Source organism: Streptomyces sp. NPDC047072, assembly GCF_040643855.1.
Lineage (GTDB): Bacteria > Actinomycetota > Actinomycetes > Streptomycetales > Streptomycetaceae > Streptomyces.
This window is the reverse complement of record NZ_JBEYVC010000091.1, coordinates 1-40,787: the sequence shown is the minus strand read 5'-3', so window position 1 is coordinate 40,787 and position 40,787 is coordinate 1. Positions and strand designations below refer to the sequence as shown.

The following is a 40,787-nucleotide window of genomic DNA, read 5'->3' as shown; positions in this document are numbered from 1 at the left end:
CGGCCCCTGGAGGAGGTCTGCGACCTGCTCCTGCGCACGCTGCACCAGCCGGACAACTCCGACGACGTGGCCCTGCTGATCGCGCGCGGGCCCGCCGCCGACGGGGGCGCCGGTGGGCCAGGCGCCGGGGGCGGGGGTGCCGGGGCCGCCGGGGGTGCCGGGGCCGCCAGGGGAAGGTTGCTGGGGCGTCGGCTGGGGTTGGTCGGGATGGCCGCCGGTGGGCTGACCGCCAGCGGGAGGGCCGGAGACCGGGCCGTTGGGGGCGCCGGAGCCGACGGGGGTTCCGGAACCGGAGGAGGTACCGGCACCGGAGGAGGTACCGGCACCGGCGGGGGTGCCGGTGGCGCCAGGGGTGCCGGTGGCGCCGGGACCGCCCGAACCGTCGGGTGCCCCCGGGCCGCCGTACCCCTGGGAACCGCCAGGTGCCCCCGGACCGGTGGGGCCGGCGCCCGGGCCTGCGGATGCCGCCGGAGCGGCCGTGGCACCCGCCGCGGCACCTGCCCCGCCCGGTACGCCACCGCCGGGGAAGCCGCCCGGCACACCACCACCGGGGAACGCGCCCGGTGCCCCGGCGCCACCGGGGACACCAGCCCCCGGCCCACCCGCACCGGGCCCGCCCGGGCCGCCGCCGGGTCCGCCGGACGCCCGTACCGCTGCCCGGGCCGCCGCGGCGCCGCCACCGGGCGGTACCGGAGCCGCGGCCGTCGCCCCGCCGTGGGCCTCCGGTCCGGGGACGTACCCCATCGCGGGTGCGCCGGCGCCGGCGGAGAAGTTCACGCCGCGTTCGATGCGGTCCAGGCGGGCCATGACGGAGCGCTCGTCGCCGTAGGCGGCGGGGAGCATCACGCGCGCGCAGATGAGTTCCAGCTGGAGGCGGGGCGAGGTGGCGCCGCGCATCTCGGTGAGGCCTTCGTTGACGAGGTCGGCGGCGCGGCTGAGCTCGGCGGCGCCGAAGGTGCCGGCCTGGGCCTGCATGCGCTCGATGACGTCGGCGGGGGCGTCGATGAGCCCCTTCTCGGCGGCGTCGGGCACGGCGGCGAGGATGACGAGGTCCCGCAGCCGCTCCAGCAGGTCGGCGACGAAGCGGCGGGGGTCGTTGCCCCCCTCGATGACCCGGTCGACGACCTCGAAGGCGGCGGCGCCGTCGCCGGTGGCGAAGGCCTCGACGACGGAGTCGAGGAGGGAGCCGTCGGTGTACCCCAGGAGGGAGGTGGCCATGGCGTAGGTCACACCGTCGGCCGTGGCGCCCGCGAGCAGCTGGTCCATGACGGACATGGAGTCACGCACGGACCCGGCGCCGGCGCGCACGACGAGCGGCAGCACGCCGTCCTCGACAGGGATGTCCTCCTTGCCGCACACCTCGCCGAGGTACTCCCGCAGGGTCCCCGGCGGGACGAGCCGGAAGGGGTAGTGGTGGGTGCGCGACCGGATCGTCCCGATGACCTTCTCGGGCTCGGTGGTGGCGAAGATGAACTTCAGGTGCTCCGGGGGCTCCTCGACGACCTTGAGGAGCGCGTTGAAGCCGGCCGACGTGACCATGTGGGCCTCGTCGATGATGTAGATCTTGTAGCGGCTGCTCGCGGGCCCGAAGAAGGCCTTCTCGCGCAGGTCACGGGCGTCGTCCACACCGCCGTGGGAAGCGGCGTCGATCTCGATGACGTCGATGGAGCCCGGGCCGTTGCGCGCGAGGTCCTGGCAGGACTGGCATGTGCCGCAGGGGGTGGGCGTCGGTCCCTGCTCGCAGTTCAGACACCGCGCCAGGATGCGCGCGCTGGTCGTCTTGCCGCAGCCGCGCGGCCCGCTGAACAGGTACGCGTGATTGACCCGGTTGTTCCGCAGCGCCTGCTGCAACGGGTCGGTGACATGCTCCTGCCCGATGACCTCGGCGAACGACTCCGGGCGATAGCGGCGGTACAGCGCGAGAGACGACACGTATACGAGGTTATAGGCGCCCACTGACAACCAGCCCCCCGCACGGGGACCCGGCCCGGAAACACAAGCGCCCCCCACGCACCCGCCAGAGCCGACCTACCCTTGCTGCCTTCCGGCCCTGGGGGAGTTCAGTCAGATAGCGCCGCGTGAGGGGCTGCCCAAACAGTACCCGATGGCAGGGGCCGGGATCGAGTTCGCGAGCACTCCTCAACGTCTTGTATTGTTTGCGGCGGAGGATTCGCCTAGAGGCCTAGGGCGCACGCTTGGAAAGCGTGTTGGGGGCAACCCCTCACGAGTTCGAATCTCGTATCCTCCGCCAGTGCCTCACCGGGCACGATGTCGAAGGGCCCCACCGTTCGCGGTGGGGCCCTTCGACGTTGTGTTGTGAATCCCTGCGTCTTCGAGTGGCCGCTTCCGGCGGCAACCTCTTCGTCGTCCGTGGCGACCACTGCACGAACACCCGCAACGGCCAGGCGGGGGACAAGGGAGAAGACAGGCGTTGAAACTGTTCAGACGGAAATGGGCCCTTGTGGCCGGGGCGGTGGCGCTGGTCTCGGCGACGGCGGTCTCGGTGCCGCTGCTCACCCAGGCCGCGAACGCCACGGCGGTGGCGTTCTCCACGACCTTGGTCAGCAGGTCGAGCGCGCTGTGCGCCGACGTGCCGGGCGGTGCGACCACGATGCGGAGCGCGCTGGTCGCCGCCGCGTGTACCGGCGGTGCCGGGCAGGCCTTCACCTTCACGCCGGTCTCCGGCAAGGACGACACCTTCACCATCGGCACCCTCAACGCGAAGGGGTGCGTCGACGTGACGGGGCGGTCGAAGGCCGACGGCACTTCCATCAAGCAGTACACCTGCAACAGCCGTACCAACCAGCAGTTCCGTATGGTCGCCGTCGGCTCGGGGTCGGACGCGGGATACAACCTCGTGGCCGTGCACTCCGGCAAGTGCGTCGCGGTCGGCGGTGACGCCACCGCGGCCGGTACGGCGCTGGTGCAGTCGCCCTGCACCGCGCAGCGTGCGTGGCTGGTGCCCAGGTCCACCGCTGGTACGAGCCCCAGTCCGACCGGCAGCACCTCGGGCGACACGAGTTCGACCGCCGCCCCGAGCAGCGCCGCGCCCAGCCCCACCAAGGTCAGCGCCTCACCGTCCGCGTCGCCGACGTCGACGACCGCCGCGGGCGATTGCCCACGGTCCGCCGGTTCGTCTCCGGTCGTGAAGACGACGCAGGTCGACCTCGGGGTGCCCGTGACCGGCTACGGAGGCCAGTCCGACACCGAGCCGCTGCCCATGGCGATCGCGGCCACCCCGTCCGGACGTTCCTGGCTGGCCTGGCTCGGCACGGACGGCAAGGTGTACCTGGGCAGCGTCGACTGCGACGACCACCTGACCGGCACGCCCACCAGCTTCACCGGCATCGACCTCCAGGACGTCGCGGCCGACGCCGACGGCGGTGTGCTGCTGCTGACCCGCGAGGGCGACTGCCACACCGGTCCGCTGTGCGGCGGCACCTCCAGCCCGTGCAACACCATGTGGATGATCCGCTTCGACAACTCCGGACACATGGTCTGGGAGCAGCAGGTCACGAACCTGAACAGCAGCCGGGGCGGCTACGACGACGGGGCCCGCTTCGTCTGGTGGTACCAGCACCACGGCCGGCTCGCCTACGACGGCACGAACTACTCGGCGTACTTCTCCGACGCCGTGACCGTGCAGAACGGCGACTGCGTCGACATCCACGAAGGCGACCGGATGCAGGTGGTCGGCCCGACCGGGGCCCTGCTGTCCGGGCACGACAGTTTCGAACTCGGGTGCAGCCACAGCTGGGACACCCACAGCGTCTGGGATCCGCGGACCGGTCATTTCGTGATGGTCTGCGCCACCGACAACAACTGCCGGATAGCGCAGGCGCCCGACTACCGGACGGTGGCCTCGGGTACCTGTGACGGCACCCTGTTCGGCGGTGACATCGTCCTGTCGAGCGACGCCGGGTACTGGGTCGGGTGGAGTCAGGGCGGCAAGGCGCGGCTGGACCACTTCAGCACCGGTGCCTCCGACAGGACCGTCACCACCTCGGCCGCCGCCGCTCATCCGCATCTGGTCACCTACGGCGGCCGGATGCTGCTGGCCTGGGCGTCGGGCTCGAAGATGGCCGCGCAGGTGTACGACTCCGGTACGGGTTCCACCGTGGGCGGCCAGTTCACGATCGACGTGCCCGACCACGCGTACCTGTCCTTCAAGGCGTACGCGGACGGCAGCGCCGCCTACGCGGCCGCCGGCAGCACCGGTACCTCGATCGTCATCGCCCGCGTGATGCCGATGAGTTGACACGCGCGCTTCCGGGACCTCACGCGAGGAACTCCTCGATGATCTTCCGGAGTTCGGCCGGTTTCTCGACCGCCGCCGCGTGGCCGGAGTCGATCTCCACGTACTCGCTGCCGGGGATCGCCGCGTGGAACTGGCGGGCGTAGCGGACCGGGACCAGTTGGTCGTGTTTCATCGCGATGATCAGGGTGGGGGACCTGATCTTCGCGACGTGTTCGGTGATGTCGACCTTGGCGACGAAGTCGATCAGGGCGACCATGCCCTCGGTCGGGGCCAGCCCTGCGCGCAGGGCGAGGCGTTCGCGGGCGGTCATGGCGTCCAGGTGGGCGTCCGAGAGGACGTGCAGCAGCGTGTACTCGGCGAAGGCGTTGGCGTCGAGTTCGGCGAGGCGGCGCCAGACCCGGACCAGGAGGCGTTGCCAGGGTTGGCGGTAGTGCGTGAAGCCGCCCAACAGGACGGTCCGGCGGACCAGTTCGGGCGCCCGGGCGGCCGCCGCCGCGGCGACGACGGCGCCGGTGGAGATGCCGAAGAGGTCCGCCGGACCGTCGCCCGCGTCCCGGATCGCGCCCAGCACCTGGTCGGCCAGCAGGTCCACGTCGATCGCGTCGGTGCCGCCCTCGGGCAGCGGGGTCAGGTCGCTGCCCGAGTAACCGGGCACGATCACCGTCCGCTGCGCCGTGAAGTCCTCCAACAGGCCGGCGAAGCTGGTCTCCGGGTGCCCGGTGCCGCCGTGGACGAGGGCGAGCGCGGGGCCCCGGCCCTCCTTGTAGTAGCCGACCGGTATGCCGGCGACGTCGACGCTGTACCGCGTCATGCTGACCATGCGGTGGTGTCCTGTTCTGTCGGGGTACGGCCGCGGGAGAGCCACCAGGTGAGCAGCGAGGCGACGGCGGCGAAGGCCGCGGCGACCGGCAGCACCAGAGCCGCGGAGCGGGTGAGGATCGCCGCGCCGAGCGCGCTGGAGAGGAAGTTGCCCAGGTAGGCGGCGGAGGTGTTGAGGGAGGTCACCAGCGGGGCGCCGCCGGGCGAGGCGTAGGCGATGATGCGGTGCTGCTGCGGGCCGATCACCGAGTAGGAGACGACGCCGCTGAACGCCGTAGCGATGGCTACGAGGACGAAGTTCTCGCGGATCGGCAGCATCACCAGGAACACCGCGGCGATCCCGAGGGTCGCGCCGATGACGACGCGCCGCGGGTCGTAGCGGTCGGCGAGGTGGCCGGCGCCCAGGTTGCCGCAGGTGGCGGCGGCACCGAAGACCAGCAGCAGCAGCGCGAGGCGGGACTGCTCGCCGTCGACGGCCGGCGCGAAGACCGCGCTCATATAGGTGAAGGGCAGGAAGACCGCGACGAACGCGAGCAGGGTGACGACCAGGACCCGCAGCACCCGGCCGTCGGTCAGCGGCGCGAGCCGCTCCCGCAGCGAGGCGCCGGAGGCCAGGTGTACCGGCGGCAGCAGGACGGCGAGCACGGCGGCCACCACGGCGGCGATCGCGGCGACGAACCAGATCGCCGCCTGCCAGCCCCAGGCGCCGCCGATCAGGGTGCCCAGCGGCGCGCCCAGCACCAGCGCGAGGGTCGCCCCGGCGGTCACCATGGCGATGGCCCGGCCCCGCCGTGCCTCCCCGGACAGATACGCGGCCGTCGCCACGGCGCTCGCCATGAACATCGAGGCGCCCGCGCCCGCCAGCACCCGGGAGGCCAGCACCAGGCCGAAGTCCCCCGCCGAGGCGGTCACCGCGTTGCCCGCCGCGAGCAGCACCACGCCGGCCACCAGCACCCGGCGCCGGGACCACTTCCCGGTGAACGCGGCGAGCACCGGGCCCAGCAGCGCGTAGGCGAGGGAGAACAGGCTCACCATCTGGCCCGCCGCGCCCGTGCTGACGTGCAGCGTCGAGCGGATCTCGGGCAGCAGCCCGACGATGATGAACCCGTCGGTGCCGACCACGAAGGCGCCGAGCGCCAGGATCGCGGTCTGCGTGCGCCAGGGGACGCCCGTCGTGCTCTCGGCGGCCGTCGCCCCGCCGTCCGGCGTCACGGTCTCGTCGTTCTCGCTCACTGTGCCTCGTTCATCTCAGCCTCGTTCATCTCATGAGTTCCTTCGGGATCGCTTCACGCCGTCGTTGCGGCGCTGATCAGCCAGTTCCGCGGTACGCCGCGGGTGGCGCGCGGGGCGACGGGGTACGGCCAGCGGCCCTCGCCCGCGCCCGGTTCGCCGGGCTGTTTCAGGTCCTCCACCCGCCAGCCGTGCCCGGCCAGGAAGTCCTCCGGGTCGTCGGTGCCGAACTGCCAGGGCGTGCCCTCCTCGCGCAGGGAGCGCAGGAACGGCTGGGTCATCGGATGCCGCAGCAGCGTCGCGCTGGTCATGTCGACGACGAGGCGGCTGCCCGCCGGGGCGGCCCCGGCGACCGTCTCCAGCAGCCACCCGACCTGTTCCTCGGTGAGGAAGAAGACCAGGCCCTCGGCCACCCACAGGGTGCGCTCGGCGGGGTCGAACCCGGCGGACTTCAGCGCCGTCGGCCAGTCCCCGGCCAGGTCCGCGGCGACCGGTACCGTCGGCACCCTCGGCTCGGCCCCGAGCCGCCGCAGCCGGCGCTCCTTCTCGGCGAGCAGCGCGCCGTGGTCGACGTCGTAGACGACCGCGTCCCGGGGCCAGTCGAGCCGGTGCGTGCGTACGTCCATGCCGGCGGCCAGCAGCACGGTCTGCCGTATGCCGGTCTCTTGGAGGACTCTGCCTATGGCGTCGTCCATGTAGCGGGTGCGTACGGCGATGAAGTCGCCGACGGCGGCGCCCTGGTGACGTTCCAGCAGTTCGAAGCCGCGGGGCTCGGCGAGGGCCCGCGCGTACGGGTCGGTGAACAGTCCGTCGCCGCGGTCGCCCTCCAAGGCGCGGGCGGCCGCGGTCCACTGGGCGGTGTAGGAGATGTCTTCCACGCGGGGGTCTTCCCTTTCGGACGCGGGTGAGCGGGTGGCTCAGGCGGACAGGAAGCGCTTCTCGATGGCGGCCAGGGTGCGCACCTCGCCCAGGTCGAGGTTGTCCATGTCGATCTCCTGGCCGCTGGTCTCCTCGATCAGGAAGACGAACTCGACGAAGGAGAGGGAGTCGACGAGGCGCTTCTCTATGAGGTCCTCGTCGGGGGCTATGTCGGTGCGGTCCTCGTGCTTGGCGAGGATCCACTGCCGGATGGTGTCGATCCCGGTCGTCTGCGGCTGGGTGGTGGTCACGATGGGGTCCCTTCGGTGGTGTGCACGGCCGCCGCGACCGCCACGGCGTACGCGCCGTCGTGGGCCAGGCTGACCGATATCCCGGACTTGAGCCGGGCGGCCTCGGCCAACTGCGCGGCCGCCCCGTTCAGATGGACGACGGGCCAGGTGCCCGCCCCGCCGGCCACCTGGATGGAGAGCCAGGGCAGCGGCCGGTCGCGTACGTGGAAGAGCTTGAAGACGGCCTCCTTGACCGCGAGTACCCCGGCCACCGCGCTGGCGTCGAGCACGCCGCCCCGGGTGCAGGCGTCGGTCTCCTCCGGCAGCAGCATGCGGGCCAGTACCGGGCGGCGGTCGGGTCGCAGCAGTTCCTCGGCGCGGGAGAGCAGCACCAGGTCCACCGCGATCCGCGGCGCGCTACCCGGGGCCGAGTTCACGGAGTGCCTGGTCGACGGCGGTACGGGCCTTCTCGGCGGTGCCGTAGTGGTCGAGGAGGACGGCCAGCCAGCGCTCCAGGCCGAAGGCGACGCAGCCGGTGAACGCCGTGGCGCCGTCGTCCCCGACGGTGATCCGGCAGCGTTCGCCGAAGAAGTTGCGGTGGGTGTTGACCGAGGCGATGGCGAGGCCGTCGACCTGGAACTCGTACTTCACCGGCTCCATCTTCTGCAGCAGCGCGCGGACGCCGCCGGCCTCGAAGAACGGGTCGGTGGCGGCCTCCACGCGGACATCGAGGGCGAGCAGCGTGAGGAACTCCTCGACGCGCTCCCGGAATCGCGCGATCACGGCCTTCGTGTGGGCCTGGGTGCCGATCGCGACGATCTCCCGCATCTGGAAGCTGAGCAGCCGGCGCAGTCCGTCGAAGTGGTCCTCCTTGCGGAAGCAGCGGTTGACGAGGGTGAGCAGGGTGTCGGGCGCCACCCGGGTGTCCTGGAGGAGGAGGTAGGCGCCGAAGCAGGTGGCGGTGGACAGGCCCAGGTGGGCGTCGGCGGTCTGTCCGGTCGTGAACCGGCCCTGCGCGGGGCCGTCGGTGGGGGTGGTCAACCCGCCCGCGACGAGGGCGAGATGGGGGAAGTTCACGTACACGTCCAGGTGGGCCAGCGCGTCCACCGGGTAGAGCGGGGGCGCGGAGATCTCCCCGGCGCCGGCCTGGACTCCCCAGTCGCGGAAGGTGTCGTCGAGGAGCCGTAGGAGTGCCGTGTCCTGCGGGCCGAGGAGGGCGAGTCCGCCGTCGACACGGCTGCGGCCGCTCACGCCGCGACTCCGTCCTGGACGAGGCCGAGCTTCGTCAGATACGGCAGCGTCTTGCGGAACACCTGTGCCTCGAACTCCCGCCGCCGCGGCCCCTCCAGGAGCCGCCGCCGGATCTCCAGCGGCTTGGCGATCCCGGCGTCCTTGTAGACCTGCGGGTTGTAGAGCGTCTCGAAGCTGTAGGTCAGATACCGCTTCAAGTAGTCGCTGACCTGCGTCAGTTCGTCCTGTGTGGCCCGGGCGGCGAAGCTCTCGAAGAGCACCTTGACCAGTTCCCGGCCGAAGGCGATGTGCCGGGACTCGTCCTGGTGGTGGATGCGGTTGATGCCCCGGATCGTCTCGTGCAGCCGCTCGTCGGCGCCCATCCGCAGGTTGAAGTGGTCGACCAGCTCCTCGAAGACCAGGATCCGCGCGAAGACCAGCAGGCTCGCCGCGTCGCCCGGCGGCACGGTCTCGGCACCGCCCCTCAGCTGTTTGTAGATCTTCCCGCCGTAGCGCTGGCAGAACTCGGCGAAGAACCACATGTGTTCGTTCTCCTCGCCGATGAAGTGGTGGAAGAACTCCGAGGCCTGGGCGAAGTCGTCGGTGTGGATCCGGTGGGTGACCTCGATGAGGAGTTCCCGTATGCCGTGCACGTTGAGGCTGTAGAAGTTGACGCTCTCGTACTTGGAGAGCGCGTACAGCTGGTCCTCGGTCAGCTCCTCGGCGACCTCGGTGCCGTACGTCGTGGTCAGCTCGGGACTCATCCACCACATCCGCTGGGGCAGCGTGTCCGGCCACTCGAACATCTTGTACGGGTTGTAGTAGTCCTCGATCGACATCGAGCTCAGCCGGTCGAGAATGCCCTTCAGGCGCGGGCTTTCGGCGAGGAGCGCGTCGGTCATTGGGGGTCTCCGATCGTCTGCCGTACGGCCGCGACGGCGGCCCGGCCGAGCAGGGCCGCGCGGTCGTCGGTCTTCGTGTACTGGTCGAGCCGGTGGTTGAGCTGCGTGGAGGTGTAGGCGAAGGCCAGGCCGTCCTCGGGCACGGCGAAGACCAGTGCGCAGTCCTGCCCGTAGTGGCCGAAGGAGGCCACGTCCGGGCCGGCCTGGGGCAGATAGCGGTCGGGGAGCATGAAGCCCTGCGCGTAGGCGCGTTCCCGGGCGAAGACCCGGTCGGTACCCCGCCGCCGCAGCCGGGAGGCCCGCCGCAGGGTGTCCTCGTTCCACAGGCGTACGCCGTCCACCGGGCCGAGGGTCGCGGCGAGGATCCTGGCGAGCGGCCGGGCGGAGGAGACGGCGTTGCAGCCGGGGATCTCGGCGGCGAGGTAGCGCAGGGACTTCTCCGCGTTGAGGAGGTTGGGGTTCATCTGGCTGCGGCTGAGCAGGGAGGAGCGGTCGCCGAGGAGATGGAGGATCTCGGCCGCGGTGCCGGAACCCGCCGGGCCGGACTCCTGGAAGGGCACGAGGCGGCTGAAGTCGTCGATGCCGATGCGGACTTCGGCGTTCAGCGGTTTGCGCAGCTCCGTCTCGAAGAGCTCGTCCACCGACTTCCCGGTGGCCCGTCGCAGGTACTCGCCCACGCCCCAGCCGAAGGTCAGGTCGTGGTAGCCGTGGTCGGTGCCGGGCTCCCAGTAGGGGCGCTGGGCGGCGAGCGCCTCGACGGCCGGGTGCCAGTCGAGGACGTCGTCGACGGTGAGCGGAAGGTCGACGCCGATCAGCCCGGCCTGGTGGCTGAGGAAGGTGGCCAGGGTGAGGGAGCCCTTGCCCTCGGCGGCGAAGGCCGGCCAGACGTCGGCCATCGGGGCGTCGAGGTCGAGGTCGCCGCGCTCGTGCAGGATGTGCGTGACGATCGACAGCAGCGCCTTGCTGACCGAGCGGACGTTCTGCAGCCGGTCCGGCCGCTGCCCCCGGGAGCGCAGCGCGACCCGCTCCTCGCCGTGCACGTACACGCACAACTCGGCGCCCGAGTCGGCGCCTTCGCGGTGCAGGCGCTCGAACCGCTCGGCCAGCGGACGGAATTCCCCGGCCGCCGTGCCGGTGATGTGCTCCCATTCCGGGTCAGTCACGGTGACCTGCCTCCGTCATGCGCTTCTCCACGTCGGCGGCGAGTTCGGCGAGGCTGGGCCGGTCGAAGCAGATCGACGCCGGCAGCGGCACCGCCAGCAGCCGCTGGAGCCTGTTGCGGATGGTGAGCGCGTTGAGGGAGTCCATGCCCGCCTCGGTCAGGTCCAGCCCGGCCAGCTCCTCGTCGCCGTAGCCGAGCACCCGGGAGACCACCTGCCGGCAGACGGCGAGGACGTCGTCCGGGCCCGCGGGGCCGGCGGGGTCCGTCTCGTCCCGCGGACCACCACCCGTCCTCACTCCGGCGAGCACGGGGTTCGACGCCAGATGGTGCTCGGGGTCCAGCCGGTCCCAGCGGGTGGGCAGTACGGCGACCTGTCCGGAGGGCCAGCCCTCGATCGCAGTCCGTACGGCGGTACGGCCCTCGTCGGCGGAGATGGTGCCGATGCCCTGCCGTTCCAGCCCGCTCAGGAACTCCTCGTTCCCGGCCAGGATGCCGACGTCCGACCAGGAGCCCAGGTCGAGGGAGAGCCCGGCCAGCCCGAGGGCGCGGCGGTGGCCCGCCAGGGCGTCGAGGAAGGTGCAGGCGGCGGCGTGTCCGGCCTGTCCGGGGTTGCCGAACAGGCCGCCGTAGGACGAGGTGAGGACGAACAGGTCGAGGTCGGGGGCGTGCGCGGCGGCGCTGCGATGGAGGTTCCAGGCGCCCTGCGCCTTCGGACCCAGCACCCGGGTCATCCGGTCCCAGTCCGTGCGGTCGAGGATGGCGTCGTCGACCAGGCCGGCCGCGTGCACCACACCGCGGATCACTGAGTCTTCGGCGCTGTAGGTGGTGAACAGCCGTTCCACCTGGTCCTGTCGGGTGACGTCCAGATGTTCCGTGCGGATCTGCGCGCCGTACCGCCGGCGCAGCCGGTCCAGCCGCTCGGTGCTCTCCTCGTCGGGCGCGCGGCGGCCGCACAACACCAGGCGCCGGGCGCCGAGTTCGAGCAGGGCGTGCGCGCACTCCAGGCCGACGCCGAAGAGGCCGCCGGTGACGACGTACCAGCCCTCGGGACCGACCCGGACCCGCGGTCCCGCCTCGGGGGGTGCGGCGGGGCGCAGCCGGGGCAGCAGCAACCGCTCGCCGCGCAGGGCCAGTTCGGCGTCCGTGGCGGGCGGCGCGGCCGCCGTCGCGGCGAGCCGGGCCGCCGCCCGGGGCCAGCGCTGCCGGGTGTCGGCGGCGCCCAGGTCGACGAGGAGGTGGCGCATGGTCGGGAACTCGGTACGGGCCGTACGCGCGATGCCGGTCACCGCGCCCTGCTCGGGCAGCACGTCGTCGGAGTCCAGCACCCGGTGGGCGCCGGAGGTGACCGTGCACAGGGTGAGTCCGGGCAGGTTGGCCGCGGAGGCCGCCTGTACGGCCCGCAGGGTCGCGATCCCTCCGGCGGCGGCCACGTCGTCGGCGACGGAGCCGGTGGTGTGGGGGAGTCCGGCGAGGGCGGTGCGGCGGCTGCTCAGGGCCGGTACGGCGTTGAGCAGCAGGTCCGGGCGGTGGTCCAGGAGGGCTTGGGCGAGGGAGGAGACGGCGGGGTCGGGGTCGGGGTTTGCACCCACGCCCTCGGCCTCACCCGGGCCCTCACCCGCGCCCTCGCCCTCGCCGAGCACATGCACCCGTACCCCCACGCCGAGCCGGCTCAGCTCCCCGGTCAGTTCGGTGGCCGACGCGGCCGTCGGCGCGAGCAGCAGGCAGCGTTCCACGGCCCGTGGTGTGTCCGGCTCCGCGTCGGTCCACACGACCACCGAGTGCCCCGTGCCCTCCCGCTGCGGTACGGCGTCCAGGGCGCCCATCGTGTCGCTGTCCACGCGGTCCGCGGTGCCCGCGACGGCCGGCGCGACCCAGTGGCGGCGACGCTGGAAGGGGTAGGTGGGCAGCGAGACCGTGCGGCCGCCCGGTGACACCGCCGCCCAGTCCACGTCGAGGCCGGCCGTGTACGCGCCGGCCAGCGCGAGCCGGGTGGAGGCGAGGTCGTCCCGCTCCCAGCGCAGCGTCTCCAGGCAGGCCGGTTCGCTGAGGCCGCCGTCGTCGAGCACCAGCGGCACGAGACCGGTGAGGGTGTTGGAGAGCCCGATCTCCAGGAAGACGTCGGAGCCGGTGGCCGCCGCCCGGACGGCGTCGTGGAACCGCACCGGTTCCCGCAGCTGCCGCCGCCAGTACATGGCGGTCGCGAGCCGCGCCCCCTCCTCCACGCCGGTCAGCGTCGACACCAACGTGCGGGTGGGCGGGCGCAGTTCGACGGATTCCAGTACGGCGGTGTAGTCGTCGAGGACGGGATCGAGCTGCGCGGAGTGCGCGGCGCGGCCGATGCGCAGCCGCCGGCAGCCCAGGCCGCGTCGCTCGGCCTCGGCGAGCACCCGCTCCAGCGCCCGGCCGTCGCCCGAAATCACCGTACGGCCCGGGGCGTTGAGCGCCGCGATGCCGATCTCGTCCTGTCCGGCGAGGAGTTCGCGCACCTCGTCCGCGCCGGTGAAGACGGCGGCCATGGCGCCCGACTCGGGCAGCGTCCCGAGGAGCCGGGCGCGCTCGCTCACGAGGTACAGCCCGGTGCCGAAGTCGAACACCCCGGCGTGGTGCGCGGCCGCGTACTCGCCCAGGCTGTGTCCGACGAGGGTGTCCGCGGTGAGGCCCCAGTGCTCCCACAGCCGTGCCAGCGCGACCTGGAGCGTGTACACGACCGGCTGGGCCAGCCGGATGTCGGTGAGCGGCATGCCCCGGCGGGCGGGGTCCTGGTACAGGAACTCCGTGAGCCCGTGCCCGGTGTACCGCTCGAACTCCGGGCCGGCGGCGTCGAGGAACTCCCGGAAGACCGGCTCGTGCCGGTACAGGTCCCGGCCGGCCTCCAGATACTCGCCGCCCTGCCCCGAGAAGAGCATCGTCAGCCGGGGCCGCGCGCTCGGCGCCTTCCCGGTGGCGAGGCCGATCTCGCCCTCGAAGCGGTCGGCCGCGTCCTCGTGGCCGTCCGCCACCGCGCCCAGCAGCGTGGCGAGGGTCTTGCGGTCCGGGGCGACGACCGCCGCCCGGTGGGCGAAGTGACGGCGTCCGGTGCCGAGGCTGTACGCGGCGTCCACGGGCTCGGGCGCCTCCTCGGCCAGCAGGGCCGCACCGACCCGGGAGGCCAGTTCCCGCAGGGCGGGCTCGCTGCGGCCGGACAGCGCGAGCACCTGCGGGCCCTCGGGCCGCTCCGGTACGGGTGCGGAGGCGGGAGCCTCTTCGAGGACCACGTGCGCGTTGGTGCCACCGAGCCCGAAGGCGCTGACCCCCGCGCGGCGCGGACTGACGCCCCGCGGCCAGTCGGCGGTCTCGGTCTGGACGTAGAACGGTGAACCGGCGAAGTCGATCGCCGGGTTGGGCGTACGGAAGTGCAGTGAGGCCGGGATCCTGCGATGCCACAGGGCGAGGGCCGTCTTGATGACCCCGGCGATGCCGCCGGCCCAGCTCAGATGCCCGATGTTGGTCTTCACCGAGCCCAGCGCGCAGGACCGCGGGGCCACGCCCTCGAAGGCCTCGGTGAGCGCCTCGACCTCGATGGGGTCACCGGTCGGCGTCGCGGTGCCGTGCGCCTCCACGTAGCCGACCGTCGCGGGGTCGACGTCGGCGGCGGCCAGCGCCTGGCGGACGACCGCGGCCTGACCGGACACGCTCGGGGCGCTGAAACCGGGCTTGCCCGCCCCGTCGTTGTTGACCGCGGTGCCCCGCACGACCGCGTACACCCGGTCGCCGTCGGCCAGCGCCCGGACCAGGGGCTTGAGCAGGACCGCGCCGACGCCGCTGCCGAAGACGGTGCCGGTGGCGCCGGCGTCGAAGGAACGGCAGTGCCCGTCCTGCGACATCACCAGGCCGGGCTCGGGCCGGTAGCCGTCGATCTGCGGCACCGGGACATGCGCCCCGCCGGCCAGCGCCAGGTCGCACTCGCCGGCCAGCAGCGCCTGGCAGGCCAGGTGGAGCGCGTAGAGCGAGGTGGCGCAGGCGGCCTGCACGTTGACGCTGGGCCCGTCCAGGTCGAGCTTGTAGGAGACGCGGCTGGTCAGGTAGTCGCGTTCGGCGGCCATCGCGAGGCGCAGGTCCTCGCTGGAGTCGAGGTAGTTGGGGAGGGCCTTGCCGGTCTGGCCGCTGAGGTGGTGCATCAGATAGAGGCTGGTGCCGCTGCCGCCGTACACCCCGATGCCGGAGGTGCGCCGTCGCCCGGCCGCGCCGCCGTCCTCCAGGGCCTCCCAGCAGACCTCCAGGAAGAGCCGGTGCTGCGGGTCGAGCAGGGCGGCCTCGCGGGGGCTGTAGCCGAAGAACCCGGCGTCGAATTCCTCGATTCCCTCCAGGACCGACCGGGCGCGCAGCCAGCCGTCGGGGGTGCTTCCCTCGACCTGCACCGACTCGACCCCGGCGACGAGGTTCGACCAGAACCGCGCCGGGGATTCCGCGCCCGGAAAACGACAGCCCAGGCCGATGACGGCGATGCTCTGCTGGTCGTGTTCGTTCACGTCGCGTAATGCGCGATGGTTCACTGCCGGGCCCTTGCCTTCCCTGCCGGTGCGCGGAAATACGTACGGTGAATGCGGTCGGCGAACAGCGTGAAAAGAGAGCGGAATTCCGCGCGGTTATTCGCCGCGCCGGGCCAGTCGCCTCCGGTCGGCCGTGCTCAGCGGGGCGGATCGGCGCGCCCCCTGCCGGGAGGGCCGCGTCCCGGACGTCGGCCCGGTGCGGATGCGCGCGGCGAGGGCGGGCACCGTGGGGTAGCGGTACATCTCCACGAGCCCCAGCCGGGCGTCGGGGAAGCGCCGGCGCAGCCGGGTCAGAACGGAGCCGAGCAGCAGCGAATTGCCGCCCAGGTCGAAGAAGTTGGCGCCGGTGTCGGCGCTCACGTCGTCGTCCAGGACCGCGTCCCAGGCCTCGGCGACGGCCCGCTCCACCTCGCCCAGGGGCGCCCGGGGCGCGGGCACGGGCGCCGCCGGCCGCTCGGTCAGCAGCCGCTCCAGGGCCTTGCGGTCGAGCTTCCCGGTGTGGCCCAGGGGGAGTTCCGCGAGGACGGTCACCGACTGCGGCACCGCGTACGGCGGGAGCACCCGGCCGATCCGGGCGAGGACGTCGTCCCCGGTCACCGCGGCCGCCGTGGCCTTCGCCGCCGTGGCCTTCGCCGCCGCGGTCAGCCGGACCACCCGGCCGCTGTCGTCCCGCACCGGGAACACCGCGGCCTCCTCGACACCGGGGACCGCGCGGATCGCCGTCTCGATCTCGCCCAGCTCGACCCGGTAGCCACGGACCTTGACCTGGCTGTCGACGCGCCCCCGGTAGCGCACGGTGCCGTCCGCGCCGAGCGTGACCAGGTCCCCGGTGCGGTACCAGCGCCGCCGGTCCGCGCCCTCGCCCAGCACCGGGAACTTCCGGGCCGTGAGCTCCGCGTCACCCAGGTACCCGCGGGCCAACCCCGTGCCGCCGATGAGGAGTTCACCGAGTTCGCCGTACGGCCGCTCGCGCCCGTCCTCGCCGACGACCCGCAGCTCCACACCGCGCAGCGCCCGGCCGATGGGCACCTGCCCGGCGTTCGCGTCGGCCGCCGTGCAGGGGTGCAGCGTGGTGTAGACGGTGGTCTCGGTGGGGCCGTAGCCGTTGAACACATGGGGAATGGGGCGCAGTTGGGCGACCAGCTCGGGCTGGACGATCTCGCCGCCCATGACCAGCACATGGAGGCCGCGCACGGCGGTGGCGAGGGTGGGGTCGCGCAGCATCAGCTGCACCAGGGAGGGCGTCGACTGGAAGTGCGTGACCCGGCCGCTCGCGAGCTGCCCGGTCAGGAACTCGGCGCCCTCGGCGGAGCGCCCGGCGAGGGAGTCGATGTCGGCGAGCACGAGGGGGATGCCCCGGGTGAGCGGCCAGTACAGGTCCACGATCGACATGTCGAAGCAGAAGTTCGCCGCCGCCAGCCAGCGCTGCGCGGAGCGGTCCGGGAGCTGGGGGATCACCTCGTCCAGCGCGTCGAAGAGCCGGCTGACGCTGCCGTGCTCCACCCCGACGCCCTTGGGGGCGCCCGTGGAGCCGGAGGTGTGGATGACGTAGGCGAGGTCGGAACTCCCGGGCGGGCGAAGGTCGTTCGGCCCTGTTCCGTCGTACGACGGCCAGGCGCTCGCGTCCGCCGTCCGGTACGGCAGCGCCGCGAACCGCCCCGCGGTGCTCTCGTCCACGAGGATCCGCCCGACCCCGGAACCTTCGACGACGGCGCGGATCCGGTCGTCCGGGAAGTGCGGGTCGATCGGGACGTACGGCGATCCGGCCGCCATCGTGCCCAGCAGCGCCGCCAGTCGGGAGGCCGTCGGCGCCATGCACACGCCGACCGGTGCGCCCGGTGTGCTCCCGCTCGCGCGCAGGAGTCCGGCCATGGCCCGGATACGGGCCCACAGGCGGGCATACGTCAGGGTTTCCGCGGCGTCCGAGACGGCCGGCGCGTCCGGCGCGTCCCGTGTGACGCGGTCCAGCTGTTCCACGATCGAGACGGATTCCACGGAAGGTTCCCCCGCACTTGAGTTCTCATGGAAATGCCACGGAATTCGGAGACAGCGCAACGCTAAACAAGAGGAACGAGCGGTTCAACGCCCGCTAGCGGACTGTCCGGTAGCGGACAGCGCCTCTCGCGTCATCTGGCGAGGGAATGGCCCTAGGCTGCCCGAGGGCAGCTCCGTACGCACTCGTTCCCGGTACATTCGCACTACACCGAGGAGATTCCGACACCATGGCAACGCGCCTCGCCATCAACGGATTCGGTCGCATCGGACGCACCGTCGCCCGTATCGCGCTGACCCGCCCGGACATCGAGATCGTGGCCGTCAACGACCTGACCAATCCCGGACTGCTGCGCTTCGACTCGGTACACGGACGGCTGGAGGAGCCGGTCACGGCCGACGACGGCCACCTCGTGATCGGCGACCGCGGGATCCCCGCCCTGCGGGAGCGGGAGCCGCCGGCCTGGACGTCGACATCGTGGTCGGGTCGACCGGCGTCTTCACCGACGGCGAGTCCGCCCGGGCCCATCTGGACGCGGGCGCGCGGCGCGTACTGATCTCGGCCCCGGCCAAGGGGGTCGACCTCACCGTGGTCCACGGCATCAACGACGACGAGCTGACCGCCGAGCACCGGATCGCCTCGAACGCCTCCTGCACCACCAACTGCGCCGCACCGCCAGGGTCTGTCCGGCGGGTCAGGCCGGCTGCGGGAAACGGCGCTGACCGGTGCAGGTGAGCGGGGCTGGGTGCGTCTGGCTGCAAGGCGGAGGAGGGCGGCGACGCGATGGGGGTCCCTCCCGCGCGAGGTTGTTCGAGCGTGGGGGAGTCGGCGAGAGACGACAACGCGGCAGACGGGCGTGCCCAGCCCCGCGACGCCGGCATGATCCGCCGGACAGGCCCTGGCCCAAGTGCTGCACCGGAGCTTCGGCCTGCGCCGCGGTCTGATGAACACCTCCCACGCCTACACCAGCGACCAGCGGCTGCACGACGCGCCGCACCGCGACTTCCGGCGGGCCCGCGCCGCCGCCCACAACATCGTGCCCACCACCATGCGGGTGCCCGTCATCGACGGCTCGGTCGTCGACCTGACCGTCGAACTCGGCCGCCGGGTCACGGTCGAGGAGGTCAACGCCGCCTACGCGGAGGCGGCCCGCGGCCCGCTCCAGGGCCTTCTCGTCCACAGCGAGGACCCGCTGGTCTCCACCGACATCATCGGCACCTCCGCCTCCTGCACCTTCGACGCCCCGCTCACCATGGTCCTCGACGGTGACGGCGACGCGGGCTCCCTGGTGAAGGTCGTCGGCTGGTACGACAACGAGTCCGGCTTCTCCCACCGCACCCTCGACGTGGCGGGCCTCCTGGGCAACCTCGGCTGACCTGTCCCTCTCCCCCGCCGCCCCGAGTAGGATCGACGGTTGGGCGCTTGTCGCGCCCTTCAGGGGGACACGAGGGGGAGCATGGCCTACGCGAGGGCCGCCCGAGCGCTGAGAGCCAGGATCCCCGAGGTCATGGCGGCGTACCGGGCCAGCCTGTTGCGTGTGAACAGCCCGCTGGCCACCCTGCCGGAGGCCTGGCGGCAGTGCCGTTGGCAGGCGCTGGCCATCCTCGACGAATGCGTCGACGCGCTGGCGCTGGCCGGCTCGCCCGCCCCGCCCGAGGAGACCGACCGGTCGAAGGAGTACACCCGGCTGCTCGGCTCCCACCGGGCGCTGCAGCGGATACCGGCCGCCGAGTCGGTGCGGGCGGTGGAGATCCTCTGGTCCGCGCTGGAACCCGCCGTACGGCAGGCCATGGACCAGGAGGCGCTGGTGCAGCGGCCCGAAGTGGTGACGCGCGTCAACGCCGCCTTCCGGGCCGCCGCCGGGAGCAGACTGCACGCGGGCATGCTCGGCTACGAGGAGACCCGCGGCCGCCTGCTGGCCACCGGCCGCGACACGGCCGGCGAACAGCCCGACCCTCTACCGGAGTTCGGCCCGGACGCGCAGGTCGCGTCGCTGACCGTGCGGGAGCGGGAGGTGCTGGAGGAGGTGGCCCGGGCGATGACCAACCGGCAGATCGCCCGCCGGCTCGGCATCACCGAGCCCACGGTCAAGCGCCATCTGTCCAACGTCTTCGCCAAGTTGGGGGCCTCCTCCCGGATGGACGCGGTGCACAAGGCGTTCGGCGGGGGCCTGGACCGCTGATCCCTACCGGACCGCGTCCCGCACCAACAGGGCGGTGAGCAGGGCGAGGTTGGCCGCGTACTGGGTGGCCATGAACGCCCGGTACCCACCACGCCGTGTGTGCCGGTCCCTCTCCCCGGCCGTCCGGACGCACACCGTCACGACCCACCCCGCGCCGGCGGCCAGCGGCAGCGTCCCGGCCAGCGCCACCGGCGCCCACACCAGCGAGGCGACCGGTCCGCCCACCCCGACGAGCACCGCGCCGAGCACGGCCAGCCGGCGCGCGGCGCCGAGTCCGCGTCGTGCCGCCAGGGTGCGCCGCCCGCCGACGGCGTCGCCGCCCGCGTCGGACAGGTCCTTGACCACCGCCCCGACCAGCGCCATCCACGCCGACAGGGCGATGGCGAACACCAGCCCCACACGGTCGAGTCCGCTCCCGGCGGCGGCCGCCCCGGCCGCGTAACTGGTCCAGCCGAGCCCGAACACCACCACCGAGCAGGACAGGCTCCACCGCTTGGCCGCCAGCGGCGGCGCCGAGTACGCCCACCCCAGCGCGAGGAACACGGCGCTCCACCACACCAGCCCGCCCCCGGCGGCCGCGCTCAGCCCGAGGGCGGCCACCGCCACCGCGGCGGCGCTCCACCCGGCCGTACGGACCGGCAGCGCCCCGCGCGCGATCGGCCGCCGCGAGCCGTTGGCCCGGTCCTCGGCGACGTCCGTCACCCCGTTCAGCAGGTACGCGAAGACCACGGCGCCCCACCAGGCCACCGCGCCCACCACGGCCGGTCCTCCGTCGGCGGCCGCGGGCAGCGCGCCCACGGCACCCACCGCGAACCGCAGCAGGAAGATCCCCTGCACCTGCGGCCTTGCCTCCGCCAGACACAGCCGCGCGAGCCGTAAGACCGGCAGGCCGCCCGTCATGTGCCGCTCCGTCGCCTCAGTCACGCGGCGCAGCCTAAACGCCGCAACGCGTGGGAGACTTCGGCCGCAATGTGCCCGCAACACCGGCTGCAACCAAAGTCGCAGATTCGCGCCGGGGGTTTCATCCCTTGGTGGCACAGCCGTTCACCGCGCACCCGCCCCTGCGGCATGATCGCCACGGACGCCGACAGACCGTCGACGCCGACTGTCGCCTCGCGCCCCTCAGAACAGCACGGCATCATCCAGCACACCGGAGGTGAGTGCCGCCCATGGCCCGACACCACGTGGCCCTGCGCGACGAGATACCCCTCGACGAGGTGGGAACCCACCAGGTCGACCTCGACGAGGTGGTCTACGACGACGAGTTCTCCGCCGAGGTATACAGCTGGGTGCTACGCCGCCCCTCGGCCTCCGCGGCCGAGATCGAGGCGGCGCTCGGCGCCCCCTACCACCGTGTCGACGGCGCGCTGCGCCACCTGGAGGCGCTGCGGCTGATCTCCTTCCTCGACGACGACCGGCGCCGGCTGATCGCCGTCGGTCCGAGCGCGGCGCATCTGGAGCTGGTCGCGCCGCTCGAACAGGAGATCCACGACCGGCGCCTGACCCTCACCGGCATCCAGGGCAGACTCCGGCGCTTCGGCGACGTCTTCGACCGGGTGCGGCGCGCCGAACTGCACACCGAGCCCTCCTTCACCACCCACGACAGCACACAGACCCGGCTGCGGCTGGCGGACGCGGTGTCCCACTGCACCGACGAGGCACTGCTCATGCAGTCCGGCGAGAGCCCCGACGACCACCCGCTCCGGCTGGTCGAACCCTTCCTCGCCACGCTGCTGCGGCGCGGCGTCGGGGTACGTGCCGTCGTCCCGCACACGGTGCGCGCCCACGCCCAGGCCCGCAAGCTCCTCAGCGGCCTCGCGGACGCCGGCGCCCATGTGCGCACCTGCAACGCGCCACCGCAGAACCTGCTGGTCCTCGACCGCGGCACGGCCTTCGCGTTCACCGCCGACTCCCGCGAGGTGACCGTTCTCTACGACGCCGCGGCAGTGGGTGTGCTCGGCGGACTGCACGCCTACGCCTGGGAGTCCGCCACGGACTTCGAGCCCTGTGTCGTGGGCTACGGCGAGACGTTCGGTGCCGTCCAGAGCGCCATCCTGCGGCTGCTGGCGGCGGGCCACAAGGACGAGTTCATCGCCCACCGCCTCGGCATCTCCGCCCGCACCCTCCGCCGTCACATCGCCGTCATCATGGACAGCCTCGGCGCCCAGAGCCGCTTCCAGGCCGGTGTCCTGGCCGCCCACGCGGGACTGCTGCAGCGTACGCACCAGACACCGGAGGGCTGACCGGCCGGCCCGCCGCCCTCACGCCGTGGAGTGGCAGTCGTCCCACGCGGATGCCAGGCTCGACGGGATCCGAGTGATGGCCGCGCAGCCCTGTGGTGAGGCGGGGAAGCCGTCGCTCGCCAGGTAGGTCCAGCCCGTGCCGGGGCGGTCGACGAAGTACTTCATTGCCGACCCGTCGTCCTGGAGGGCGACCTGTTCCGCCTCGGTGCTGCCGGCGGTCGGCCGGAAGCGGGTCGCGGCGTAGAAGGTGCCGTCGCAACTGCCGTAGTAGAACGTGCCCTTGACCGGCGCGAGGTGGGTGAGGCGGGGTCGGGCCTGGTTGCCGTAGGCGGTCGTGACGTTTGCCTTCACCGCCGACGACACCACCAGCGAGGTGCAGCCGCCGGTCTTGGGCGGGGAGCCCGCCGTGGTGTGACCGGGTGCGGGGGTCGTCGGTGTGGGCGACGGCGCCGACGAGGACGGTGTTTCCGCCGCGCTCGCGGAGCCGCCGCTGTTCGGTGTGCAGCCCGTCAGCAGGGCCGCCGTCGCGGCGACGGCCGCGCACAGGGCAGCGCCGTGGGACAGAGAGTGTTTCCGGTGTGCCATTTCCTACCATCCTCCCTGGTTCGTCCAGACAGGCCGGAGATGGCGTAACTCGGATACGTTATCCCGGTCTTGTACACCAAGACGCTGCTTCCTGCGCTCCGGTTTCACCCGTTCCCGGCGGCCGTCCTGTCACTCGGGAGGGCCAGCAGACCCAGGCCCGCGAACAGGATCGCCAGGCCCGCCCAGGAGACGGCCGGGAGGTGTTCGCCCAGGACCGTGATGCCCAGGAGCGCCGCGACCGCCGGTTCCGTGAGGGTGAGCGAGGTGGCGAGGGACGCGGGGGTGTGCCGGAGGCCGTGGCCGAAGAGGTGGTAGGCCAGGGCGACCGTGAAGAGGGCCAGGTAGAGCGCCACCGTCGCGCCCCGGGGCGTGGTGAGCCAGTGGGTGCCCGACGCGAGCACCAGGGGGAGGACCAGGACGCCCGCCGCGCCGAACAACGTCCCCATCACCGCCCCCGAGGGGTGGCCGTCGGTGATGAGCCGGCCGCCGATCAGCGAGCAGACGGCGTACGACAGCCCGGCGCACGCGGCGAGGGCCACGCCCGTCAGGTCCATCGGCGTGGCCCGGCCGGTGAGTTCGGGGCCCAGCACCAGGAGGGTGCAGCCGAGAACGGCGGCCGCCGTGGCCGCCGTCCAGCGGACGGTCGGGCGGGACCGGCCGGTGAGCCAGGACAGCAGGCCGGTGAAGACCGGCGCGCTGCCGAGGGCGATCACCGTGGCCACCGCCACGCCCGTGCGGGCCACCGCCGGATAGAAGGTGACCGGGTAGCCGGCCACGGCCAGGGCGCCGAGCGCCAGGAGCCGGCGCTCCCCGGGCGACGCCCGGACGAGGAGCGCGCGGGCGCCCCGGGAGGTGAGGAACATCAGGAGGCCGCCGAGGACGAGTCCGGCGCAGCCGATGGCCGCCGCCGGGGCGTCGGCCGGGGCCAGGGAACTCGCCGTCCCCGTGGTCCCCCACAGGACGGCGGCGGTCAGGACGGGGGTGGGGCCGGTGAGCAGGCCCGGGCGGGACACGCGGGCAGGGCGTGCGGAGGTGCGGTGGGGCACGGTCGTGAACTTCCGTCGTCGAATGCGTCAGGGACTGGATTCGAAACGGGCGCACGACAACGAGCCCCTGACCGCGTTACGGGTCGACGGGGGCCGGGATCGAGCCGACAGCGGTGTCTCTGCGCCCGGTCAGGCGCAGAGCGGCGGCAGGACGACGTGCCAGTAGGTGTTCACCCCGCGATGCTATCCGGCGCGGCTGAGAAGGGGTCCGCTCAGAGCAGGTCCGTCCAGCTGCTCCAGCCGCTGGTGGCCTTGGACACGCGGCCCTTGAAGCCGCCCGTGCCGGTCCCGGCGTAGAAGTAGAGGGCGCCGGTGGAGGTCGTGACCATGAGGTCGGCCTTGCCGTCGCCGTTGGCGTCGCCCGGGGAGAACAGCTTCTTGTACTGCTGCCAGCCGGTGCCGATCTTCACGCGGCCGCCGAACGGCTTGGACGCCGAGCCGGTGCCCGCGTACCGCCACAGCGTGCCGGAGCTGTCACGCGCCAGCAGATCGGGGCGGCCGTCACCGGTGAGGTCGCCCGGTCCGACCACGGCGTTGTACTGCTGCCAGCCGGTGCCGAGCTTGACCCGGCCCGCGACCGACATACCGCTGCCGGTGCCCGCGTAGAGGTAGAGCGTGCCGGAGCTGGTGACGGCCAGCAGGTCGCCCTTGCCGTCGCCGGTGATGTCACCGGGGCCGACGATGCGGTTGTAGGTGGTGGAGCCGGCGGCGAGCAGCGGGTCGGAGAGGGCGTAGAACGCCGGGTTGGTCAGCTTGCCGCTGCTGACGGAGTGCACGACCAGGTCCGCGAGGCCGTTGTCGCGCAGCGAGGAGGCGTAGGCGAGGCGGGTGCTGGAGGACGGCCAGGCGCCGCCGACCAGGAGCTTGCTCGTCAGGGTGCCGGTGCCGGTGACCTCGTAGCTGTAGACGCTGCCGGCCGAGGTGCGGGCCATGACGCCGTACTTCCCGAAGTGCGGGTTGTTGCCGGCGCCCGCGAACTGGGTGGCCTTGCCCCAGCCCTTGCTGCGGGCCTGGCGGGTGGCGAAGGTGCCGTTGCCGTTGCCCGGGTAGAGCCAGAGGTTGCCGGAGAAGTCCCTGGCCAGCAGGTCGGTCTTGCCGTTGCCGTCCCAGTCGCCGCCGCCGATGATCTGGTTGTACGACGCCCACTCGGTCCGGGAGTCCTTGACCTTGGCGTTGAAGGTGCCGCCCTTCTTGCCGGTGTAGCGGTAGAGGGTCCCGGAGAAGGTGCGGGCCAGCAGGTCGCCGATGCCGTCGCCGTTGAGGTCGCCGGCGCCGATCAGCTCGTCGTACTGCTGCCAGCCGGTGCCGATCTTGACGCGGCTGCCGAAGGAGCCGTCGCCCTTGCCCGGGTAGTAGTAGAGGGTCCCGGAGAAGGTGCGGGCCAGCAGGTCGGGCTTGCCGTCGGCGTTCATGTCGCCCGGGGCGGCGATCTTGTTGTAGGCCTGCCAGCCGGTGGCGGCCGTACGGCGCGAGCCCAGACCGCCGGGCACGCGCGCGTAGATGCCCGGGTGGAAGGAGAGCACCCCGCTGGAGCTGAGGGTCAGCACGTCCTGGACGCCGTCGCCGTCGAGGTCGCCCGGGGTGAGGACATCCTTGACCTTGGCGACGTCCGCGTCGAGGGCCATCGTCTCCGAGGAGCCGATGTTGACGTACAGCTGGCCCGCGACATTGCGGTACACCAGGTCGGAGGTGCCGTCGCCGTCGAAGTCGGCGCGGGCCGGGGCGGTCGCGTCGGCGTCGCCGGGCAGCACGGTGAGGGCGCCCGCGACGAGCACCGCGGCCGTACCGGCCAGCGCGGACACCTTCACGGCGAGCGGACGCCGGTGTCTGTGGCCGCCCTCGGTCCGCCGGGATCGGGTGGTGAACACGGTCTCTCCCGGGATCAGAGGGTCGGGGATACGTCGGTGGCGGGCACGTCGCCCGTCACGGACTCGGTGGGCGACGGCGAGGTGGAGTCCGTCGTGGCCGGGTCCGTGGGGGTGGCCGGGTCCGTCGGGGTCGGGGAGTCCCCGGCGTCGGCGGACGGGCTCGCCTCCGCGCTCTCACTCGGCGAGGACGACGACGAGGCCGACGCCGCGCTCTCGGCGCCCACCCGCTGAACACCCGGCACCCCGTCGGTCACCCGGAAGGTCGCGGCCGTGCTCGTCGTGCCGTTCCTCGTCACGACCGTGGAGATGGTCCGCAGCGTGGCGTCGATGCCGTCCGCGGAGATGTCGAAGAGCAGGTAGCCGCGGCGGGCGTCGATCATCTTCCAGTGCGGGTTGTCCGGCAGCCTGGGCGCCCACTCGGCGGCGAAGGCCTCCAGGTCCTCGTCGCCGTTGCTGGAGATGGAGGTGCCGACGAACTCGGCGCCGACGACGGCCGAGTCCGGGTCGGCGTAGTCCAGCTTGAGGTCGCTGACGATGGTGCGGTGCCGGTCGCCGGTGAGCACCACCGGGTTGCGCAGGTCCTGGAAGTCGGCCAGCAGGGCGTTGCGTTCGGCCTGGTAGCCGTCCCAGGCGTCGTACTCCCACAGCTTGCCCACACCGGCCAGCAGGTCGGTCTCGGCCATCATCACCGGGGAGGCGATGAGGTTCCACTTCTTGCCCGCGGTGCTCATGCTGTTCAGCAGCCAGTTCCGCTGGGTGGTGCCCACGATGACCCGGCCGGCCTCCTTGGCGACCTCCTGCGTGGTCGCCTGGTCGTCGCGGTACTGACGGGTGTCCAGGACGTGCAGCCGGGCCAGGGTGCCGAAGTCGAGCGAGCGGTACATCTGGACGTCCGGCCCGCTCGGCTTCTGCTTGAGGCGGATCGGCATGTGCTCGTAGTAGGCCTGGAAGGCGGCCGCCCGTCGCTCCAGGAACTTGGCCGGCGGCCAGGCCACCGGGTCGTTCGCCTTGTCGCCCGCCCAGTCCTGCTCCACCTCGTGGTCGTCGAAGACGACGACGAACGGCGTGGAGGCACGCATCGCCTGCAGGTCCGGGTCGGTGTTGTACTGCTCGTGGCGGGCCCGGTACTGGGCGAGCGTCACGGGCGCGCTCGACCCCTCGTGCCGGCGCACGCGGTAGGAGTAGGCGGAGCTCTCGTAGATGTAGTCGCCGACGAAGAGCACCAGGTCGGGGTCCTGTGCCCGCATGTCCTGGTACACGGTGAAGTAGCCGTGCGCCCAGTTCTGGCAGGAGGCCAGGGCGATCCGCACGTTCTCCGGGCTGCTGCCCGCGGCCGGCGCGGTCCGGGTGCGGCCGGTGCGAGACGTACGGCCCAGCGCCTTGAACCGGTACCAGTAGTCGGTGGACGCGCTCAGGCCCGTCACGTCCACATGGACGCTGTAGCCGAGCGCGCTGGTCGCGTTGACCGAGCCGCTCTTGAGGATCTTGGTGAAGCCGCTGTCGGAGGCCAGCTCCCAGCTCACCGCGACGGTGGGCGGCAGGATCCCGGAGCTGCCCGGGTTCGCCGGCACCACCCGGGTCCAGATCACCACCGCGGTGGGCAGCGGGTCGCCGGAGGCCACGCCCAGCTTGAAGACCGAGCCGCTCACCGACGTACCGGCACCGGCCGTGGTGGTCGAACCGCCCACGGAGGCCGCGGCGCCGCCGCCCGTCATCTGGGTCGCGGCCGCCACTCCGGCGGCCCCCAGCGTGGCGGCTCCCGCACCCAAAAACCGCCTGCGCCGTATGGCCTTGGCATCGGTTCTGTTGTCGTTGCTGTTGTCGCTCCCGCGCACGCGGCCGACCCTTCCCCCCTAGGCGGTGCGCTCCGCAGCGCCGGTGAACGATGAATGTGATCGGCGTGGATTCTATGCAATACGCTCACAGGTAAGGGACCGAGTCCGTCAATTCGTTCGAGCAACCGGCAGGAGCCATGCGCCGACCACTGATCTCCGTCGTCACGGTCCTGCTGCTCGCCGGGGCGGCCGGATGCTCCTCCTCGTCCTCCGACGCCGAGGACGGCTCGGGCAGCGGTTCCGGTTCCGGCTCGTCGAGTGCGGCGGACAAGGCGAACACGGCGGACGGGAGCGGGTCGCGGGCCGACGAGAACCAGGGCGGAAGCTCCGGTTCCGGTGGGACATCGGGCGGCACCGGCGGGACCCTCGGCAAGAGCGGTGGCGACGGCGGTACGTCCTCCCCCTCCGGGACCGGCGGGGTGCTCCTCGGCGCCGACTCCCTCCCCTCACCGGCCGCCGACCACTGCCTCACGAAGAACCTGAAGGCCGCGGCGGTCAGCACCGGGACGGGCCGCGCCTCCGTCGTGATCACCAACAAGGGCTCCGGTTCCTGCTCGGTGCGCGGCTTCCCCTCCCTTCTCTTCATCGGTGGATCCGGGCCGACCGAACTGCCTGTGGACTGGGACGGGTCGGCGGCCGACGCGGACAAGTTCAGCCTCGCGTCCGGTGGTTCCGCTTCCGCGACGCTCACCTTCACCTCGCTCGACGAGTGCGAGGAGATCACCGGCGTCAACGTCGTGCCGCCCGGCGAGGCCCGGCCGCTGACGCTCTCCTTCACCTCCGGCGGGAAGAAGCAGGCGGTGCACATCTGCGACACCGGGGTGCGGGTGACGGCGTTCGCGCCCTCGAAGTGACGGCGGCCCTCGAAGTGACGGCGAGCGCGTGTCTCCTCCAGGAGAAGGCTCACGCGATCCGCGGCCGTTGAACGGCACGTATGTGCAGCAGGCGGCCGCGTACCGCGATCACCCCCAGGCGGACGGTCACCTCCCCGAGGGCCATGAGGATCAGGGCCGCGACCCAGGCCTGGGCGTCGGTGATGTCGTGCGCGGCGGAGAAGCGGGCCAGGTGCGCCATGCCCGAGGCGTGCGAGGACCAGACCGCGAAGCCGAGGCGGAAGCCCATGCTGAGCACCCACAGTGCGGCGGCCGCCCAGCCGGCCTTCACCCGTATGTGCCCGTCCGCGAACCGCACCCGGGTGAGCAGGCCGCCGGCCAGCCCGAGGGCGACCCCGACCGCCGCGAAGGCACCGGTCAGCACCAGGTCGTCGCCCGCGGTCGGCACATGGCGGAGGTAGCTCTCGGTGACCCAGCCGATCAGGGCCAGCGGAACCAGGAACGTGAAGATCGTCAGCCGCTCCTCGCGCAGTTGCCGTACGACGACGAGGACGAGCGCCACATCGATGATCCAGTCGGAGGTCGTCATGCCTCGACTATCCGGCTCCGGGGCGGCTCAGGGCTTGGACCCACGGGTGGATTCAGGGTGGAAACCCGAGTGGACCCACGGGTGGACCCACCGCCTCCCGCCGCCCCTCAACCGCCCCGCACCTCAGTGCACCGACAACCCCCCGTCCACGAAGATCGACTGTCCCGTCACATACCCCGACGCCCCGCTCGCCAGGAACACCGCCGCGCCCGCGAAGTCCTCGGCGAGGCCGTTGCGGCCGGTCATCGTGCGGGCCGCGAGGGCGGTGACCTTCTCCGGGTCGGAGGCGAGGCGGGCGTTGAGGGGGGTCATGACGAAGCCGGGGACGAGGGTGTTGCAGGTGACGCCGTACGGCGACCAGGCCTCGGCCTGCGAGCGGGCCAGCGACTCCAGCGCGCCCTTGGAGACACCGTAGGCCCCGCTCTGCACGAAGGCGCGGTGGGCCTGCTGCGAGGTGACGTGGATGATCCGCCCGAAGCCACGCTCGGCCATGCCGGGACCGAAGCGTTGCCCGAGCAGGAAGGGCGCCTCCAGGTTCACCGCCATCGTGGTGTCCCAGACGTCCTCGGTCAGCTCGCCCATCGGCGGACGCAGGTTGATCCCCGCCGAGTTGACGAGGATGTCCGGCTCCCCGAACGCCTGCACCGCCTCCTCGGCCGCCGCCCGCACGCCCTCCCGTGAGCCCAGGTCCCCGCTCACCCAGGCCGCCCGGCACCCATCGCCCGTCAACTCGTCCACGGTCGCGGCCAGTTCCGTCTCGCGCCGTGCCACGACCACCACGCTCGCGCCCGCCCGCGCGAGCGCCCCCGCGATCGCCCGCCCGATACCGGAGCTGCCCCCGGTCACCAGGGCCACCCGGCCGTCCAGGGCGAACAGTTCGGAGACGTACGTATGCGAGGCACTTGCGGAACCGGTCATGTCGGAACCCTAGATCCCGTCCCGGGTGGTACCCGGCCCCCATGCCCCGCATCCTCACCGGCACCTGCTCCTGGACCGACCCCGCCCTCGTCCGCAGCGGCTGGTACCCGCCGGGGCGGAAGGACCCCGAGGGCCGACTGCGGTACTACGCCGAGCACTTCCCCGTCGTCGAGGTGGACGCCAGCTACTACGCCCTCCCGAGCGAGCGGAACAGCCTGCTGTGGGTGGAGCGCACGCCCCCGGGCTTCGTCTTCGACGTCAAGGCGTTCTCCCTGCTCACCGGGCACCCGACCCGCACCGAGGCGCTGCCAGGACTGCCCGCGGACGGCGCCGACCCCGCCGTACTGGACGAGGTGTGGGCGCGGTTCGCCGCCGGGATCGAGCCGTTGCGGGCGGCCGGGCGGCTCGGGGCGGTGCTGTTCCAGTTCCCTCCGTGGTTCCGGCCGGGGGTGCGGGCGGAGGCGTTCCTGGAGGCGTGCGCGGTCCGCACGGCCGGCTGGCCCGTGAGCGTGGAGTTCCGGCATCCGTCCTGGTGGCAGGAGCGGCACCGGGAGCACACGGCGATGCTGCTGCGCGCGCACGGATTCGCCGCCGTGGCCGTCGACATGGCCCCGGACCTGCCCCTGTCCGTCCCGCCGGTCACCCCGGTGACCTCGTCACGGTTATCGGTGATCCGCTTCCACGGCCGGAGCGCCTCCTGGGGCCGTGGCAGCAAGGAGGAGCGTTTCCGGTACGACTACGCGCGCGCCGAACTCGCCGAGTGGACGCCCCGGTTGCGTGCGCTGGCCGCCGAAGCGGACGAGGTGCACGTCCTGTTCAACAACTGCTGCGGAGCGGCCGCCGTACGGGCCGCCGAGACCATGACCGAGTTGCTCAGCCCACGATCTTCACCGTCTTCTCCACGCTGACCTGGTCGATGTCGGACACCCGGATCGTCGTCCTCATGGTCCAGTCGCCGGCGATGGGGAGGGTGAGGTCGTTGGTCGCCCAGTAGCCGCCCTGGTCCTTGACGCCGGCGTCGATCGGGCCGATCTCCTTGGCGGGGAGGGTGAAGCTGATCCTGATCTCGGGGACGCTGGCGATGCCTCCGTCCGGGCCGAACACGACGGCCTCCACGGAGTTCTGGCCGGTACGCCCCGGGTCGAGGGTGACCTGCACCTTGCCGCCGTTGTTGCCCACGCGGAAGGGGACCATCGTCACGGACGCGGCGGGCAGTCCGGCCGCCGCCGGTGGCGCGGCCGCGGCCTCGGCCGCCGCCCGCCCGGGCAGCGTGCCGCTCAGCACGGTACTGAGCACCAACACCACGATGCCTACGGCGACTTCGGCGAGGACGGACCGACGCAGGCCACGGCGGGACGCGGACGAACCGCCCGCGGACACCGGCACCTCGGAAGCCGGTGCCTCGGAAGCCGCCGCTCCTCCCACCCGCACCGGCACCGGCACCGGCACCTTCTCCGCCACGGCCACCTCCGCGTCGACCGTCGCCAGCCGCCCGGTCCACCGTCGTGACAGCCCCGCCACCGCGACCAGCAGCGTCACGGCGAGGAGCTTGACGGTCAGGAGGCGGCCGTACGTCGTGTCGGTGAGGGCGTTCCAGGAGCCGAGGCCGCGCCAGGACTGGTAGACGCCGGTGGCGACGAGGACGGTCACGGAGGTGAAGGCGAGCCGGGAGAAGCGGGTGACCACGGTCGCCGGGATCTCGGCCGACGCCCGGTAGAGCGTGGTGAGCAGGGCCGCGAGTCCGCCCAGCCAGACCGCCATCGCCAGCACGTGCAGCACCGCGGACGTCATGGCCACCGGCACCTGGATGCCGGCGGACGCGTGTTCGGCGGCGGCCCAGGTCAGCGCGAGGCCCACGGCGAGTACGGCGCCGAGCGCACGCCACGCGCGCGTGAGGGGCTCTCGCCGCAGCAGTCGTACGACGAACAGGGCCGCCACCAGCAGCAACGCGAGGCGGGCCAGGAGGGCCAGCCCCGGGCGGCCGGTCAGGGTGCGTTCGAAGCCGGAGGCCGAGAAGGCCGATGACGGGCCCGTGCCGGTCTCATAGGGCGCTCGCAGCACGAGAAGGAACAAGGAAGAGCCCAATAGCGCGCCCCAGCCCGCCCAGAGCAGCCTGCTCAGGCGCTGTGGCTCCGGCGGGCCGCAGACCGTCAGGAAGACCGCGGTGCCGATGAGCAGGGCCGCCGCGAGGTAGGCCAGGTAGCGGGCCATGTTGTAGAGGCTGGCGGTGGCCGGGTCCTCGGTCGGGGCAGTGGCGATGGCCACCGGGGCCGGGGACGCCTTGCCGACCGAGAAGGTGAACGCGCCGGAGACCGGGTGGCTGTCGGCGGAGACCACCCGCCAGGCGACCGTGTAGGTGCCCTGGGCGAGCTTGGCGGGCAGGGAGACCGTCGCCGTGTCCGAGCCGCCCGGACCGTGTCCCGCGTCGCCGATGTCCAGGCGCTTGCCCTTGGGGTCGAGGACGCGGAAGGAGTCGTCGAGCAGGCCGACGGACTCGGTGAAGGTCAGGGTGAGGTCGCGGGGGGCGGACTTGAGGACGGTTCCGTCCCCGGGGTCGGTGGACTTGAGGGCCGCGTGGGCCGACGCCGTGCCCGCGCCGCCGAGGAGCAGGACCAGCAGGGTGCCCAGCAGCACCAGCCCCTGAAGCCCTCGTCGTCCCCGGTCTCCGCAGCTGCGTGCACGCTCACACCTCACGTCACTTCTCCGTACTCCGACTCGCGGCCTTCCCAGTACGTACGGACGGGGCCCCCGGAACGCTCACCACGTCGGCCGCCCCGCGTTCTCGACCGGCGCGACCTGTCCTTCGAGGGGTTGGCTCATGGACGGCACAGTGCCGTGATCCGCGCCGCCTCGGCCGGGTGGCGTGCCGTCAGCTCGGCCGCGTTCCCGTGCTCGTAGGTCTCGAAGGTGAAGCCGGGGGCCATGGTGCAGCCGAAGAAGGTCCAGGCACCCGTCGTCCGCCCGCCCATCCAGGTGCCCGCGGGGACGGTGAGCTGGGGCTGCTGACCGGCCCGGACGTCCGGGCCGAGGACGGCGGTGCGCGAGGTGCCGTCCGGGGCCAGGAGCAGGAGTTCGAGCGGGTCGCCGAGGTAGAAGTGCCAGATCTCGTCGCTGGGGAGGCGGTGCAGGGCGGAGTAGTCGTCGGCGGTGAGCAGGGCGACGATCGCGGTGCCCTGCGGTCTGCCGTCGGACCGCTCGGGGCCCTCCCAGGTACGGCGGAAGAGCCCGCCCTCGCGCGGTATCGGTTCCAGTCCGTAGTGGGCGACGAGATCTTCCGGCGTCATGCCGGGAAGGCTACCGCCCGCTCCAGGAAGGCCAGTTGGGCGTGCTTCTCGGGCAGGTACACGTCCGGCAGGTCGATCTCCGGCAGCACGACCCGCTCCCCCGCCACGAACCCCTGCTTCAGGAAACGGCCGATCGCCCTCTCGTTGCGCACGTCCGGATCGACCACGACCCGCGCGCGGTCCAGGCCCAGCAGGACGTACGACGCCACGGCCCCGAGCAGCGCCGCGGACCAGCCGGAGCGCGACTCCCCCGGGTCCGCGGGCGCGAGCAGCAGGTGGACGCCGATGTCGCCGGGGCGGACCTCGTAGCACTCGCCGACCCGGTCGGCCTCGGGCTCGTAGGTCTGGAGCAGGCCCACCGGCTCGTCGTCCTTGAGCAGCAGGAAGGCGTGGTGGGTGTCGAGGGTGTCCAAGTGGGCGTAGACCTCGGCGACTTGCTGCTCGGTGAGGCCGTTCATGCCCCAGAAGGCGGCGCGTTCCTCGCGCGTCCAGGCGTGGACGGTCGCCGCGTCGGCGTGCGGGTCCAGGCGCAGGATCCGTACGGTGCCGAAGCCGTCGACGGTCTGCTCGTGCAGGGCGTCCCTGAGGGAGGTGTCAGACATCGCTTTCCTTGGTCAGTCGCCGCCAGTCGGTGACGACGGGGACGAGATCTCCCTTGAGCCACAAGGGGAGTTGGTCACGGTGGTGCGGGGAGCCCGGATCGCCGGAGGCACCCAGCGGGACCACCCACAGGCTGTCCTCGCGGCGGGCCAGGTCCCAGACGTACCGGGCGGCCGGGCCGCGCGCGGCGAGGTCGGTGAGACCGGGCACGGCGGAGGTGCACAGCACGCAGTCGTGGTCGCCGGAGAGCGCGGGGCGCTCCTCGTCGACGGGGAGCGCGCGCCAGGGGGCGAGGCGGTGGGTGTCGCCCCAGGTGCCGGTCGGTGGGTTCTCGGCCACCTCCTCTACGGCGGCGCGCACGATCTCCGGCCGGTCGATGCCGTACAACTCCTCGGCACGCAGCAGGTGTTCGAGGGCGAAGGCGATGCGCGGGACCAGGCCGAGCCAGGGGAGGAGGACGTCGGGGTAGGCGGGTGGGGTGGTGAGGGCGGCGAAGGCGGGGTGGGCGGCGAGCCGTCGTACGACCGCGCTGCGTACGGCGGCGTAGAGGGCGGCCTCGGTGCTGGTCGCGTCCATACGGCGGTCCCAGTGCAGGATCGTTTCCGCGAGGTTCCGCGCGGCGGGGCCGAGGTCCTTCTCGACGGCCGCGAGGTGGTCCAACAGGGGCTGGGCCGAGGCGAGATGGGTGTCCATGTGGATCGACGGCAGGTCGGCGGGCGCCCAGTGGTCCTTCTCCGCGAGCCTGGCCGCGATGCGGTCCGCGCGGTGCGGCGGGGCGAACTCGACGCCGAGCGGGGTGGCCGGGCCGCGCTGGTTGGCCATCACGGCGACGCCGTCGGTGAGGCCCGCGCGGGGCGTCTCGTGCCAGCCCTGCCACTCGTGGCCGGGCTCCCAGGCGGCGACCGTCCGGATCCGGTTGGCCTCGGCCCGCACGGGGACCCTTCCCGCGACCCGGTGCAGCAGCCCGCCCTCGGTGTCGGCGGCCTGCACGACGTTCACGGGCTCGGCCCAGAGGTCGAAGGCGGCGTCGACGTCGGCGACACGGTTCGCCCGGAGGAGGGGGAGGAGGGCGCTGAAGCCGAGGTCGTCGGTGACGCGGGGTGGGTAACGGAGGGCGAGGGCGAGGGGGGTGTTCGGGGGGACGGGGGACTCGGAGGCCGGTGAGTCGGTCGAGGGGCCGGAGCCGGCCGCGGCGCCGGGAGCGGCCTCGGCGTCCTCCTCGCCCGGTCTGTCCGGCTCGCCCGCGGTGCCCTGGACGCCGTACTCCAGCCCCTCCGGGCCTCCCGCGATCACCGGGCCCCGTTCCGTCTCGATCACCTCGATCTCGACCGGGGGTTCGCCCGCGATCTCCACCGTCTCCGTGTGGCGGGCGGCGCGGTGCCAGGTGCCGTCCGGGTCGAGAGCCTCGACGCCCGCGCCCGTGCGGCGCAGGCGCTCGCGGTAGAGGTCCTGGTAGTCGGCCATGGCGTTGGTGATGGCCCAGGCGACCGTGCCGGTGTGGCCGAAGTGGGCGATGCCGGGGACGCCGGGGACCGCGAGGCCGACCACGTCGAACTCCGGGCAGGACAGGCGGATCTGCTGGTAGACGCCGGGGTCCTCGATATAGCGGTGGGGATCGCCCGCGATGACGGCGTGCCCGGTGGTGGTGCGCTCACCGCTGACCAGCCAGCCGTTGCTGCCGGAGGTGCCGGGACCGTCGGTGGCGAACAGCCCGACCGCCTCCGGCCCGAGATGCCGTACCGCCTCCTCCCGCCAGAGCTTGGCCGGGAACCCGGCGAACAGGATGTGGGTGGCGAGCCAGACGGCGAGCGGGGTCCAGGGCTCCCAGCGGCCGGGGGAGATACGGGCGCGGGCGAACTCGGGGGCGGTGCCGGTGCCGGCGGGCTCGGAGGGCGTGCCGGTGCCGGCGGGCTCGGGGGCGGTGCCGGTGCCGGCGGGCTCGGGGGCGGTGCCGGTGCCGGCGGGCTCGGGGGCGGTGCCGGTGCCGGCGGGCTCGGAGGCGACTTCACGGCCCCCGCCCGAACGGACCTCACCGCCCGAACGGACCTCACCGTCCCGACGGACCTCACCGTCCCAGCGGACCTCACCGTCCCGACCGACCTCACCGTCCCGACGGGCCCCGCCGCCCGAACCCCCGCTCCCCAGCCCCTCGTTGACCCCGTCCACATACGCCCGCACCCACTCGGCCGTCTCCGGATCCCGTCTCTCCAGCGCATCGAAGCACCGTCTCGCCGTGTCCTCCAGGCGGGCCCGTCTGGCGAGGACGTCCCAGGACAGGGCCGTGGGTCCGAGGAAGGCGGCCGAGGTGCCGCGCGCGCGATGCCGTTCGACCTCCAGCTGCCAGGCGCGGTCGCGGGCGGTGACGTAACCCTGGGCGCGGGCGAGTTCGCGCACGCCGTCCGCGCGGAGGTGGGGGATCCCCCAGGCGTCGCGGTAGATCTCGGTACTCACCCTGTGGTCCTTCTTTGCTTTAGGTTAGGCTTGCCTAAGTAGTACGTGGTGGAATCGTACGTGAAGGGTGAAGACGCGATGGGGCAGGGGCACGGCTGGGAGGGCGCGGTCCTCAGACTGCTGCGCGCGAAGGACTTCACCCTCACCGTGACCGGCGCCGAGGAGGTCACCCCCGAGTACCGCCGGGTCCACCTCACCGACGGCGGCATGCTCGCCGTCACCGGCGTCCACCCGACGATGTGGGTGCGACTGTGGTTCTCCGCCGACGGCAAGCCGCACCAGCGCGCCTACACCCTGGTCGACCCGGACCCCGAGACCGGCACCCTCACCCTGGAGTTCGCGCTGCACGACGGCCGCGCCAGCGACTGGGCGCGCACGGCGAAGCCCGGCGACACCGTCGAGGCGACCGTCCACGGCACCGGCTTCGACCGCCCCGACCCCGAGCCCTCCCACGTCTTCGCCTTCGGCGACCCCGCCTCCCTGCCCGCCCTCAACTCCCTCCTCGCCGCGCTCGACTCCTCCCCCGCGACCGTCTGGTTCGAGGGCGGCGGCGAGGACCTCCCCTTCCGCACCGACCCGTCCCGCCACGAGGTCCGCCGGGTCCTGCGCCTCGACTCCGGCGCCCACCTCGTCGCCCAGGCGAGGGCGGACCTCCCGGACCTGCTCAGGTCCCATCCGGACGCGTACGTCTGGATCGCCTGCGACACCCGCACGACCCGCTCCCTCGCGTCGTACGTCCGCAAGGAACTGGGCGTACCGAAGGAGCGGACGCACGCGCTGGGGTACTGGCGGCCGTAGCCGACGGGCGCTCGCGTGGAGGCCCGGCGGCGGCCGGGGCATGATCGGGACATGGACGTCACCCTTCACCTCGCGCAGGACCCCGAGGCCGACGAACTGCTCGGCCGCTCCCCGCTCGCCGCGCTCGTCGGGATGCTGCTGGATCAGCAGGTGCCGATGGAGTGGGCGTTCAAGGGGCCCCGGACCATCGCCGACCGCCTCGGCACGGACGACCTCGACGCACGCGAGATTGCTGCGCAGGCGCCGGAGGGGTTCGCGGCGCTGCTCTCCGAGAAGCCGGCGGTGCATCGGTATCCCGGGTCGATGGCTCAGCGGATTCAGCAGCTGTGTCAGTACCTCGTCGATCACTACGACGGTGAGGCCGAGCTGGTCTGGAAGGGCGTGTCCGACGGGGGTGAGCTGCTGCGGCGGCTGCAGGAGCTGCCGGGGTTCGGTCGGCAGAAGGCCCAGATCTTTCTGGCGTTGCTGGGAAAGCAGGTCGCTGTGCGGCCGGTGGGGTGGCGGGAGGCGGCGGGGGCGTACGGCGAGGAGGGGTCTTTCCGGTCCGTCGCGGACATCACCGGGCCGGAGTCTCTGGTGAAGGTGCGGGCCTATAAGCAGGAGATGAAGGCGGCGGCCAAGAAGAAGCAGTAGGTCGTTTGTCGGCTGCGGGGCGGTGGGGGCTGGTCGCGCAGTTCCCCGCGCCCCTGGGTGGGTGAATGTGAGCCCCGACGTGCTGGAACCGGTGCGTCAGTGGGGAAACGACCTGGGTGAGTTCCGTACGACGACCTTCCTGTGGCCGTGTCTGGCTGCGGACTGTCGTCCTGCTGGTCGCTCTTCTCGTGCCGGGGGTCCATGCGGAGGTCCGCGCGGAGCCTGTCGTGGCCGTCGAGATCGTCGAGTACGACGTTCTGGACGCGGGGCTGCGGCCCACTGTGGGTGCCCGGGTCGCCGTACCTCTGAGGCCCGCGCAGCGCGCCGCACCGGTGCCCGCCGTCCTGGAAGAGCACTCGGCGTCATCGGGATCGTCGTACCCCCTCCAAGTTCTCCGCTGTGTGGTTCTGCGCTGCTGATGGAGCCGATGTCCCCAGGCCCGTCGGTACGACAGACAACGACAGACAACGCGAGGAACACGCACATGCCCATCGACCCTTACGCGGTTCTGCGCGCGCTGTTGCGTGCGGAAGCCGCTCGTAGTGCGCCGAAAACGCAGCAGGAGAAGAAGCCGCAGGCGTCGAAAGACGTGAGGCGCGGCTGAGTGACCGACCGGCGGGGGCGGGGCCGGAGGGCTACCGTCTCCGCCGGGCCGTGCCGAAGAGCGAGCGGGTGATCTCGCGGCCGATCTGAGTGCCCAGGGAGCGGGCGAGGGACTTGAACATGCCGCTTCCTACGACCTGTTCGACGACGGAGGGGTCCTCCTTCGGCTTCCTCTGTCGCTCGGGGGCTCTCATCTCGTCCGGGCCCTTGGCACCGCCGGAGGGCTTGGCCGCGTTGAGCTTCTCGTAGGCGGATTCTCTGTCCACAGCCTGTGCGTAACGTCCGTGGAGTGGCGAGCTCTTGACCGCGGAATCGATCGCGGCGGCGTCGACCGGGCCCATCAGCGACTCCGGCGCCCGCAGCCGCGTGGCGGCGACCGGCGTGGGAGCCCCCTTCTCGCTCAGCACGGTGACGACGGCCTCGCCGGTGCCGAGCCCGGTGAGCAGCTCCTCCAGGTCGTAGCCGGAGTTCGGGAAGGTCTTCACGGTCGCCTTCAGCGCCTTCTGGTCGTCCGGGGTGAAGGCCCGCAGCGCGTGCTGCACCCGGTTGCCGAGCTGGGCGAGGACATCGGCCGGTACGTCCTTCGGGGTCTGCGTGACGAAGAAGACGCCGACCCCTTTCGAGCGAATCAGCCGGACGGTCTGCGTGATGGAGTCGAGGAACGCCTTGGAGGCCCCGTTGAAGAGCAGATGGGCCTCGTCGAAGAAGAAGACGAGCTTGGGCCTGTCGGCGTCCCCGACCTCCGGCAGATCGTGGAACAGGTCCGCGAGCAGCCACATCAGGAAGGTCGAGAAGAGCTGCGGCCGGTCCTGTACGGCGGCCAGCTCCAGGACGGAGACGAGCCCCCGCCCGTCCTCGGCGGTCCGCAGCAGCTCGGCGGTGTCGAACTCCGGCTCCCCGAAGAAGTCGGCCATGCCCTGCGCCTCGAAGGCGGTGAGCGACCGCAGGATGACCCCGGCGGTGGCACCGGAGAGCCCCCCGATCCCCTTCAGCTCGGCCTTGCCCTCGTCCGAGGTCAGAAAGGCGACGACGGCCCGCAGGTCCTTCAGGTCGACGAGTTCCAGCCCTTTCTGGTCGGCGTAGTGGAAGATCAGCCCGAGCGACTGCTCCTGGGTCTGGTTGAGCTGAAGCACCTTGGACAGCAGCACCGGCCCGAAACTGGTGACAGTGGCCCGGACGGGGATGCCGTGACCGATGCCGCCGAGGGCGTAGAACTCGGCGGGAAACCCGGTGGCGACCCACTCCTGATGTACGTCGGCCGCCCTGGCCTGCACTTTCTCGTTCTGGACACCCGGCGCCGAAACGCCCGACACATCCCCCTTGATGTCCGCGAGGAAGACGGGCACGCCCTGGGCGGAGAGCTGCTCGGCGATGAGCTGGAGGGTCTTGGTCTTGCCGGTACCGGTGGCGCCGGCGACCAGGCCGTGCCGGTTGAGCATCGGCAGGGGGATCCGGACCTGCGCGTCCGCCAGACAGACGCCGTCCCACAGCAGAGCCCCGAGATCGAGGGCGGGCCCGGTGAAGGCGTACCCGGAGGCGATCTCCAGGGCTTCCCGGGGCAGCGCGGAAGCACCTGCTCTTGCCTCCGGCATAGCTTGGGGGACGGTCTCCCGGTCACTCATGTCAGACCCCTGTTCCCGATTTGCCCCGATCTGCGGCATCTTTTCCAGCGTCGCACTCGGTCGCCATGGCTGCGCCCGGAACGTCTGGACCGGTAGGCTTTCCGTGTGATCTTCAAGCGCATCGGAAACGGCCGGCCGTACCCCGACCACGGCCGGGAGAGCACCCGGCAGTGGGCGGACGTCGCACCGCGCCCGGTCCGCCTCGATCAGCTCGTGACGACCAAGGGCCAGCTCGACCTGGAGACCCTCCTCGCCGAGGACTCGACGTTCTACGGCGACCTGTTCGCCCACGTCGTGAAGTGGCAGGGCGACCTGTACCTGGAGGACGGCCTGCACCGCGCGGTGCGGGCGGCGCTCCAGCAGCGCCAGGTGCTGCACGCACGCGTGCTCGAACTGGACTGACGCGAGCGGGACCGAGCGGACCCGGCCCGATCGAGCGGCCTTCCTGTAAAGGTTTGGCCCTTTCGGGTTCTCCTGTACGGCGGTCGATGATCATCTAGTAGGAATCGCCGCCCGGGCGCACTACGCTGCGCCCATGAGCATGCTGACTCCCCCCGGCATGGGCGGTAAGTACCGGATCACGGGAGACAAGTACCCCCGGATGCGCCGACCCCGGAGACGCGGCAGGCTCGTGTTCGCCACGGTCGCCTCCCTCGCCGCGCTGAGCCTCGTCGGCTGGGGCACCCTGCAGCTCATCGACGTCTTCTCGGGCGGCGGCGACGAGGCCTCGGCGGCCGGCCCCAAGGCCAACTGCTCGGCCGGCGTAAGCCCTTCGCCGTCGGCCCCTTCCGCAGCCGCCCTCCCCGCACCGGCCCAGATCACCGTCAACGTCCTCAACGCCACGACCCGAACGGGTCTGGCGAAGCGAACGGCGGCCGAGCTGAAGAAACGGGGCTTCAAGATCGGCGACGTCGGCAACGCGACGACGGCCTACGACAAGAAGGTCAAGGGCACGGGAATACTGCTCGGCCCGTCGTCGGCGCTGAAGACGTCCCTCCCTGTTCTGGGCACCCAGCTCACTGCGGCAGAAACCCAGACGGACACGCGCAAGGGGGCGGACGTCGACCTGATCATCGGCGCGGCATTCAAGAACCTCACGCCGAGGGCATCCGCCGACAAGGCACTCACCGCACTGACCGACCCCCGACCCACGGCGACTGCGTCGGCTTCCGGCAAGGGGTGCTGAGAGCGCCTACTGGGGTGCCGGGTTCTGCGGTTTGGCGGGTGCGGGTCCGTCGTGGCTGGTCGCGCAGTTCCCCGCGCCCCTAAAAGCGGTGGGTCTTTGTCACCCGCGTACGGCGGTGAGGGGACGGGGGCGGGGGGTGTCCGCCCGCAGCGGCCGGCGTCCGTTACCGAGCACATCCGCAAAAGAGAGAACCCGTTCGGCCCAACGAACGGAGCCGGGTGGAATTACAGATTCCACTTG

The 40,787-nt window shown here is 72.4% G+C and carries 35 protein-coding genes, 1 tRNA gene, 1 other RNA gene and 1 pseudogene; 14 read left to right on the top strand and 24 right to left on the bottom strand.

From position 1 onward, the window contains the following. On the bottom strand, positions 1 to 1,932 hold a 1,932-nt coding region (locus ABZ896_RS31510; protein ID WP_360936521.1), incomplete at its 3' end, for a DNA polymerase III subunit gamma and tau. A gap of 60 nt (positions 1,933 to 1,992) precedes the next feature. Further along, positions 1,993 to 2,091, bottom strand: an RNA gene (ffs, locus tag ABZ896_RS31505) — signal recognition particle sRNA small type. 72 nt (positions 2,092 to 2,163) lie between these two features. On the opposite strand from ffs, the gene ABZ896_RS31500 reads away from it, so the two are divergent. Both ABZ896_RS31500 and ABZ896_RS31495 read left to right on the top strand, forming a co-directional pair. Then, positions 2,164 to 2,251 (top strand) — tRNA-Ser (locus ABZ896_RS31500). A gap of 180 nt (positions 2,252 to 2,431) precedes the next feature. After that, on the top strand, positions 2,432 to 4,258 hold the full coding sequence (locus ABZ896_RS31495) for an RICIN domain-containing protein (RefSeq protein WP_360936519.1): 1,827 nt from the start codon (positions 2,432 to 2,434) through the stop codon (positions 4,256 to 4,258). Positions 4,259 to 4,277: 19 nt separating this feature from the next. On the opposite strand, the gene ABZ896_RS31490 is transcribed toward ABZ896_RS31495, so the two are convergent. The 10 genes from ABZ896_RS31490 to ABZ896_RS31445 all read right to left on the bottom strand — a co-directional run bounded on the left by ABZ896_RS31490 (position 4,278) and on the right by ABZ896_RS31445 (position 17,273). After that, entirely contained in the window at positions 4,278 to 5,078 is an 801-nt protein-coding gene (locus tag ABZ896_RS31490; protein ID WP_360936517.1) for an alpha/beta hydrolase, read from the bottom strand. After that, the gene (locus tag ABZ896_RS31485; protein ID WP_360936515.1) at positions 5,066 to 6,310 is read right to left on the bottom strand and encodes an MFS transporter; all 1,245 of its coding nucleotides are present in this window, start codon (positions 6,308 to 6,310) and stop codon (positions 5,066 to 5,068) included. The genes ABZ896_RS31490 and ABZ896_RS31485 overlap by 13 nt, the downstream gene beginning before the upstream one ends. A gap of 53 nt (positions 6,311 to 6,363) precedes the next feature. After that, positions 6,364 to 7,185: an SAM-dependent methyltransferase gene (locus tag ABZ896_RS31480; protein WP_360936513.1), complete on the bottom strand. Its 822-nt coding sequence runs from the start codon at positions 7,183 to 7,185 to the stop codon at positions 6,364 to 6,366. A gap of 39 nt (positions 7,186 to 7,224) precedes the next feature. Next, on the bottom strand, positions 7,225 to 7,476 hold the full coding sequence (locus ABZ896_RS31475) for a phosphopantetheine-binding protein (RefSeq protein ID WP_360936512.1): 252 nt from the start codon (positions 7,474 to 7,476) through the stop codon (positions 7,225 to 7,227). Continuing rightward, a complete protein-coding gene (locus ABZ896_RS31470) occupies positions 7,473 to 7,892 on the bottom strand; it encodes a 4'-phosphopantetheinyl transferase superfamily protein (protein WP_360936510.1) in 420 nt (139 codons plus the stop codon). The genes ABZ896_RS31475 and ABZ896_RS31470 overlap by 4 nt, the downstream gene beginning before the upstream one ends. Continuing rightward, a complete protein-coding gene (locus ABZ896_RS31465; protein ID WP_360936508.1) occupies positions 7,873 to 8,706 on the bottom strand; it encodes an aminoacyl--tRNA ligase-related protein in 834 nt (277 codons plus the stop codon). The genes ABZ896_RS31470 and ABZ896_RS31465 overlap by 20 nt, the downstream gene beginning before the upstream one ends. Beyond that, positions 8,703 to 9,587 carry a diiron oxygenase gene (locus ABZ896_RS31460; protein WP_360936506.1) on the bottom strand — a complete coding sequence of 295 codons (885 nt, stop codon included), beginning with the start codon at positions 9,585 to 9,587 and terminating at the stop codon, positions 8,703 to 8,705. Before ABZ896_RS31460 ends, ABZ896_RS31465 begins: the two co-directional genes overlap by 4 nt. Continuing rightward, the gene (locus tag ABZ896_RS31455) at positions 9,584 to 10,750 is read right to left on the bottom strand and encodes a serine hydrolase domain-containing protein (RefSeq protein ID WP_360936504.1); all 1,167 of its coding nucleotides are present in this window, start codon (positions 10,748 to 10,750) and stop codon (positions 9,584 to 9,586) included. The genes ABZ896_RS31460 and ABZ896_RS31455 overlap by 4 nt, the downstream gene beginning before the upstream one ends. Then, positions 10,743 to 15,257 (bottom strand): type I polyketide synthase, encoded by a 4,515-nt coding sequence (locus tag ABZ896_RS31450; RefSeq protein ID WP_360936502.1) that lies wholly within the window; start codon positions 15,255 to 15,257, stop codon positions 10,743 to 10,745. The genes ABZ896_RS31455 and ABZ896_RS31450 overlap by 8 nt, the downstream gene beginning before the upstream one ends. Before the next feature lie 117 nt (positions 15,258 to 15,374). Beyond that, a complete protein-coding gene (locus ABZ896_RS31445) occupies positions 15,375 to 17,273 on the bottom strand; it encodes a non-ribosomal peptide synthetase (protein ID WP_360936500.1) in 1,899 nt (632 codons plus the stop codon). Positions 17,274 to 17,500: 227 nt separating this feature from the next. Here ABZ896_RS31445 and ABZ896_RS31440 point away from each other — a divergent pair, with 227 nt between their 5' ends. From ABZ896_RS31440 to ABZ896_RS31425, 4 genes and pseudogenes are all read left to right on the top strand, one after another. Next, positions 17,501 to 17,827: a glyceraldehyde 3-phosphate dehydrogenase NAD-binding domain-containing protein gene (locus tag ABZ896_RS31440; RefSeq protein WP_360936498.1), complete on the top strand. Its 327-nt coding sequence runs from the start codon at positions 17,501 to 17,503 to the stop codon at positions 17,825 to 17,827. After that, complete coding sequence (locus ABZ896_RS31435) at positions 17,749 to 18,006, top strand: hypothetical protein (RefSeq protein WP_360936525.1); 258 nt, start codon at positions 17,749 to 17,751, stop codon at positions 18,004 to 18,006. The genes ABZ896_RS31440 and ABZ896_RS31435 overlap by 79 nt, the downstream gene beginning before the upstream one ends. Positions 18,007 to 18,169: 163 nt before the next feature. Continuing rightward, positions 18,170 to 18,646 (top strand): annotated as a pseudogene (locus ABZ896_RS31430) (type I glyceraldehyde-3-phosphate dehydrogenase); the annotation flags it as partial. Between the two features lie 81 nt (positions 18,647 to 18,727). Beyond that, positions 18,728 to 19,453 (top strand): LuxR C-terminal-related transcriptional regulator, encoded by a 726-nt coding sequence (locus tag ABZ896_RS31425; protein WP_360936496.1) that lies wholly within the window; start codon positions 18,728 to 18,730, stop codon positions 19,451 to 19,453. A 3-nt stretch (positions 19,454 to 19,456) separates the two neighbouring features. On the opposite strand, the gene ABZ896_RS31420 is transcribed toward ABZ896_RS31425, so the two are convergent. Continuing rightward, positions 19,457 to 20,377: a UbiA family prenyltransferase gene (locus ABZ896_RS31420; RefSeq protein WP_360936494.1), complete on the bottom strand. Its 921-nt coding sequence runs from the start codon at positions 20,375 to 20,377 to the stop codon at positions 19,457 to 19,459. Positions 20,378 to 20,622: 245 nt separating this feature from the next. On the opposite strand from ABZ896_RS31420, the gene ABZ896_RS31415 reads away from it, so the two are divergent. Then, complete coding sequence (locus ABZ896_RS31415; protein ID WP_360936492.1) at positions 20,623 to 21,696, top strand: helix-turn-helix transcriptional regulator; 1,074 nt, start codon at positions 20,623 to 20,625, stop codon at positions 21,694 to 21,696. A gap of 18 nt (positions 21,697 to 21,714) precedes the next feature. Here the strand turns inward: ABZ896_RS31415 and ABZ896_RS31410 are convergent, their stop codons facing one another. The 4 genes from ABZ896_RS31410 to ABZ896_RS31395 all read right to left on the bottom strand — a co-directional run bounded on the left by ABZ896_RS31410 (position 21,715) and on the right by ABZ896_RS31395 (position 27,030). Further along, positions 21,715 to 22,281 (bottom strand): hypothetical protein, encoded by a 567-nt coding sequence (locus ABZ896_RS31410; protein WP_360936490.1) that lies wholly within the window; start codon positions 22,279 to 22,281, stop codon positions 21,715 to 21,717. 104 nt (positions 22,282 to 22,385) lie between these two features. Continuing rightward, positions 22,386 to 23,294 carry an EamA family transporter gene (locus ABZ896_RS31405; protein WP_360936488.1) on the bottom strand — a complete coding sequence of 303 codons (909 nt, stop codon included), beginning with the start codon at positions 23,292 to 23,294 and terminating at the stop codon, positions 22,386 to 22,388. A gap of 245 nt (positions 23,295 to 23,539) precedes the next feature. Then, a complete protein-coding gene (locus ABZ896_RS31400; protein WP_360936486.1) occupies positions 23,540 to 25,195 on the bottom strand; it encodes a VCBS repeat-containing protein in 1,656 nt (551 codons plus the stop codon). Positions 25,196 to 25,209: 14 nt separating this feature from the next. Next, a complete protein-coding gene (locus ABZ896_RS31395; protein WP_360936484.1) occupies positions 25,210 to 27,030 on the bottom strand; it encodes an alkaline phosphatase D family protein in 1,821 nt (606 codons plus the stop codon). 137 nt (positions 27,031 to 27,167) lie between these two features. On the opposite strand from ABZ896_RS31395, the gene ABZ896_RS31390 reads away from it, so the two are divergent. Continuing rightward, entirely contained in the window at positions 27,168 to 27,884 is a 717-nt protein-coding gene (locus tag ABZ896_RS31390; RefSeq protein ID WP_360936482.1) for a DUF4232 domain-containing protein, read from the top strand. A gap of 49 nt (positions 27,885 to 27,933) precedes the next feature. Here ABZ896_RS31390 and ABZ896_RS31385 read toward each other — a convergent pair whose 3' ends face one another. Then, positions 27,934 to 28,452 (bottom strand): hypothetical protein, encoded by a 519-nt coding sequence (locus tag ABZ896_RS31385; protein ID WP_360936480.1) that lies wholly within the window; start codon positions 28,450 to 28,452, stop codon positions 27,934 to 27,936. A gap of 123 nt (positions 28,453 to 28,575) precedes the next feature. Beyond that, a complete protein-coding gene (locus ABZ896_RS31380) occupies positions 28,576 to 29,370 on the bottom strand; it encodes an SDR family oxidoreductase (RefSeq protein ID WP_360936478.1) in 795 nt (264 codons plus the stop codon). A 41-nt stretch (positions 29,371 to 29,411) separates the two neighbouring features. Between ABZ896_RS31380 and ABZ896_RS31375 the strand changes: the two genes are divergently transcribed. Further along, complete coding sequence (locus ABZ896_RS31375; RefSeq protein ID WP_360936476.1) at positions 29,412 to 30,278, top strand: DUF72 domain-containing protein; 867 nt, start codon at positions 29,412 to 29,414, stop codon at positions 30,276 to 30,278. On the opposite strand, the gene ABZ896_RS31370 is transcribed toward ABZ896_RS31375, so the two are convergent. The 4 genes from ABZ896_RS31370 to ABZ896_RS31355 all read right to left on the bottom strand — a co-directional run bounded on the left by ABZ896_RS31370 (position 30,244) and on the right by ABZ896_RS31355 (position 35,705). After that, complete coding sequence (locus tag ABZ896_RS31370) at positions 30,244 to 32,004, bottom strand: copper resistance protein CopC (RefSeq protein WP_360936474.1); 1,761 nt, start codon at positions 32,002 to 32,004, stop codon at positions 30,244 to 30,246. The genes ABZ896_RS31375 and ABZ896_RS31370 overlap by 35 nt on opposite strands. A 182-nt stretch (positions 32,005 to 32,186) precedes the next feature. After that, positions 32,187 to 32,654: a cupin domain-containing protein gene (locus ABZ896_RS31365; RefSeq protein WP_360936472.1), complete on the bottom strand. Its 468-nt coding sequence runs from the start codon at positions 32,652 to 32,654 to the stop codon at positions 32,187 to 32,189. Next, the gene (locus ABZ896_RS31360; RefSeq protein ID WP_360936470.1) at positions 32,651 to 33,256 is read right to left on the bottom strand and encodes a GNAT family N-acetyltransferase; all 606 of its coding nucleotides are present in this window, start codon (positions 33,254 to 33,256) and stop codon (positions 32,651 to 32,653) included. Before ABZ896_RS31360 ends, ABZ896_RS31365 begins: the two co-directional genes overlap by 4 nt. After that, positions 33,249 to 35,705, bottom strand: a complete 2,457-nt coding sequence (locus ABZ896_RS31355; RefSeq protein WP_360936468.1) for a penicillin acylase family protein — start codon at positions 35,703 to 35,705, stop codon at positions 33,249 to 33,251. The genes ABZ896_RS31360 and ABZ896_RS31355 overlap by 8 nt, the downstream gene beginning before the upstream one ends. A gap of 78 nt (positions 35,706 to 35,783) precedes the next feature. On the opposite strand from ABZ896_RS31355, the gene ABZ896_RS31350 reads away from it, so the two are divergent. From ABZ896_RS31350 to ABZ896_RS31340, 3 genes are all read left to right on the top strand, one after another. Further along, positions 35,784 to 36,503, top strand: coding sequence for a siderophore-interacting protein (locus ABZ896_RS31350; protein WP_360936523.1), 720 nt, complete (start codon positions 35,784 to 35,786; stop codon positions 36,501 to 36,503). 51 nt (positions 36,504 to 36,554) lie between these two features. Beyond that, positions 36,555 to 37,136 (top strand): HhH-GPD-type base excision DNA repair protein, encoded by a 582-nt coding sequence (locus ABZ896_RS31345; RefSeq protein WP_360936466.1) that lies wholly within the window; start codon positions 36,555 to 36,557, stop codon positions 37,134 to 37,136. A gap of 227 nt (positions 37,137 to 37,363) precedes the next feature. Further along, positions 37,364 to 37,555, top strand: coding sequence for a hypothetical protein (locus ABZ896_RS31340; protein ID WP_360936464.1), 192 nt, complete (start codon positions 37,364 to 37,366; stop codon positions 37,553 to 37,555). Between the two features lie 216 nt (positions 37,556 to 37,771). On the opposite strand, the gene ABZ896_RS31335 is transcribed toward ABZ896_RS31340, so the two are convergent. Beyond that, positions 37,772 to 39,361 carry a helicase HerA-like domain-containing protein gene (locus ABZ896_RS31335; protein WP_360936462.1) on the bottom strand — a complete coding sequence of 530 codons (1,590 nt, stop codon included), beginning with the start codon at positions 39,359 to 39,361 and terminating at the stop codon, positions 37,772 to 37,774. 105 nt (positions 39,362 to 39,466) lie between these two features. Here ABZ896_RS31335 and ABZ896_RS31330 point away from each other — a divergent pair, with 105 nt between their 5' ends. Beyond that, positions 39,467 to 39,763 (top strand): type II toxin-antitoxin system VapB family antitoxin, encoded by a 297-nt coding sequence (locus ABZ896_RS31330; protein ID WP_003999914.1) that lies wholly within the window; start codon positions 39,467 to 39,469, stop codon positions 39,761 to 39,763. A 133-nt stretch (positions 39,764 to 39,896) separates the two neighbouring features. Next, positions 39,897 to 40,547 (top strand): LytR C-terminal domain-containing protein, encoded by a 651-nt coding sequence (locus ABZ896_RS31325; RefSeq protein ID WP_360936460.1) that lies wholly within the window; start codon positions 39,897 to 39,899, stop codon positions 40,545 to 40,547. Positions 40,548 to 40,787: the final 240 nt, after the last annotated feature.

Bases quoted from the DNA above. Each gene is read 5' to 3' on its own strand.
- ABZ896_RS31325 (WP_360936460.1), top strand. From the start codon at position 39,897: ATGAGCATGCTGACTCCCCCCGGCATGGGCGGTAAGTACCGGATCACG.
- ABZ896_RS31415 (WP_360936492.1), top strand. From the start codon at position 20,623: ATGGCCCGACACCACGTGGCCCTGCGCGACGAGATACCCCTCGACGAG.
- ABZ896_RS31375 (WP_360936476.1), top strand. From the start codon at position 29,412: ATGCCCCGCATCCTCACCGGCACCTGCTCCTGGACCGACCCCGCCCTC.
- ABZ896_RS31345 (WP_360936466.1), top strand. From the start codon at position 36,555: ATGGACGTCACCCTTCACCTCGCGCAGGACCCCGAGGCCGACGAACTG.
- ABZ896_RS31425 (WP_360936496.1), top strand. From the start codon at position 18,728: ATGGCCTACGCGAGGGCCGCCCGAGCGCTGAGAGCCAGGATCCCCGAG.
- ABZ896_RS31360 (WP_360936470.1), bottom strand. From the start codon at position 33,256: ATGTCTGACACCTCCCTCAGGGACGCCCTGCACGAGCAGACCGTCGAC.
- ABZ896_RS31365 (WP_360936472.1), bottom strand. From the start codon at position 32,654: ATGACGCCGGAAGATCTCGTCGCCCACTACGGACTGGAACCGATACCG.
- ABZ896_RS31390 (WP_360936482.1), top strand. From the start codon at position 27,168: ATGCGCCGACCACTGATCTCCGTCGTCACGGTCCTGCTGCTCGCCGGG.
- ABZ896_RS31410 (WP_360936490.1), bottom strand. From the start codon at position 22,281: ATGGCACACCGGAAACACTCTCTGTCCCACGGCGCTGCCCTGTGCGCG.
- ABZ896_RS31335 (WP_360936462.1), bottom strand. From the start codon at position 39,361: ATGAGTGACCGGGAGACCGTCCCCCAAGCTATGCCGGAGGCAAGAGCA.
- ABZ896_RS31490 (WP_360936517.1), bottom strand. From the start codon at position 5,078: ATGGTCAGCATGACGCGGTACAGCGTCGACGTCGCCGGCATACCGGTC.
- ABZ896_RS31350 (WP_360936523.1), top strand. From the start codon at position 35,784: ATGGGGCAGGGGCACGGCTGGGAGGGCGCGGTCCTCAGACTGCTGCGC.
- ABZ896_RS31380 (WP_360936478.1), bottom strand. From the start codon at position 29,370: ATGACCGGTTCCGCAAGTGCCTCGCATACGTACGTCTCCGAACTGTTC.
- ABZ896_RS31440 (WP_360936498.1), top strand. From the start codon at position 17,501: ATGGCAACGCGCCTCGCCATCAACGGATTCGGTCGCATCGGACGCACC.
- ABZ896_RS31385 (WP_360936480.1), bottom strand. From the start codon at position 28,452: ATGACGACCTCCGACTGGATCATCGATGTGGCGCTCGTCCTCGTCGTC.
- ABZ896_RS31460 (WP_360936506.1), bottom strand. From the start codon at position 9,587: ATGACCGACGCGCTCCTCGCCGAAAGCCCGCGCCTGAAGGGCATTCTC.